The organism is Chromobacterium subtsugae, from assembly GCF_001676875.1.
GTDB lineage: Bacteria > Pseudomonadota > Gammaproteobacteria > Burkholderiales > Chromobacteriaceae > Chromobacterium > Chromobacterium subtsugae.
The window spans coordinates 222237-277406 of the sequence record NZ_JYKA01000006.1; the positions used below are offsets into that span (position 1 = coordinate 222237).

Sequence of the window (55170 nt, forward strand, 5' to 3'; positions counted from 1 at the left end):
GATGCCGGCCAGCGGCGCGTTGAAGGCGGCGGCCACCGCGGCGGCGGCGCCGGCCAGGATGAAGCTGCGCGCGGCGCCCTCGTGGCGCAGCGCGGCCTTGCGGTTCAGCGAGTACTTGATGGCGGCGCCGACCTGGACGATGGGGCCTTCGTAGCCGAAGGTGGCGCCGGAGCTGATGCCTATCAGCGTCAGCAGCACCTTGCCGAAGGCGGCGCGCAGCGTGAAACAGGTCTCGCGCAGCTTTTCCATGCCGGGCTCCAGCGCGGCGATGGATTGCGGGATGCCGCCGCCGGCCGAGCCGGGGAAGAAGCGGTGCATGATCCAGATCGCCAGCGCCAGGCCCGCCGGGGTGATCAAGAGGCTCCAGTATGGCGAATAGGAATAGGCCTGGTAGAACAGGTCGTGAGACAGATGGCTGCCCAGCGCGAACACGTAAGCCACCACGCCGATCAGGATGGCCGCGATCCATACCGGCAGTTGCCGCCGCCATTGGGCCGCGGACAGGTAGAGATAACGCAGCTGGCGGTTCATTTTCTGCCGGCTGTTGCGGCGGCTGAGGTAGTCCTGCATCGGGTCGGTGCTCCAGGGCCGGGGGCCGGGCGAGATAGAATTATCAGGCGCTAATGTACTACGAATGCCGATCCAATACGAGAACAGCCCGCGGGCGGGGCGCTGGCGGGCTGTGTCTGAAGCGGATTGAGAGGCTTAGCCGGCGCTGCGTTCCAGTACCGCGGCGAAGAAGCCGTCGGTGTTATGCAGATGGGGTTTCAGCTCCAGGTAATCGCCGCATTGCAGCGGGATTTTCTGCTCGGCCAGCACCTCGTCCATCTTCAGCAGGCGGAAGTCGGCGTGCTCGGCCAGGAAGGCCTCGACGATGGCCTGGTTTTCCTGCGGCAGCAGGCTGCAGGTGGCGTAGACCAGGCGGCCGCCGCTCTTCACCAGCCGCGAGGCGGAGGCGAGGATGGACGCCTGCTTGGCGTTCAGTTCGGCGACGCTGTCCGGGCTCTGGCGGAATTTCAGGTCCGGATTGCGGCGCAGGGTGCCCAGGCCGGAGCAGGGGGCGTCCACCAGCACGCGGTCGGCCTTGCCGGCCAGGCGTTTCACCTTGGCGTCGTTTTCGTGCGCCAGCAGTTGCGGGTGCACATTGGACAGGCCGGAGCGGGCTTGGCGCGGTTTGAAGTTGGCCAGGCGCTTTTCCGACACGTCGAACGCATACAGGCGGCCGCTGGATGACATCTGCGCGCCCAACAGCAGCGTTTTGCCGCCGGCGCCGGCGCAGAAGTCCACCACCATTTCGCCGCGGCGCGCGCCGGTGATCAGGCCCAAGAGCTGGCTGCCCTCGTCCTGCACCTCGAACGCGCCGGCCTTGAAGAGCTCGTGTTTGGACAGCGCCGGCTTGTCTTTCAGGCGGATGCCCAACGGCGAGTACGGCGTGGCTTCGCAATGGATGCCTTCGGCGTTCAGGCGGTCCAGCAGCTCTTCGCGCTTCATCTTCAGCGTGTTGACGCGCAGGTCCAGCGGCGCCATCGACATCAGGCCCTGGCCCAGCGCCTCCACCGCGGACGGCTCCTGCTCGCCCAGGCGCTCGATCACCCATTGCGGCAGCTCTGCGCGGATTTCCAGGCTGTCTTCCAGCGTCTTGCCTTTGACCGTGCCGAGCCACTCGCGCTCGCCGGCGCTGGTGGCTTCGGTCAATTCCTTGACGTTCAGCTTGTTGAATTTCATCAGCGCCACCAGCGCCAGGCGGCGCGGCGTGGCTTTCTCCGGCGCGATCAGCGCGCGCAGCTGGATCAGGCGGCGCAACGCGCCGAAGGCGGTTTCGGCGATCAGGTGGCGGTCGGCGCCGCCCAGCTTGTTGTGCTCGCGGAAATAGGCGGACAGCACGGCGTCGGCCGGGCGGTCGAAGCGGGTCATCTGTCCGATGACGGTTTCCAGGTGTTTCAGTTGGCTATGGCTAATGTGCATTCTTGTTCAGTCTCGTCGGTTGCGGCGGCAGTTCCCACTGCAGCGCGCCATTCACTTCTATGCGGACCGCGCGCAGCTCGATCCGCTTCTTGTCGTCGATGCGCGTGATGCGCACCGGCAGGTTGGCGAAATCCGTCGCCAGCCAGAATTCGGTGGTGTCGCCGCCTCCTTTGGCCTGGAACACCGCGACCCGCATCTTGCCGGCGTTGGTGTCGTAGTCGAAGGCTCCAGTCGGCGCCATCGGGTAATCGTAGACTTTCTTGGCGGTGGTGATCTGCAGCGCCTTGTCGCCCAGATGTCCGCCCTTCAGCCCCAGCTGGAAGGCCAGGCTGTAAATGTCTTGCGCGCCGGCGCGCAGCGCCACTTGCTGTCCGGCGCCCATGCCGTAGCGCAACTGGCCGGCGGCGTAGTCGAAGCGGGCCTCTTCCTTGGCCTTGTCGCCCTCGAACGACAGCATGCTGTCCGGGCGCAGCCCGCCGGCGTCTATGCCGCCTTCCACCCGGTAGCGATAGCCGCGGGTGAACATGCGGTAGGCGAACGCCGGCGTCGCCACGGTTTCCAGCAGGTAGCGGCCATGGCCTTGCTGCCAGTTTAGCTCACCGGTTCCGGCGTAGACGCCGTTCCAGTACAGCTGGTAGCTGAGCTTGGCCGCGGCCGGGAACTTGCGCAGCGGCTGCGGCGGGTGCAGGAAGCCGGCCGGGTCTTGCGGTTTGGCCGCGTCTTCGGACGCGGTCTGCGCCGCCGCATGCCGGGTTTCCGCGTGTGGCGCGCTGGCGGACGGCGCGGGGGCGGTCTCGGCGTGTGGCGCGCTGGCGGCGCGCTCGCCTTGGCCGGCGGCGGTTTCGGCCGCGGGCGCCGACGCCGCGGCTTTCGGTTCGTCCGCCGCTTGCGAGGCGGCCGCTTTGCGCTGCGGTTTCGGCTTTGGTTTGGGTTTCGGCGCGGGTTTGGCCGCGCCGCCGGCCGGGGCCAGGTTGACGCCGGCGCCAGCTGGCGGCGCCGGGCGCGCCGCTTCTTCCAGCCCCATCGCCTGCATCTTGATGTCTATCTTTTCCAGCTTGGTGTCTTCGGCCGGCGGCAGGCTGATGGCGGGCAGCATGCCGGAGCCCAGCAGCGCGAAGTGCAGGGCCAGCGACAGAAACAGCGCGATCAATAGCAGACGGCGGCGGGACATTTAAACCTTATAGGATGGCGGCGGGGACATCAGATCGCAGGCGGCGGCCGGACCGCTGGCCACCTTGCCGTTCACGATGGAGAGCTCGCCGGCGGCGAAGCGGCGCACCGCCTCCGGATACAGCTGGTGTTCCAGCTTCAGCACGCGCGCGGCCAGGCTGTCCGGCGTGTCGCCGTCCTGCACGCTCACCGCGCCCTGGGCGACGATGGGGCCGTGGTCCAGCTCGGCGGTGACGAAGTGTACCGTGCATCCGGCCAGTTTGCAGCCCATTTCCAGCGCGCGCTCGTGGGTGTGCAGGCCGGGGAAGGCCGGCAGCAGCGACGGATGGATGTTCAGCATCCGGCCTTCGTAGCGGCGGGTGAAGCCTGCGGTCAGGATGCGCATGAAGCCGGCCAGCACCACCAGATCGGGCGCGTGGGCGTCTATCGCCTCGGCCAGCGCGGCGTCGAAGGCTTCCCGACTGGGGTAGGCCTTGTGGTCCAGCGCCGCGGTGGCGATGCCGCGCTCGGCCGCCCAGGCGAGGCCGGCCGCGTCCGGGCGGTTGGCGATCACCGCGGCGACGCGGGCGCCGGCGATGCCGGCGTTGACGATGGCCTGCATATTGGAGCCGCGGCCGGAAATCAGGATGACGATGTTTTTCATGTGCCGTTGTCTATCAGTGTTCGGATTGGCGTCCGCCAAATGACAAGCGCCGCCGGCGGGGCCAGCGGCGCGCAAAAGGCTGCGTGTGCTAAGCCTTAAGCGATCTGCGTCTGGTGCTCGTCGCCCTGGCGCTCGCGGACGGTGCCGATGCGATAGACGGTTTCGCCGGCTTCGCGCAGCAGCGCCATCGCCTGCTCGGCGTGTTCGGCCGCCACCACCACCACCATGCCGATGCCGCAGTTGAAGGTGCGGTACATCTCCTGGGTGTCCACCTTGCCTTCGCGCTGCAGCCACTGGAACAGCTTGGGCAGTTCCCAGCTCTTGGCGTCGATCTGGGCGACGGCGTTGTCCGGCAGCACGCGCGGGGTGTTCTCGGTGATGCCGCCGCCGGTGATGTGGGCCATGCCCTTGACCGGCAGGGTTTCCATCAGCTTGAGCAGCGGCTTCACGTAGATGCGGGTCGGGGCGATCACCGCGTCGCGCAGCGTCTTGCCGCCGTCGAACGGCGCGTCCAGTTCCGGCTGCGCGCGGTCGATGATCTTGCGCACCAGGCTGTAGCCGTTGGAGTGCACGCCGTTGGAGGCCAGGCCCAGCACCACGTCGCCGGCGGCGATGTCGCGGCCGGAAATCACCTTGCTCTTTTCCACCACGCCGACGGCGAAGCCAGCCAGGTCGTATTCGCCGGGCACGTACATGCCAGGCATCTCGGCGGTTTCGCCGCCGGTCAGCGCGCAGCCGGCCATCTCGCAGCCGGCGGCGATGCCCTTGATCACCTCGGTGGCCTGCGCCACGTCCAGCTTGCCGCAGGCGAAGTAGTCGAGGAAGAACAGCGGCTCGGCGCCTTGCACCAGGATGTCGTTGACGCTCATCGCCACCAGGTCGATGCCGACGGTGTCGTGGCGGTTCCAGTCGAAGGCCAGTTTCAGCTTGGTGCCGACGCCGTCGGTGCCGGATACCAGCACCGGTTCCTTGTACTTCTTGGAAATCTCCACCAGTGCGCCGAAACCGCCGATGCCGCCGAGCACTTCCGGGCGCATGGTGCGCTTGGCAAAAGGCTTGATGTTTTCGACCAGCGCGTCGCCGGCGTCGATGTCTACGCCGGCATCACGGTAACTGAGGGACGTGGTATTCAAGATAAACTCGCTTTCTGCAAACTTGAAATATTTTTACATCAAGCTTTCGCCGGTGCGAAAGCACTGTATTTTAACTGAAAAATGGCAAACAGGCTGGCAAAAGCGGCGGGCGGTTTTTCGCGGGCGGCGGCATCGCCGCGTCCGTCGCCGCCGCCGCGGCAAAAGGCGGTTCCACCGAAGGGCCGTATCGGCGTAAAATCGAACAATTGATGTCAAAACACAGCGCAGCACAGTAACTTTGGACCAGCTCGTACTCGATCTCACGCCCACGCCGCTGCCGGCCTTCGACAATTTCCTGGCCGAGCGCAACCGCGAGGTGATCACGGCCCTGACCGCCACCGAAGGCGAACGCTTCATTTATCTATGGGGCGAGCCCGGTTGCGGCAAGACCCATCTGCTGCAGGCCTGGATCGCCCACGCCGAGCGGCTGGGGCGCGCCGCCATCTATCTGGACGGCAAGGGCGACCATCTGCCGGACTTCGCGCGCGAGGCCAGCTTCATCGCGGTGGACCACGTCGACGACCTGGCGCCGGACGACCAGATCACGCTGTTCTCCTTCTACAACTCGCTGAAGGAAAGCGGCGAATCGCGGCTGCTGATGGCCGGGCGCAACCCGCCGATGGCCTTGTCGGTGCGCGACGATCTGCGCACCCGGCTGGGCTGGGGACTGGTGCTGGAAGTGAAGGCGCTGTCCGACGACGACAAGCTGGCCGCCTTGCGCAGCCACGCCGCCACGCGCCAGCTGTCGATTCCGGACGATGTCTACCGCTACCTGCTCACCCACTGGCGGCGCGACCTGTCCAGCCTGATCGGCATGATAGACATGCTGGACCGCTACTCGCTGGCGATGAGGCGGCCGATCACCGTGCCGCTGGTGAAAAACGTTTTGCAAACCGCCACCCCGGAATCATGACGACAGCCACCCCCACCCAACGCAATCTCGCCCTGTTCGATCTCGACCACACGCTGCTGGCCGGCGATTCCGACTTCGAATGGCCGCGCTTCCTGATCAAGCGCGGCATCCTGGACGCCGCCCAGTACGACGAGCGCAACAGCTATTTCTACCGCCAGTACCAGAACGGCACGCTGGACATGCAGGAGTACCTGGCTTTCATCCTGGCGCCGCTGACCCGCTTCAGCCGCGCCCAGCTGGACGAATTGCACGCCGACTATCTGGAAAACCATATCAAGCCGCTGATCCCGAACAAGGCGCGGCAACGTCTGGCGGCGCACGCGGCTGAGGGCGACCAGATCGTCATCATCACCGCCACCAACCGCTTCATCACCGGCCCGATCGCCCGCGACCTGGGCGTCGAGCACCTGATCGCCATCGAGCTGGAAGAGGACGCCGACGGCAACTTCACCGGCCGCCCGACCGGCGTGTTGAGCTTCAAGGAAGGCAAGATCACCCGCATCGAGCAATGGCTGGCCGAGCGCGGCGAAAGCTGGGACAGCTACGGCACCAGCTTCTTCTACAGCGACTCGCACAACGACCTGCCGCTGATGAAGCTGGTGGACAAGCCGGTGGCGGTGGACCCGGACGACAAGCTGCGCGCCCATGCCGAAGCGCACGGCTGGCCGGTGATCTCGCTGCGCGATTGAATTCCGGGCGCGGCCCGCTTGCCCCGGGCGCCGGCTTTGCCGCCGGCGTTGCGTTTTGACAGCCTGCCGCTCGCGTCGCAGGCTGTTTTGTCATCCGCTGTGCAGAAAGGGAAACGATGGACGCCTTGCAGGATTTCCTGCGCCGCGCCGAAGCGGTGCTGACCCGGCTGGAACCGATGCTGCCGCCGCCGCGGCGCGAGCCGGACTGGAGCGCGCAAGCCTTCCGCTGGCACCGCCAGGGCCTGGCCGGCTGGCTGGAGGCGGTGTGCGATCCGCATACGGTGGAGCTGGCGCGGCTGACCCAGGTGGACAGCCAGCGCGAGCAGCTGCTGGCCAACACCCGCCAGTTCGTCGCCGGCCTGCCGGCCAACAACGCGCTGCTGACCGGCGCGCGCGGCACCGGCAAGTCGTCGCTGGTGAAGGCGCTGCTGCCCTTGTTCGGCGCCGATGGCCTGCGGCTGATCGAGATAGACCGCGAACACTTGGCCGACCTGCCGCAGCTGGTGGAGCTGGTGGCCGGCCGGCCGGAGCGCTTCATCCTGTATTGCGACGATCTGTCGTTCGAACACGGCGACGCCGGCTACAAGGCGCTGAAGAGCGCGCTGGATGGCGGCCTCTCGCGCCGCTGCGACAACCTGCTGGTGTACGCGACGTCAAACCGCCGCCACCTGCTGGCCGAGCAGATGGCCGACAACCGCGAGGGTTGGCTGAAGGACGGCGAGATCCACCCGGGCGAGGCGGTGGAGGAGAAGGTGTCGCTGTCCGACCGCTTCGGCCTGTGGCTGTCGTTCTACCCGTTCGACCAGGACGCCTATCTGGCGGCGGTGAAGGAGTGGCTGGGCCATTTCGGCCTGAAATACGGCGACAAGGCCGAGCGCGCGGCGCTGCAATGGAGCCTGACGCGCGGCAGCCGCTCCGGCCGGGTGGCCTGGCAGTTCGCCAGCCATTGGGCCGGCAGCCAGAGGCTGGCCAAGCAGGCCGGCAAGAAATGAATCCGGGCGGCACGCGCCCATAGTCGACAGATTGAAAAGATGACGAGCAACAAGATCATAGAGGTGGTGGCCGGCGCGCTGATGCGGCCGGATGGCGGTTTCATGCTGGGCAGCCGCCCGGAGGGCAAGCCCTACGCCGGTTACTGGGAGTTTCCCGGCGGCAAGGTGGAGCCGGGCGAGACGCCGCTGGAGGCGTTGAAGCGCGAGTTTCACGAGGAAATGGGCATCATCGTCACCGCCGCCACGCCGTGGCTGACCAAGATCCACCATTACGAGCACGCGTCGGTCCACCTGCGCTTTTTCCGCATCTGGGACTGGCAGGGCGAGCCGCAGCCGCGCGAGGCGCAGTCTTTCGCCTGGCAGCGGCCGGGCCGCTACACGGTGGCGCCGATGCTGCCGGCCAACGGACCGATACTGAAATCGCTGGAGCTGCCGGCCTGCTATGCGATCACCTGCGCCGCCGAGATCGGCGTCGAGGCGCAGCTGGCGCGGCTGGTCGAGCGCGACTGGGGCATGGTGCAGGTGCGCGAGCATGGGATGGGGCATGAGGAGCTGGCCGATTTCGTCGCCCGCGCCGCCGCCATCGTCCGTCCACGCGGCGGCAAGCTGGTGGTCAACGCCGATCCGGCCTGGCTGGAAGGCTGGCCGGTGGATGGCGTGCATCTGACAGGCGCGCGGCTGGCCGCGCTGACCGCGCGGCCTGCGTTCGACTGGGTGGGCGCGTCGATACACGGCGCGGACGAATTGGCGCGCGCCGGCGAGCTGGGGCTGGACTACGCGTTGTTGAGCCCGGTGGCGCCCACCGCCAGCCATCCCGACGCGGCGTTGTTGGGTTGGGACGGCTTTGCCGCCTGCCTGGCCGGCGGCGTGCCGGTGCCGGTGTACGCGCTGGGCGGACTGACTGCCGAAGATCTGCCGCCGGCGCGCGAGCATGGCGCGCACGGCGTGGCGCTGATGCGCGGGGCCTGGCGATGACGGCCAAGCAGCGCAAGCTGCTGTGGCTGGGCGTGGCGCTGATTGTTTTCGGCGCGCTGAAGGCGGGGCTGATCTACTGGTATCTGCACAACAAACCGGCGGCGGCCAAACCGCTGACGCTGTCCTGCGACATCGGCCGCGGCGGCTGCGCCTTGCCGGGCGGGGGGCGGCTGGCGTTCTCCGCGCCGCCCGAGCACGGCCGGCCGTTCGAGCTGCGGCTGAGCGGATTGGCGGGGGAGACGCCGCCGGCGGTGGACTTTTCGATGCCGGACATGGACATGGGTTTCAACCGCTACGTCTTCGTCCGCGACGGCGCCGGCTGGAAAGCGACGGTGACGCTGCCGATGTGCGTCAGCGGCAGCCGCAACTGGGTGGCGGAGCTGAAGGACGGCAAGGCCGCCTACCGGCTGCCGTTCACTGTGCGCTAGGTGGTGCGGCCATGAAAAAAGCTCCCTTGCGGGAGCTTTTTTTACGCCTGGCTTACTTGGTGGCGGAGGCTGCCTTGTGCTCAGCCTTTTTGTGCTTTTCATGCGCGGCGCCGGAGGCGTGTTTCTTGTGCGCTTTCTTGTGGTGCGACTTCTTGTGCTCGGCCTTGTGTTCCATCTTCTTTTCGGCGGCCGGGGCGGATGCGGCCGGGGCGGCGAAAGCGGAACCAGCGAAAGCAGCAGCGATCAGAGCGGTCAGCAGTTTTTTCATGATGTTCACCTTCCTGTGTGACTTATTGGTATCGGCGTGTATGCCCTGTGCCGGGACAGGACCCGGCCATGCTCAGATCGGCGGGGAGGCGGGGAAGTTCATGAAATCGGCGCCATTTAGATGTAATTTATTGTAAATGGCATATCGGCGCCGGCTTAGCGCAGCCAGTAGCTGAGCAGCAGGCCGGCGAAAATGGCGGCGCCGACGCGGTTGTTGTCGAGGAAGGCCTTGAAGCACAGCGCGCGGTCGCGGTGGCGGATGTCGCGGTATTGCAGCGCCATCAGCGCGGCGGCAAGCGCCAGTCCCAGATAGTAGGGCCACAGCAGGCCGAGGCGCAGCCCCACGCCGGCCATCACCGCCAGGAACAGCAGGTGGAAGGCCATCACCGCGGCGACGTCGTAGTCGCCGAGCGTGATGGCCGAGGTTTTGATGCCGATCTTCAGATCGTCCGGCTTGTCGGCGATGGCGTAGGCGGTATCGTAGGCCAACACCCAGAATACGTTAGCCAGCAGCAGGATCCAGGCCAATGCGGGCACCTGGTTGGTCTGGGCGGCGAAAGCCATCGGGATGCCGAAGGAAAAGGCGATGCCCAGGTAGGCTTGCGGCATCGGGAAAAAGCGCTTGGTGAACGGGTAGCTGGCGGCGATCAGCACCGCCGGCACGCTGAGCAGCCAGGTGAGATGGTTGAGCGGCAGCACCAGCAGGAAGGACAGCAGGGCGAGGAAGGCGGCCAGCAGCAGCGCCTCTTTCTTGCTGACCGCGCCGCGGGCGAATGGCCGCTGGCTGGTGCGCGCCACATGGGCGTCGAAATCGCGGTCGGCGTAGTCGTTGATCACGCAGCCGGCCGAGCGCATCAGGAAGGTGCCCAGGCAGAAGATGGCCGCGATCAGCGCGTCGGGTTTGCCGTCGGCGGCGATCCACAGGCCCCACAGCGTCGGCCATAGCAACAGCAGGGTGCCAATGGGCTTGTCCCAGCGCATCAGCTGCTTGTAGTTGTCGTAGCGGTCGCGGAGGGTGGCGGACGAGATCACAGTAAATCCTTCAGGGCGGGCAGGAACAGTTCGGTCAGCAGCAGCGGCGAGCCGTCCAGCAGGAAGCGGCAGCGCCGCGCCGGGTAGGTCTCGGCGGCTTCGGCGGCGGCGGCTTCTACCGCCAGCGGATGGCGGCTGTCCAGCAATTGGTAATGCAGCGGCTCGCGCCGCAGCGCGGGCAATTCGCCGAACAAGGTCAGGCCCAGCGAGCGGCTGCCGCGCATCAGCACCGGCATCCAGGCGGGGCAGTCGTGGCGGGTGGCGCTGCGGGCGTACACCACCGGCGTCTCGTCCAGCGTCAGCAGCACATGGCGCGCGTACAGCGGCGCGCCGGACGGCAGATCCAGCGCCTCGGCCTCGTCGGGCAGCGCGCGGCTGTCGCCCTGGTCCAGCACCCGCACGGCGAAACGGCGGCCGCCGGCCTGCAGGCGCAGGCTGAGCGAGGCGGGCTCGGTCAGACAATCCAGTAAGGGGGCGGGCAGGACGGGCGGCGCGCAGCGCCATTGGGCATCGTTAACCATGGCGCGCATTATGCCAAAAGCCGAGCGGGCTTGTCGCTACCCGGCGCGGCCGGCTTGCCGTTATCATGAAAGCCGCGTGAACCGAGGGAGGCGAGATGCTGGACCTGTTGCTGTGGCTGCTGGCGTATCAACTATTGGGAGAAGCGCTGGCGCGGCATTTCGGCTGGCCGCTGCCCGGCCCGGTGCTGGGCATGCTGCTGCTGTTCGCCACCCTGTGGCTGCGCCGGGCGGTGCCGGCCACGCTGCAGCGCGAGGCGCCGCGTTTTCTTGGCCACATGTCCTTGCTGTTCATCCCGGCGGGCGGCGCCTTGCTGGCCTACGCGCCCTTGCTGCGCAGCCATGGCTGGCAGCTGCTGCTGATTCTGCTGGCGTCCACGCTGCTCACCGCGCTGGTCAGCGCCGGCATGCTCAAGCTGTTGTTGCGGGGGAGGCGCAGATGATCCCGATTTTGCCCTCCGCCGTGCTGGATTCGCCGCTGACCGGCATTTTCGTCACCCTGCTGGCCTACCGGCTGGCGCTGGCCGCCAGCCGGCGCAGCCATGGCCACCCGCTGGCCAACCCGGTGCTGCTGGGCGTGTTGATGGTGCTGCTATGGCTGTGGCTGAGCGGCAGCAGTTATCAGCAGTACATGGGCGGCGCGCGCTTCATCCAGCTGTTGCTGGGGCCGGCCACCGTGGCGCTGGCGGTGCCGCTGTACGGCAATCTGCCGCGGCTCAAGCGCGCCGCCGTCCCCTTGCTGCTCAGCGTCTGCGTCGGCGGCCTGGCCGGCATGGCAAGCGCGGCCGGCCTGGGCTGGTGGCTGGGCCTGGACCACGCGGTGCTGGTGTCGCTGGCCACCCGGGCGGTGACCACGCCGATCGCGATGAGCCTGGCCGGCAAGCTGGGCGGCGCGCCGGAGCTGGCGGCAATGTTCGTGATCGTGTCCGGCATCGTCGGCGCGGTGCTGGCGCCGCCGCTGTGCCGGCTGCTGGGCTGGGACGACGACATGCTGATGGGCGTGGCCACCGGCGTCACCGCCCATGGTATCGGCACCGCCCGGGTATTCCATCTCTCCGAGGCCGCGGGCGCCTTCGCCGGGCTGGCGATGGGCCTGAACGGCGTGTTCACTGCGATGCTGTTGCCATGGCTGGTGCGCTGGCTGCAGGTCGGTTAGCATGCAGGGCGCGGTTGGCTTGGCGTGAAGACAAGCCGCCGGCGAGAAAAGGAGAACGATATGGATTTGATCTTGTGGCGCCATGCCGAAGCGGAAGAGGGCGCCGACGATCTGTCGCGCGCGCTGACCCGGCGCGGCCAGCAGCAGGCCAGCCAGATGGCGTCCTGGCTGCGCCAGCGCCTGCCCGACAATTACCTGCTGCTGGCTTCGGAAGCCAAGCGTTCGCAGCAGACCGCCAACTACCTGGCCAAGAGCTATACCGTGCTGCCGGAGCTGAATCCCGGTTCCGATGTGGACGAGGTGCTGGCGGCGGTGGGGTGGCCGGATGCGGAGCGCGCGGTGGTGCTGGTCGGCCATCAGCCGTATATCGGCTGGCTGGCGGCGCGCCTGCTGGCTGAACAGCAGCAGCTGTGGAGCGTGAAGAAGGGCTCGGTGTGGTGGCTGAACCGCCGCGAGCGCCACGGCATGGAACAGATCAGGCTGAAGTTGATGCTGACGCCGGGAATGCTGGAGCCGTGATGGACGAACAGCCCCCTCCCCCTACCAAGACGCCCCGGCTTGTCCGGGGCGTCTGCTTTTGCGCTGCTCAAACCGCTGGCGCGATCTCCTCCCGCAACTCCCGGCCGACCTGAACCATGGCGGCCAGCGCCGCCTCCACCTCCGGCCAGTCGCGGGTTTTCAGGCCGCAGTCCGGGTTCACCCATAGCTGCGCGGCGGGAATCACTTGCAAGGCTTTTTCCAGCAACTGGCGGATTTCCGCCGGCGCCGGCACGCGCGGGCTGTGGATGTCGTAGACGCCGGGGCCGATGGCGTTGGGGTAGCGGAAGCGGCCGAAGTCCGCCAGCAGCGCCATGTCCGAACGCGAGGTTTCGATGGTGATCACGTCGGCGTCCAGCGCGGCGATGGCCGGCAGGATGTCGCCGAATTCCGAATAGCACATATGGGTATGGATCTGGGTGGCGTCGTCGACGCCGTGGCAGGACAGGCGGAAGGCCTGGCCGGCCCAGGCCAGGTAGCCGTCGCGGTCGGCGCGCTTCAGCGGCAGGCCCTCGCGGATGGCCGGCTCGTCGATCTGGATCACGCGGATGCCGGCGGCCTCAAGACCCCGCACCTCGTCGTTCAGCGCCAGCGCGATCTGGCGGCAGACTTCGCTGCGCGGCAGGTCGTCGCGGACAAAGCTCCACTGCAGGATGGTGACCGGCCCGGTCAGCATGCCCTTCACCGGCTTGGCGGTCAGGCTTTGCGCGTAGCGCGCCCAGTCCACGGTCATCGCCGCGGGGCGGCTGACATCGCCGTAGAGAATGGGCGGCTTCACGCAGCGGCTGCCGTAGCTTTGCACCCAGCCGCCGGCGGTGAAGGCGAAGCCGGACAGCTGCTCGCCGAAATATTCCACCATGTCGTTGCGCTCGGCCTCGCCATGCACCAGCACATCCAGCCCCAGCGCTTCCTGGCGGCGGATCGCCAGCTCGATTTCGCCTTCCATCGCTTTTTGATAGTCGGCGGCGGCCAGTTCGCCGCGTTTGTAGGCGGCCCGGCTGGCGCGGATGGCCGCGGTCTGCGGGAAGGATCCTATGGTGGTGGTGGGCAGCGGCGGCAAGCGCAGCCAGGCCTGCTGCAGCGGGGCGCGGACCGGGTAGGGGCTGGCGCGGCGGTCGGCGCCGGTGGGCAGCGCGGCGATGCGCTGGCGCACCCCGGGAAGGTGGATCAGCGGGCTGTGCTGTTTTTGTTGTTGGGCGAAGTCGCTGCCGGCCAATTCGCCGGCGATGGCGTCGCGGCCCAGCCGCAAGCCGCGCTGCAGGGTTCTCAGTTCGTTCAGTTTCTGCACCGCGAAGGCCAGCCAGGCTTTGATATCGGGAGCCAGCGCGATTTCGGCGGCCAGGTCGAAGGGGCTGTGCAGCAGCGAGCAGCTGGGCGCGAGCCATAGCCGGTCGCCCAGCTGGGCGTGGGCGGCCTGCAACTGCCGCAGGATGGCGGACAGGTCGGCGCGCCAGACGTTGCGGCCATCGATGACGCCGGCCGACAGCACCTTGTCGGCCGGGAAGCCGGCCAAGAAGGCGGACAGCTGTTGCGGCGCGCGCGCCAGGTCCAGGTGCAGGCCGGCCACCGGCAGCGCCTTGAGCAGATCGGCATGCTCGGCCACGCCGCCGAAGTAGCTGGCCAGCAGGATGGCCGGCGCGTCGGCTTGCAGCTGCCGGTAGCTGGCCGGGAAGGCGTCCAGCCAGGCGGGCGGCAGGTCCAGCGCCAGAATGGGTTCGTCGATCTGCACCCATTCCACGCCGGCTTCGCGCAGCGCGGCCAGGATTTGCCGATAGGCGGCCAGCAGGCCGGGCAGCAATTGCAGCCGTTCGAACGTCCGGCCCTTGCACTTGCCCAGCCACAGCAGGCTGAGCGGGCCGAGCAGCACCGGCTTGGCGCGCACGCCCAGCGCCAGGGCTTCGCGGACCTGGCCGAGCAGCCGCTCCGGCTGGGCGCGGAACGCGGTGTCTGCCTGCCATTCCGGCACCAGGTAGTGATAATTGGTGTCGAACCACTTGGTCATTTCCAGCGCCGGCTGGCTGGCATTGCCGCGCGCCAGCTGGAAGTAGCGCTCAGTGTCGATGGCGTCGGCGGCGAAACCGAAGCGCGCCGGCGCGGCGCCCACCAGCAGCTGCGCGTCCAGCACATGGTCGTACAGCGAGAAATCGCCGACCGGCGGCAGATCGACGCCGGCGCCTTTTTGCAGCAGCCAGTGGCGTTGGCGCAGTTCGCGCGCGCCGGCGAGCAGCTCGGCTTCGCCGATGTCGCGCTTCCAGTAGCTTTCCAGCAGGATTTTCAGTTCGCGCTTGGCGCCGATGCGGGGGAAGCCCGGCAGGTGGGTGGTGGTCATCGCTTGCTCCTTGTGTCGTGATGGAACAAGCATCTGTCATTGTGATGTATGATTCAAACTCATTATTTTGTTGTTCAGCATGAATGGAATCGATGATGAGCGTGCTGGAGCTTAGGCATTTGAAAAGCCTGCTGGCGCTGGCGGAAAGCGGCAGCGTGTCGCAGGCCGCGCAACGGGTGTACCTGACCCAGTCGGCGCTGTCGCATCAGTTGAAACAGCTGGAGACGGCGTACGGCCTGGCCTTGTTCGAACGCAAGACCCAGCCCTTGCGCTTCACGCCGGCCGGCGAGCGGCTGCTGGGTTTGGCCCGCGATCTGCTGGCGCGGGTGGCGGCGGCCGAGCGCGACCTGGCGCGCATCCGCCAGGGCGAGGCCGGCGAAATCCGGGTGGCGGTGGAGTGCCACACTTGCTTCGACTGGCTGATGCCGGCGATGGACCAGTTCCGCCAGCACTGGCCGGCGGTGGAGCTGGACATCGTGTCGGGCTTCCACGCGGACCCGGTGGGCCTGCTGCTGAGCGGCCGCGCCGATCTCGCCATCGTGTCCGAGGCCGAGGCGCAGGCCGGCATCGTCCACCAACCGCTGTTTGCCTACGAAATGGTGGCGATCGCCGCGCGCGAACACCCGCTGGCCGGCAAGGCCTGCTGGCGGGCCGAGGATTTCGTCGGCGAAACGCTGATCCACTACCCGGTGCCGGACGATATGCTGGATCTGCTGCGCAAGGTGCTGCTGCCGGCCGGCGTCAACCCGGCGCGGCGCACCGCCGAGCTGACCATCGCCATCATCCAGCTGGTGGCCAGCCGGCGCGGGGTGGCGGTGCTGCCGTACTGGACGGTGCAGCCCTACCTGGAGCGCGGCTACGTGGTGGCGCGCCAGGTAGGGGAGGCGGGCCTGCAGAGCGAGCTGTACGCGGCGCTGCGCGGCGACGACGCCGGCCAGGCCTACATGCAGGACTTTCTGCAGACGGTGCGGGACTGCAGCTTCGCCAGCCTGCCGGGACTATCGCCTTTGCCGGCTTGAGTCCGGGCGGTTTATTCATTCAGAATGCCGGTGCGGGCCGCGGAAACGAAGGCGGGAATGGACGGGGGGGCGCTGGGCGGCATCGCCGCGCGCGTCGGCGGCAAGCGCCTGCCCGCATTTCAACCGCTGGCTGGCCTGCGCGCCGCCGCCCTTGCGCGGCCTGGGCCAGGCATATCTGAACAGCCGGCTGCGGCCGGCCGATCAGGGCTGGCCATTTCAATGGGCATCACAGGAATCGATATGGGCATCAAACGACTCAACCACGCCGTGCTTTACGTCAGCGACGTGGCCGGCAGCACCGCTTTCTACCGCGATGTGCTGGGCTTCCGCCCCAAGGGCGACGCCGGCTCCAGCCGCGCGGTGTTCACCCAGGCCGCGCATTCGGACAACGACCACGATCTGGCGCTGTTCAGCCGCAATCTGGGCCAGCAACGCTCCGGCCCGTTCAGCCCGCGCGGCGAGGCGCCGGACCCGCATCAGCCCAAGGCCGGCCTGTACCACCTGGCCTGGGAGGTGGACACCCTGGCGGAATTGAAGCGCATCCGCGACGAGCTGGCCGCGCTTGGCAAGCTGGGCATGGAGGAAGACCACGGCGTGCACAAAAGCGTCTACGGCCACGATCCGGACGGGCTGCTGTTCGAGGTGTGCTGGTTCGTGCCGCCGCAGTTGCTGGACGCGGCGCCGGCGCCGGCCGAGGACGGCAGGCTGGATTGGGCCCGCGAGCTGGCGCGCTACGGCTGAGTCAGCGCGCGGCGACGCTTTCCGGCAGATAGCGCGCGCGCAGGGCCGGCATTTGCCGCCACAGGCAGTCCACCTGCTGTGGATGCCGGCTGGCGTAGCCGCGGCTGAACACCCAGTAATAGGTCTTGCTTTGCAGCGGTGGCGACAGGCGGCGGATTTTCAGCTCCGGGTGGTGGCGCAGGTAGAGGTCGCCGGCCAGCTGATGCAATGCGTAGGCGTCGGTGCGGCCGGCCTGCAGCTTGGCGAAGTTGTCGGCGATGCCGTGGCTTTCCTCCACCGGGATGCCTTGCGACAGCAGGTCGCGGCCTATCGACCAGCCCTGGTTGATGCCGACCGCGCCGGCGAGGCCGACCAGCGCGCGCCCGTTCCAGCGCAGGCGGCTGTCGCTGCGGACATAGAACGCGTAGTGGAAGGTGGCCATCCGGCGTTCCGGGTCGGCCTGGCCGGCGCGCATCGGAAAGGCCATCTGGCCGGCGCGCTCGCTCTTGTAGGACAGCAGCAGCGCGCTGTCGATGCGGTTCAGCGCCAGATTCTGCACGATGCGCTCGCCGGGTTGGCGGTTGAAGCCGCCCTCCAGCCGGCAATGCTCCAGCGCGGCCTGGGCCAGCTCGATGGCGCGGCCGCGCGGCGGCGCGGCGGCGGACGGATCTTCGATCACGTACGGGCTGGTGAGCGCGTCGCTGATCGCGATCTGCAGCGGCGCGGCCGGCGCGGCCAGGGGCGTCAGGCAGGCCAGAGCGAGGACAAGGCGTGGCATCGGATGAATCGGGCAAGAGGGATTTGGCCCGATTCTATCAGTATTGCTTAAAGATGATGCCGGCTGCTTGGAATTGTATGATTAATAATTGTCAGCTCGGATCGCCATGGTCCAGGCCCAGCTCCTGGATTTTCCGCGTCAGCGTATTGCGGCCCCAGCCCAGCAGGTGAGCCGCCTCCACCCGCCGGCCGCCGGTGTGGGCGAGGCCGGCGCGGATGCAGCAGCTTTCGAAGCGGTGGGTGAGCTCGTCGACGATGCCGGTTTCGCCGGCTAGCAGGCGCTGGCGGATTTCCTCGGCCAATTGCTGATCCCAGCCGGATGCCGCCGCAGCGGCCGGCTGGCCCTGCGGGTCGCGCAATTCCGGCGGCAGGTCCGCCACCTCCACCGTCTGGCCCGGCGCCATCACGCAGATCCACTGGCACAGGTTTTCCAGTTCGCGCACATTGCCGCTGAAGGCGCTGCGCTGGATCAGCGCCATCGCCGCCTCGGACAGGCGCTTGGCCTCCACGCCCAGCTGGGACGCGCTCTTGGCCAGGAAGTGGCGGGTCAGGAGCGGGATGTCCTCGCGCCGCTCGCGCAGCGGCGGCAGCCGCAGCCGGATCACGTTGAGGCGGTGGTACAGGTCTTCGCGGAACTGGCCGTCGCGCACCCGCTGCTCCAGGTTCTGGTGGGTGGCGGCGATCACCCGCACATTGGCCTTGATCGGGGTGTGGCCGCCGACGCGGTAGAAATGGCCGTCGGACAACACGCGCAGCAGCCGCGTCTGCAGCTCGGTCGGCATGTCGCCGATTTCGTCGAGGAACAGCGTGCCGCCCTCTGCCTCCTCGAAACGGCCGCGGCGGGCGGCCAGCGCGCCGGTGAAGGCGCCTTTTTCGTGGCCGAACAGTTCCGACTCCAGCAGGTCCTTCGGGATCGCCGCGGTATTGAGCGCGATGAAGGGCTTGCCTGAGCGCACCGAATGGCGATGCAGCGCTTCCGCCACCCTTTCCTTGCCGGTGCCGGATTCGCCGGTGATCAGCACCGTGACGCTGGACTGGGCCAGCCGGCCGATGGCGCGGAACACGTCCTGCATCGCCGGCGCCTGGCCCAGCAGCACCGGCATCGCCTCCGGGCTGTCCGGGCCGGCGGCCTGCGCCTGGCTTTCCGCCAGCGCGCGCTCGATCAGCAGCACCGCCTGGTCGATGTCGAAGGGCTTGGGCAGATATTCGAAGGCGCCGCCCTGGAACGCCGATACCGCGGAGTCCAGGTCGGAGTGGGCGGTCATGATGATCACCGGCAGCTGCGGATGCTCGTTCTTCACCTTGGCCAGGAATTTCAGGCCGTCGGTGCCGGGCATGCGGATGTCGGAAATGATGGCCTGCGGGGTGGCGTCGTACAGCGCGTTCAGCGCGTCGTCGGCGCTGGAGAAACTGTCGAAGCCGATCTCGGCGCGGGTCAGCGCCTTTTCCAGCACCCAGCGTATCGCCTTGTCGTCGTCGATGATCCAGACCGGCTTGGTCATATTGCGTGTCTCCTGAGCGTTCTTTTAGGTGTCAGCTCGCCGCGTCGGCGGCGAAGGGCAGCAGCACGGTGAAGCAGGTCTGGCCTGGGCGCGATTCGAACTCTATGCTGCCGCCGTGCTGGTGGACGAAGGCCTGCGCCAGCGTCAGCCCCAGGCCGGTGCCTTCGGCGCGGCCGGTGACCAGCGGGTAGAAGATGTGGTCGCGGATGTCGTCGGGCACGCCGGGGCCGTTGTCCTCGATTTGCAATTTCAGTGCCAGCTGGTGGCGTTTGCGCGCCAGCGTGATCTGGCGGGCCACCCGGGTGCGCAGCACGATGCGGCCCTGGCCGCGCAGCGCCTGCACCGCGTTGTTGACGATGTTGAGCACCACCTGGATCAGCTGTTCCTTGTCGGCCGACAGCAGCGGCAGGCTGGTGTCGTAGTCGCGGATCACCGCCAGGCCTTGCGGATGCTGGGCCAGCGCGATGCTGCGCACCCGCTCCAGCACCTCGTGGATGTTGATCGGCGCGCGGCTGTGGCTGCGGTGCGGCGCCAGCAGCCGGTCCACCAGCGCCTGCAGGCGCAGCGCCTCTTCGGTGATGACCGCGGTGTATTCCTTCAGCTCGGGGCGGTCGGCCAGCTCGTGCTCCAACAGCTGGGCCGCGCCGCGGATGCCGCCCAGCGGGTTTTTGATTTCGTGCGCCAGGTTGCGGATCAGCTCGCGGTTGGCCTGGTGCTGCAGCAGAGAGCGCTCCTCATTGGCGATTTTCAGCTGCTGGTCCAGCGGCCGCAGTTCGATCAGCGCCAGGCTGCCGTCGGCGTCTACCGGGGTGATGGTCAGCGCCACGTGCAGCACGGCGTCGTTGTGCTGCGGCTTCAGTTCCAGGTCGTGCTCGATGTAGCTGGCGCCTTGCAGCAGCGCGGTGGTGAGCGCCTGGCGCAGCGCGGGGCAGGGCTGGAACAGCTCCAGCAGGCTGTGGCGCAGCATTTCGCGGCTGCCCAGCGCCAGCAGGTTTTCGCAGGCGGGGTTGACGAAGCGCAGCGAGGCTGCGGCGTCGCAGATGAGCACCGGGGTGTCTAGCAGTTCCAGTCCGGCAAAGCTGGGTAGGGGCATGGGGTTCCGGTTTCGGGTGGTGGGCGCGGCCGCGGCCATCTTGCCCAGCAATAAGCGGGCCAGCCCCGGAGCGGGACGGAATGGCGCGCGGACGCGGCGCGGCGGCTTAAGTTTGCACTAAACTGGTGCGTTAAGCCATCACATGCCCAGCTCGCGGCGCAGCGCCTCGACATTCTTCTGGCGGTCGGTGACCTCGTCCTGCAGTTTCTGCACCCGGTCCAGGTATTTCTGGTAGTTGCGCGCCTCGTCGCCCAGGCGGGTGGCCTTGCCGTCGGCCAGCGCCTTCTTGGCGGCATCCAGCGCCTTCGCCTCGTTGGCCAATTCCTGTTCCAGGATTTTCTTGCGGCCATTGTCGCGCTGCTTCTGGATATTGGCGTCCACGCTGGGGTAGCCGCCGGACGCGGCCGGCTTGCCGGCGGAGGCGCCGCCGCTCTTGCCGCCGGGGTAGGATGAAAGCGGATTCAGCTTGATCGGCTGCGCGCCGCGGATCGGCACATTGGTGTAGGTGACGTTGCCGTTGGCGTCCACGTACTTGTAGATGGTGGCCGCCTGGACGCCGCCGCAGGCCAGCAGCAGGAGAAGGGCTAATGTTTTCATCGTCGGAGGCTGGTTAGAGTGCGCTTCCATGATAAGCAAATCGGCGGTCTGCGTCATATATGCTTGAGGCCGGGGCGCAAAAAAACGGCAGCCGAGGCTGCCGTTTTTCCCGCATGGGCGCTTGGCGCTTACAGCGAGTAGTACATCGCGAATTCCACCGGGTGGGTGGTCATGCGGGTCAGGTTGACTTCCTGCATCTTCAGCTCGATGTAGGAGTCGATCCAATCGTTGGAGAACACGCCGCCGCGGGTCAGGAACTCGCGGTCCTTGTCCAGCGCCGCCAGGGCTTCGTCCAGGCTGGCGCATACGGTCGGGATCAGCTTGTCTTCTTCCGGCGGCAGGTCGTACAGGTTCTTGTCGGCCGCGTCGCCCGGGTGGATCTTGTTCTGGATGCCGTCGAGGCCGGCCATCAGCAGCGCGGAGAAGCACAGGTACGGGTTGGCCAGCGGATCCGGGAAGCGGGTTTCGATGCGGCGGCCTTTCGGGCTGGCCACGTGCGGGATGCGCACCGAGGCGGAGCGGTTCTTGGCCGAATAGGCCAGCTTCACCGGCGCTTCGTAGTGCGGCACCAGGCGTTTGTAGGAGTTGGTGCCCGGGTTGGTGATGGCGTTCAGCGCCTTGGCGTGCTTGATGATGCCGCCGATGTAGTACAGCGCGGTATCGGACAGGCCGGCGTAGCCGTCGCCGGCGAACAGGTTGACGCCGTCTTTCCAGATCGATTGGTGCACGTGCATGCCGGAGCCATTGTCGCCGACGATGGGCTTGGGCATGAAGGTGGCGGTCTTGCCGTAGCTGTGGGCGACGTTGTGCACCACGTATTTCAGGATCTGGGTCCAGTCGGCGCGCTGGGTCAGCGTGCTGAACTTGGTGCCGATTTCGTTCTGGCCAGCGGTGGCCACTTCGTGGTGGTGCACTTCCACCGGCACGCCCAGCTCTTCCAGCAGCAGCACCATCGCGGAGCGGATGTCTTGCGACGAATCCACCGGCGGCACCGGGAAGTAGCCGCCCTTGACGCCCGGACGGTGGCCCATGTTGCCGCCTTCGAATTCTTCAGCCGAGGCCCAGGCCGCTTCTTCGGCCTTGATCTTGACGAAGCAGCCGGACATGTCGGTGCCCCAGGTGATGCTGTCGAAGATGAAGAATTCCGGCTCCGGGCCGAAGTAGGCGGTGTCGCCGACGCCGGAGGCCTTCAGATAGGCTTCGGCGCGCTTGGCGATGGAGCGCGGGTCGCGGTCGTAGCCCTTGCCGTCGGCCGGGTCGATCACGTCGCAGGACATGAATACGGTCGGCTCGTCGAAGAACGGGTCGATGCGGGCGGTGGCCGGGTCGGCCATCAGCAGCATGTCGGATGCCTGGATGCCTTTCCAGCCGGCGATGGAGGAGCCGTCGAAGGCGTGGCCGCGTTCGAACCAGGCGTCGGCGTCTTCCAGCAGCACATGGGCCGGGATGGAGACGTGCTGCTCTTTGCCGCGGGTATCGGTAAAGCGCAGATCGACAAATTTGACGTCGTTTTCTTGGATCAGCTTGACTACGTCGGCTACTGCCATGGTTTATCTCCTGAAAGGCAACGTGCACCCAAGGGCAAGTGCGAAAAAATCGGTACGCCCGGCTTTAAGCAGGAAGCGTGCCAGCTCCAAAATCGCTGCTGTTGCATTGTGTCATAGGCGGATAGCCTTAGCCAGCCGGCTGGAATGCCGAATTGTGAACCATCCTGGTGCTGGCTGTTTTGCCATGCACTAACTTGGTGCGAATTGCCAGTCGCGGCGAGTGGGCAGATAATCGGCAACATACGCCATCCTTATTGCAGGAGGAAAACAGCATGAGCAAAGTGAAGCAGATTCTGCAAACCGCCCATCAGCGCGCCGAGCGCTCCGGTCTGCCCTACAGCGGCGCGCTGCTGCCGGATGAAGCCTATGAATTGCTGCAGTCCTTGCCCAAGACGGTGCTGCTGGACGTGCGCAGCCATGCCGAATGGCAGTTCGTCGGCACGGTGCCCGGCGCGGTGAACATCGAATGGAAAAGCTACCCGGGCATGGCGGCCAACCCCAATTTCCTGGCGCAGCTGACGCATCAGGTGGATCCGGAGGCGGTGCTGCTGGTGATGTGCCGCTCCGGCGCGCGCTCCGACCAAGTGGCGCGGCTGGCGGCGGCCAACGGCTACAGCGAGGTGTACAACGTGCTGGAAGGCTTCGAGGGCGATCTGGACGCCAGCGGCCATCGCAACTCTGTCGGCGGCTGGCGCCAGCGCGGCCTGCCCTGGATGCAGGGCTGACAGGATTGACGGCGGCGGTTGAAGTTTGCGGCGTAACGCGGCAAAGTGTGGCCTGAACCCGCCGCCGCGCGCGGCGCACATTTTGGAAAGCCGACCATGACCGACCGTTACGCCGTTATCGGCAACCCGATTTCGCACAGCCAGTCTCCGTTCATCCATCAGGAGTTCGCCCGGGCCTTGGGCCAGGACATCAGCTATGAAAAGCTGTTCGCCGAACTGGGCGCCTTCCGCCCGCAGGTGGAGGCCTTCGTCGCCGCGGGCGGCAAGGGTCTCAATATCACGCTGCCGTTCAAGGGCGACGCCTTCCGCTTCGCGCAGGAAGTGACCGAGCGCGCCCGCGCCGCCGAGGCGGTGAACACGCTGACCTTCCGCGATGGCAAGGTCTACGGCGACAACACCGACGGCGTCGGCCTGGTGCGCGACATCGTGGAAAACCTGGACTACCCGATCGCCGGCCAGCGCGTGCTGATCCTGGGCGCCGGCGGCGCGGTGCGCGGCGTGCTGGAGCCCATCCTGCAGCAAAAGCCGGCCAGCCTGACCATCGCCAACCGCACCGTGATCAAGGCCGAGGCGCTGGCGCACCATTTCGCCCGCTACGGCAAGGTGGAGGCGGTCGGCTACGACGCGCTGGCGGGCCGCAGCTTCGACATCATCATCAACGCCACCTCCACCAGCCTGAGCAACGAGATGCCGCCGCTGCCGCATGGCGTGTTCACCGCCCGCACCCTGGCATACGACATGGTGTACAGCAGCGGCCTGACGCCTTTTCTGCAGCGGGCACAGGGCGAAAACGCCGGCATGCTGGCCGACGGCCTGGGCATGCTGGTGGAGCAGGCGGCCGAGTCCTTCTCCATCTGGCGCGGGATCCAGCCCGACACCCGCAAGGTGACCAATATGCTGAGGGAAGTGTTAGCCTGAGCATGTCGCGCATCCTGTTGAAGATCCTGGCGGCCCTGGTGGCCGCTTTTGTGCTGTATAACCTGTGGGTGTTCGGCCATGTCGTCTATTGGCGCGACCACAATCCCAGCGCCAGCTCCTTCATGAACGAGCGGCTGGCCAAGATGCAGGCCGACGATCCGGACGCCGAATTGAGCCAGCGCTGGGTGCCGTACGCGAAAATCTCGCCGAATCTGAAGCGGGCGCTGATCGCGTCGGAGGACGCCAGGTTCGTCGACCACGAAGGCTTCGACTGGGACGGCATCGAGGCGGCGTTCGAGAAAAACCTGAAGAAGGGCAAGATCGTCGCCGGCGGCTCTACCATCAGCCAGCAACTGGCCAAGAACCTGTTCCTGTCCAGCGGCAAGACGCCGTGGCGCAAGCTGGAGGAGGCGCTGATCACCATGATGCTGGAAGCGGTGCTGGACAAGCGCCGCATCTATGAGATCTACCTCAACGTGATCGAGTGGGGCGACGGCGTGTTCGGCGCCGAGGCCGCCGCGCGCTACTACTACCATACCAGCGCGGCCAGGCTGTCCTCGTCCCAGGCCGCCAAGCTGGCGGCGATGGTGCCCAATCCGCGCTATTACGACGCCCACCGCAACGCGCCGGGCCTGGCGCGGAAGACCCGCATCATCCAGCGGCGCATGGCTTACGTCGAATTGCCCTGAGCCGCGCCGCGGCCGGCCCCGGCAGGGGCCGGCTGGAGCCGATTTTGACGATATGTTACAATCGCGACTTTCTTTCCGGTTGCCGCGCGCAAGCCGCGGTGAGCGCAATGGACTTACCCAGTTATCCCGTAATCCAATCCCGTTACACCCTTAGCGAATAAGCCCGCCTCACACCGTCTGCACCTTGTGCGCCCTGTGGGCGGAAGGAGACGTGCATGACGGTTGCCTACAAGCAACAATCCGCCGATCGTCTGCAAGAAAGCCTGGGCCTGGTGCAAAGCCTGATCGAGCGCCAACGCCAGCTGGAACATCTTGTATCGCGCCAGGACGCGGCCGAATCCGCGGCCGCCGACGGCCTGGCGCCGCAACATAATCTGACCGAATTGCGCCAGAAGCTGGCGCAGCTGCATCCGGCCGACATCGCCCACATCCTGGAGGCGCTGCCGCTGGAGGACCGCCTGCTGGCCTGGGACATGGCCGAGGCCGCCCGCGGCGGCGCCATCCTGCTGGAGGTGTCCGACGCGGTGCGCGAATCGCTGGTCGAAGTGATGGACCAGGAACGGCTGGTGGCGGCGGTGAGCGGCCTGGAGGCCGACGAGCTGGCCGAACTGGCGCCGGACCTGCCGCGCCAGGTGGTGTACGAGGTGATGGGACGGTTGGACGAGGAAGAGCGCGGCCAGTTGCAGGCGGTGCTGTCCTACGACGACGACCGCGTCGGCGCGCTGATGGATTTCGAGCTGGTGACCATCCGCGCCGATGTCAGCTGCGAAGTGGTGCTGCGCTACCTGCGGCGCTTCGACGAATTGCCGGGCCAGACCGACAAGATCTTCGTCACCGACGAAGCCGGCCGGCTGAAGGGCGTGCTGTCCATCCGCAAGCTGCTGGTGTCCGACCCCGACGCCGAAGTGGCGCAGGCAATGGCCACCGAGGTGGTGAGCTTCCACCCCGACGAGGCGGCGCTGGACGCCGCTCTGGCGTTCGAGCGCTACGACTTGGTGACCGCGCCGGTGGTGGACGAGCGCGGCGTGCTGCTGGGCCGGCTGACGGTGGACGCGATGGTGGACGTGATCCGCGAGGAGTCCGACAGCGAAGTGCGGAACCTGGCCGGCCTGAAGGAAGAGGAAGACCTGTTCGCGCCGGTGATGGATTCGGTGAAGAACCGCTGGTCGTGGCTGGCGATCAATCTTTGCACCGCCTTCTTCGCCTCGCGGGTGATAGGCGCGTTCGAGCACTCCATCGCGCAGTTGGTGGCGCTGGCGGCCTTGATGCCCATCGTCGCCGGCATCGGCGGCAACTCCGGCAACCAGACCATCACCATGATCGTGCGCGCGCTGGCGATGGGCCAGATGCGGATGGGCCAGACCGGCCGGCTGTGGCGCAAGGAGCTGGGCGTCAGCGTGATCAACGGCATGGTGTGGGGCAGCGTGATCGGCGCCATCGCCTGGCTGCTGTACGGCAGCGCCTCGCTGGGACTGGTGATGCTGGCGGCGATGACGTTGAACCTGATGTTGGCCGCCACCATGGGGGTGATGATTCCGACGCTGATGCAGAAGCTGGGCAAGGACCCGGCGCTGGGTTCCAGCGTGCTGATCACCGCCTGCACCGATTCCGGCGGCTTCCTGATTTTCCTCGGCCTCGCCACGCTATTCCTATTGTAGATACATGATGCTGACTATCGAACAGGCGCTGCGCCGCCACTCCCTGCCGCGGCTGGAAAGCCGCATGCTGCTGATGCGCGTCTGGCCCGGCCTGACGCATGCCGCCATCGTCGGCCACCCGGAACGCGAGCTGGCCGCCGATATCGCCGCGGCTTTCGACGCGCTGGCCGCGCGCCGGCTGGCCGGCGAGCCTATGGCCTATCTGATTGGCGCGCGCGAATTCTACGGCCGCGATTTCCAGGTGAGTCCGGCGGTGCTGATCCCGCGGCCGGAAACCGAACATTTGATCGAGCTGGCGCTGGCCCGCGTCGATCCAGCCGCTCCGGCGCGGGCGGTGGATCTGGGCACCGGCAGCGGCATCATCGCCGTCACGCTGGCGCTGGAAGCGCCGGGCTGGTCGGTGGGGGCGGTCGATGTCTCCGCCGACGCGCTGGCTGTCGCGCGCGGCAATGCCGATGCGCTGGCTGCCCGCGTCGATTTCCGGCTGGGCAGCTGGTTCGCCCCGCTGGACGCCGACGCTCGCTTCGATTTGATCGTGTCCAATCCGCCGTATATCGAGCGCGGCGACCATCATCTGGCCGAAGGCGACCTGCGCTTCGAACCGCGCGGCGCGCTGACCGACGAGGCCGACGGCCTGGCCTGCCTGCGCGAGATCGCCGCCGGCGCGCCGGCGCGGCTGGCCGACGGCGGCTGGCTGATGGTCGAGCACGGCTACGATCAGGGCGAGGCGGTGAGGGCGCTGTTTGCCGACTCTGGTTTGAGCCAGGTGGAAACCATCCGCGACCTGGCCGGCCAGGACCGCGTCACCATCGGGCGCAAAGCGGGCTGAGCGATGTCGCCGCGATGGAAATCCTGCTGGCCCGCGTGGCTGCTGACGCCGCCGATCGCCTGCCTCGCGCTGTGGCCGGAGGCCAACCGGCAATTGTTTCTGGCGCTCCATCCCTGGCTGCAGCAGCTGCCCGCGCCGTTTTGGCGTTTCGCCAGCGTGTTCGGCGATTGGCCGACGGTGCTGGCCTTGCTGCTCGCGCTGAGCTGGCGCGCGCCGCAACGGCTGCCGGCGCTGCTGGCGGGCAGCGTCGCCGCCATCGTGCTGGCGGTGGCGCTCAAGGCCGGCTTCGCGGTGCCCAGGCCGCCGCTGGTGCTGCCGCCGGGGGCGGTGGATTTGCTGGACCGTCTGCCGGGCAACGGCTCTTTCCCATCCGGCCACGCGATGGCGGCGGCGGCGCTGGCCACCTTCGCCCGGCATGGCGCGAGGTGGGGCTGGGCCGCGGCCTGGTGTCTATTGGCGGCGGCGGTGCTGCTGTCGCGCATCGCCATCGGCGTGCATTGGCCGCTGGACCTGTTGGCCGGCGCCTTGCTGGGCTGGGCGACGATGCGGCTGGCGCTGCGCCACGCTTGGCCCGGCGGCTGGGCGCGCGACATCACCCGGACCGCCTGGATGATCCTGCTGGTGCTGTTGGCCGGCTCGCTGGCCTGGCAATTGGGACATCACGGAGTGTTCGCCGAGTACTGGCTGCGGGTGGCGATCGGGGCCGCCGTGCTGCTGTGGGGATTTGTCAGGCTGGGCCGCTCGGGCCACTAGAAAAGACAAGGGCGGGCCTCCGGGCCCGCCCTGGGGCGGCTATGGCGTTTCATGCCGCCCGCGGCGCATCAATGATGATGGCCGTGTTCGCCGTGGGCGTGGCCATGGCTGATTTCTTCGGCGGAGGCGGCGCGGACTTCCACCACCTTGGCGGCGAAGCGGATGCTCTGGCCGGCCAGCGGGTGGTTGGCGTCGACGATGGCCTTGCCGTCGGCGATGTCGGTGACGCGGAACAGCAGCAGTTCGCCGGTTTCCGGATCGTCAGCTTCGAACACCATGCCGATTTCGACATCGGCCGGGAACACTTCCAGGTCTTCCACGCGGACCAGCTCTTCTTCCGGATCGCCGAAAGCGTCGTCGGCAGTCAGCTTCACGTCGACGGATTCGCCAACGTTCTTGCCTTCCAGCGCTTCTTCCACCAGCGGGAAGATGCCGTCGTAGCCGCCGTGCAGGTAGCTGATCGGCTCTTCGGTCTTGTCGAGGAGGTTGTTGTCGACATCGAACATCTCGTAGTGGAGGGTGACGATGGTGTTTTTGGCGATTTGCATGAGTTGGATATCCGTGAGGGATGGTGAAAAAAACTTGACAGGGACGGTCCCGAGGGTGTTCCTTCCACCGCAAGATAGCGCGCTCGCGCGCCTGGCCGTATTGTAAACCATAGACGGGCATCTTAGGTCCCGTGACACCGCAATGAACACGACAACTCTACTGGGCGGCATGTCGCCCGAACAATTCCTGGCCGAATACTGGCACAAGAAGCCGCTGCTGATCCGCGGCGCCTTGACCGATGTCGGCCCGCACGTCGATTTCTCCGTTTTGTCCGAGCTGGCGCAGCGCGACGACGCGGAGTCCAGGCTCATCGAATTCAAGCGGGGGCGCTGGCATCTGGAGCGGGGCCCGTTCCGCGCTTCCCGTTTCCGCCGGCTGGCGGAAACCGACTGGACCCTGTTGGTGCAGGGGGTGAACCACCATCTGCCGCATATCGACGAGATTCTGTGGCGCTTCAATTTCATCCCTTATGCCAGGCTGGACGATCTGATGATCAGCTATGCGCCGCCCGGCGGCACGGTGGGGCCGCACTTCGACGCCTATGACGTGTTCCTGCTGCAGGTGGGCGGGCGCAAGCGCTGGCAGATCTCGGCGCAGCACGACGACGATTTCATCGAGGATGCCCCCATCCGCGTATTGAAAGACTTCCGGGTGGAGGAGGAGTTCGTGCTGGAGCACGGCGACATGCTGTACCTGCCGCCGCACTATGCGCACCACGGCGTGGCGCTGGAGCCGGGCATGACCTATTCGATAGGTTTCCGCGCGCCGCCCGCGCAGGAGCTGGCGACCCAGTTCCTGGTCTATCTGCAGGACCGGATGTGCCTGGACGGCGTGTACGCCGACCCGAACCTGAAGCTGCAAGCCGATCCTGCGCGCATCAGCGCGGAAATGATTGAACAGGTGTCCGGCCTGCTGTCGCGCATCCGCTGGGACAAGGACACGGTATGCGACTTTCTCGGCCACTATCTGACCGAACCCAAGGCGCATGTGTTCTACGATGCGCCGGAGGAGGAACTGGACGAGGACGAGTTCGCCGAGGCGCTGGCGAGCCAGGGGCTGGCGCTGGATCGCAAGAGCCAGATCCTGTTCTGCGACGACTGCGTCTACTGCAACGGCGAGAAACTGGCGGCGGACGCCGGCGATTTCGCGCATTGGCGGCAATTCGCCAACCAGCGCAAGCTGGCGCCGGGGACATTCTCGGCCGATATGCTGGCTTCTTTGTACGATGGCTATCTGTCAGGTTATTGGCATTTGCTGACTGATGTAGCACAATAGCAACAGTTTTTGCGCTTGTATCGAATCGGCAACGCGATGGACGGCTGCATTTGGGGGGTAAACGCCCGTTTTTGTGTCCGCGCCATCCATTGCCCGGCTTAGATTGGCAATGTGGTTTTTTTAGATTTTTGCCCTCTATACAGCTATTTTTTTCGTGATACAATTTGCTCACTGATGGATTTTCAGTCGCCCGGCTTATTGTCGAGACCGTGCGATAACTGACGTCTTGTTCAACTTATCCTCAAAGGTAAAGAAAAAATGAAACAGTCGCTCCTCGTTGCTGCCCTGCTGGCCGTAGCCCTGTCCGCTTGCGGTAAGAAAGAAGCTCCGGCTGAAGCTTCCGCTCCCGCAGTTGAAGCTTCCGCTCCGGCCGCTTCCGCTCCGGCCGCTGAAGCTTCCGCTCCGGCTGCTTCCGCTCCGGCTGCTGACGCTTCCGCTCCGGCTGCTTCCGCTGCTAAGTAATTCGCGGCGAGCAACATCGAAAAAACCGGCTTCGGCCGGTTTTTTTGCGTCTGTCTTCCGGCGGCTTGTTAGCGATAGTTGTAAATTTGGTGGAAAAGCCACAGATATTGCCGCCGAATACAAAACGTTACATATTGCGGCCCGCATGGCGCGGAGTGGTTGTAATTAGGGCCTCAGCCCCATTCTGCCTGATAAACAGATGTGTCCAGCATAAAAAACAGCCCGCTATCGCGGGCTGTTGTTTTTTCGCCTGCCGGTTGTTGCGTTATTGCAGCTCGGTTTGCAGCTTGCCCAGCGCGGCTTTGACGAAGTCGTCGGACAGCGGCTTGCCCTGCTTGTCCTGAATTTGCAGCGTGGTGCTGCCGCCGGTCTGTTCCAGCAGCTTGATGCGGTATTCCTGCTCGGTCGGTTTCACCGCCTTGCCGTCGCCGCTCTTCCAGAAAGCCAGGCTGGACCAGAAGCCGCTGCCGGAGTCTTCCTTGCTGTCGGTCTCGCCCTTGGCCGGCTTCACGTAGTACAGGCCTTGCGAGCGGTCGCGGTCGGTGACGATCAGGCCGACGCGGTCCAGCGCCAGGCCTACGCGGCGCCAGGCGCGGTCGAAGCCGTCGGCCAGCTGCAGTTGGCCGTCTACGATAGGGTCTTGCGGCTTGGCCGGCTTGGCCAGCGTTTGCTGAACCTGCGCCTTGGCTTTCTCTTCGGTCATGCCCAGGCGGATCATGAAGCGGCCCAGCAGCTCGGCTTCCAGATTGGGGTCGGTCGGGCGAGCCTGCCAGATGGTGTTGGTCTTGCTGTTGTCGGCGTAGACCTCTTCCATGCCGCGGTGTGAGAAGTAAACCTCGGTGCCTTGCGGCGTGTTTTCCAGGCGGATGCGGAACTTGTCGCGTTCGCCGGTGGAGTAGACGCTGCCCAGGCCGACGGTTTCCAGCAGTTTGCGCAGGCCGTCGTTGGGCAGTTTGGCGCGGTTTTCCGCCCAGTCGGTTTCCATGATGCCGACGCTCGGGTCTTCGGTTTTGATGACGAAGCCGTTTTCTTGCCAGAAGGCCTTCAGCACCGGCCACAGTTCGGCGGCCTTTTTGTCGCCGACCAGCAGCCAGCGCTGGGTGCCGGCGCGCTCCATGCGCACCTTGTCCAGTTGATTGATGGCGATCGGGGACGTGGCGGCGGCGACGGCGGGATCGGCGCTGGCGGTCGTGACGCCGCCGGGCAGGTTGTACTTGTTCTGGATCTGCGGGGTGGTCAGATCCGGCGGCACCTCCAGGCTGTTAGCCGTGGCTTTCGGGGCGTCGGACTGATAATCCAGAGGCTTGCTAAGCGGTTGCGGGGTGCTGCAAGCGGCCATCATGCCAGTTGCCAACAGAATCGCGACGGACGCGCTGTGTTTCATGCGGACTCCCATCGTGCAGGGGATGATCAAAGGATTTCTGCTTGTTTCAGGGCCGCTTCGACGGCTGCCTCGGCAGCTTGGCTGAGCGGGGTGAGCGGCAGGCGGATGCCTTCGCGGATGTGTTGCATCCGGACGAGGGCCCACTTGGCCGGGATAGGGTTGGGTTCGATGAACAGCTGCTTGTGCAGGCCTTGCAGCTTGTCGTTGATCGCGCGGGCCTGGCGCGCGTCGCCGGAGGTGGCGGCCACGCACAGCGCGCTCATTTGCTTGGGCGCGATATTGGCGGTGACAGAGATCACGCCATGGCCGCCGCACAGCATGAACGCCATGCCGGTGGCGTCGTCGCCGGAGTACAGCGCGAAATCCTTCGGCGCGCGCAGCGCCAGGTCGCAGGCGCGGCCGATGTCGCCGGTGGCGTCCTTCAGGCCGACGATGTTCGGGTGCTCGGCCAGGCGCAGCGCGGTGTCGTTGCTCATGTCGGCGACGGTGCGGCCGGGGACATTATAAAGGATGACCGGCAGCGGGCTCGCGTCGGCGATGGCCTTGAAGTGCTGGTAGATGCCTTCCTGGGTGGGCTTGTTGTAGTAGGGCACCACCGACAGCACCATGTCGGCGCCGGCGTCGGCCGAGCGCTGTCCCAGTTCGATGGCTTCGGCGGTGGCGTTGCCGCCGGCTCCGGCGATGACCTTGACGCGTCCGGCGGCGTATTTGACTACGGCGGCGACCACTTCGATGTGTTCTTCCACAGACAACGTGGCCGATTCGCCGGTGGTGCCGACGGCGACGATGCCGGCAGTGCCGTTTTCGATGTGGAACTCAACCAATCGTTGCAACGCTGCGAAGTCCACCGCGCCATCCTGCGACATCGGTGTGACCAGAGCTACCAAGCTGCCGGTAAGCATAGTTCTGCCTATCTGGGATAAGGATTTACAAGGTTTACGATTGTAGCGGAATTCGTCTGGCTGGCAAAAGTTCGTGGCGAAGCGGCGGCGGGGGCTTCGGGAATGCCGGGCGATTGTGCTAGAATCCTACGTTTTTCCGATACTTACGGCGAGCTGGCTGAAGGATCCCACAGCGTGATTACCACAAGCAACATTACCATGCAGTTTGGCGTGAAACCCTTGTTCGAGAAGGTTTCCGTCAAATTCGGCGAAGGCAACCGTTACGGCCTGATCGGCGCCAACGGTTCCGGCAAATCCACTTTCATGAAGATTCTGGGCGGCGACCTGGAACAGACCGCCGGCGAAGTGGCCATCGAAAACGGCCTGCGCCTCGGCAAACTGCGCCAGGACCAGTTCGGCTACGAAGATCAGCGCGTGATCGACGTGGTGATGATGGGCCATACCGAGATGTGGGCGGCGATGAGCGAACGCGACGCCATCTACGCCAATCTGGAAGCCACCGAAGACGATTACATGCACGCGGCCGAACTGGAAGCCAAGTTCGCCGAGTACGACGGCTACACCGCCGAGGCGCGCGCCGGCGAGCTCCTGATGGGCGTCGGCATTCCGGTGGAGCAGCATTTCGGCCCGATGAGCGAAGTGGCCCCGGGCTGGAAGCTGCGGGTGCTGCTGGCGCAGGCGCTGTTCTCCAATCCGGACATCCTGTTGCTGGACGAACCGACCAACAACCTGGACATCAACACCATCCGCTGGCTGGAGCATGTGCTGAACGAGCGCAACTCCACCATGATCATCATTTCGCACGACCGCCACTTCCTGAACTCGGTGTGCACCCACATGGCGGACCTGGACTACAACACCATCCGCATCTACCCGGGCAACTACGACGACTACATGATCGCGTCGGCTCAGGCGCGCGAGCGCCAGCTGTCGTCCAACAGCAAGGCCAAGGAGCGGATCCAGGAGCTGCAGGAGTTTGTGGCCCGCTTCTCCGCCAACAAGTCCAAGGCCCGCCAGGCAACCAGCCGTCTGAAGCAGGTGGACAAGCTGAAGTCCGAGATGGTGGAAGTGAAGCCATCCAGCCGCCAGAACCCGTTCATCCGCTTCGAAATGGACGACAAGTTCAAGCTGCACCGTCAGGCGGTGGAGGTGGAGAGCCTGAACAAGGCTTATGAGAACAAGGTGCTCTTCAAGGATTTGAACCTGATTCTGGAAGCCGGCGCGCGCCTGGCCGTCATCGGGCCGAACGGCGCCGGCAAGACCTCGCTGGTCAAGCTGTTGGCCGGCGCCTTCGAAGCCAAGTTCGCCGAAGGCCTGAGCGCCGACTACGGCAGCATCAAGTGGGCGGAAAAGGCGCAGATCGGCTACTTCGCCCAGGACCATGAAGCCGATTTCGACTCCGACATGACGCTGACCGAGTGGATGCGCGAGTGGGGCCAGGAAGGCGACGACGAGCAGGTGATCCGCGGCACGCTGGGCCGGCTCTTGTTCGGCGGCGACGAAGTGGGCAAGGCGGTGCGCGTGCTGTCGGGCGGCGAGAAGGGCCGCATGCTGTACGGCAAGCTGATCCTGCAGAAGCCGAACGTGATGATCATGGACGAGCCGACCAACCACATGGACATGGAGTCGATCGAATCCCTGAACATGGCGCTGGAAAAGTACAAGGGCACGCTGATCTTCGTTTCGCACGACCGCCAGTTCGTCAGCAGCCTGGCCACCCATGTGCTGGAGCTGGACGGCAAGGGCGGCTACGACTACTACACCGGCAATTACGAAGATTACCTGGCCAGCAAGGGTCTGGAGTAAATTTGGATACGGTCTGTCACAGGCCGTAGCTTTACCGGCGGGAGGGCGTGCGCTATATTGCGGTGCACAAACTCCCGCTTTTTCATGGGCGCCGTCCCCGGCGCGACAACAATAATCAGGGACCCGGCCAGGAAGGCCGATGCTGGAGACATCACGTGCTCATCCGTCCTGGTGACCTGGTGAGATCTGCAAAGTGAAAGAAGGGAATACCATGCGTTTAAAAGGGAAAGTGTCCATCATCACCGGTTCGGCCAGCGGCATCGGCAAGGCCACCGCCGAGAAATTCGTCAAGGAAGGCGCCATCGTCGCGGTGTGCGACCTGAACCCGGACGCGGTCAAGACCGTCGTCGATGAACTGAAGGCGCTGGGCGGCGAGGCCTACGGCTATCGGGTGGATGTGACCGACAAGGCCCAGATCGCCGACATGGTGGCCGACTTGAAAACCCGCTGCGGCCGCATCGACGTATTGGTCAACAACGCCGGCATCGTCCAGGACGCGCAGTTGATCAAGATGAGCGAAGACCAGTTCGACAAGGTGATCGACATCAACCTGAAGGGCGTCTACAACTGTGCCCGCGCCGTGGTGGACACCATGGTGGAGCAGGGCGGCGGCGTGATTCTGAACGCCTCGTCGGTGGTGGGCGTCTACGGCAACTTCGGCCAAACCAACTACGCTGCGGCCAAGTTTGGCGTGATCGGCTTCGTCAAGACCTGGGCCAAGGAGCTGGGCAAGAAGGGCATCCGCGCCAATGCGGTGTGCCCGGGCTTCGTCGCCACCCCCATTCTGAAGGCGATGCCGGAGAAGGTGCTGCAGGCTATGGAAGACAAGGTGCCGATGCGCCGCATGGCCGATCCGGCGGAGATCGCCAACGTTTACGCCTTCCTGGCGTCGGACGAGGCCAGCTACATCAACGGCGCCGCGATCGAGGTGACAGGCGGCCTGACGCTGTAAGCGCCCGGTCCGTCCATGAAAAACGCCCCGGCTTGCCGGGGCGTTGTCGTTGGCGGCGCGGATGCGGCTAGTCGTCCAGCTCGCCCTCGTGGGCCAGCAGCGCGGAATCCACCTCGCGGCGGTGCAGGTGCGGCGCGAACAGCTCGACGAAAGTGTAGGCGAAACCGCGCAGATAGGCGTCCTTGCGGATGCCGATCTTGGTGGTCGACGGCTCGAACAGGTGGCCGGCGTCGATCGCCACCAGGTTCTGGTCGCGTTCCGGCTCGAAGGCCATACTGGCGATGATGCCGATGCCGAGGCCGAGCGAGACGTAGGTCTTGATCACGTCGGTGTCGATGGCGGTCAGCACCACATTGGGCGTCAGGCCCTGGTCGGCGAACGATTTGTTGATCTTGGAGCGGCCGGCGAAGGCGAAATCGTAGGTGACGATCGGGTAGTCGGCGATGTCGGCCAGCGTCATCTTGCGGTCCAGCTGGCTGAGCGGGTGGCCGCGCGGCACTACCACCGAGCGGTTCCACTCATAACAGGGCAGCATCGCCAGTTCCTTGTACAGCGAGATGCCCTCGGTGGCGATGGCGAGGTCGGCTTCGCCGGACACCACCATTTCGCAGATCTGCGTCGGGCTGCCCTGTTTCAGCGACAGCCGCACCTTGGGATAGCGGCGCACGAATTCGGCGATGGCCTGCGGCAGCGCGTAGCGCGCCTGGGTGTGGGTGGTGGCGATGGTCAGCGCGCCTTCCGACTCGCGGGAGAATTCGTCGCCGACCCGCTTGAGATTTTGCGCTTCGCGCAGGATGCGCTCGGAAATGCGCAGCACTTCCTTGCCCGGCTCGGACACCGACACCACCCGCTTGCCGTTGCGGATGAACACCTGGATGCCCAGCTCGTCCTCCAGCAGGCGGATCTGCTTGGATATGCCGGGCTGCGAGGTGTGCAGCTTCTCAGCGGCTTCGGAAACGTTCAGCCCCTGCTTGGCCACTTCCACCAGGTAGCGAAGTTGTTGTAGCTTCATTTTGTCGGCCTGCCCTCTATAAAACCTGTAGTAATTAAATACTAACACAATATTCTTTTAGGTTTATAAGCGCTTTGGTTAGGATACCCTCGAACCAACCCCGGAGCGCTCGATGAGCCTGGAGTCCAAACTCGCCGCCACCACGGCCCTGCTGAAAACCATAGCCCAAGCGCATCCCGACGCGGCGCTGGCCAACAGCTACGGCGCCGAAGACATGGTGCTGACCGACCTGATCGCCAGCCTGGGCCTGCCGCTGCAGAGCTTCAGCCTAGATACCGGCCGGCTGCCGGCGGAAACCTACGCGTTGATGCAGCAGGTGGCTGAACGCTACCCCGGGCACCCGGTCAGGGTCTATTTCCCCGACACCGCCGCCACCGAGCAATACGTCAACCTGCACGGCATCAATGGTTTCTACCAAAGCGTCGATCTGCGCAAGTCCTGTTGCCAGGTGCGCAAGATCGAGCCGCTCAGGCGCGCGCTGGCGGGCCGCTCGGCCTGGATCACCGGCCTGCGGCGCGAACAGTCCCCGACCCGGCAGGATCTGGCCAGCCAGGAATACGACGCCGACAACGGCTTGCAGAAGTTCAGCCCGCTGCTGGACTGGACCGAGGCCGAGGTATGGCAGTACCTGCGCGAACGCCAGGTGCCGTACAACGCGCTGCACGACCGCCATTACCCGTCGATAGGCTGCGCGCCCTGTACCCGCGCGATCAGCGTCGGCGAGGATATCCGCGCCGGCCGCTGGTGGTGGGAAAACCCGGAAACCAAGGAATGCGGGCTGCATGTGAAAGCCAGCCCGCTGCAACGCCCCGTCTGATCCTGCCGGCCCGCAGCCGTCGGCATTCCCGCTGGAATCCAAACATGTATCGATATGACGAAGTAGACCATCGCCTGGTGAAGGAACGCGTCGCCCAGTTCCGCGACCAGACCCGCCGTTTCCTGGCAGGCGAGCTGTCCGAAGACGAATTCCGGCCGCTGCGGCTGATGAATGGTCTCTATATCCAGCGCCACGCGCCGATGTTGCGGGTGGCCATTCCCTACGGCCATCTGCGCAGCGAGCAGCTGCGCAAGCTGGCCGACATCGCCCGCCGCTACGACAAGGGCTACGGCCACCTCACCACCCGGCAGAACATCCAGTTCAACTGGCCGGCGCTCTCCAGCGTGCCGGACATCCTGGAAGAACTGTCGACAGTGGAGATGCACGCGATCCAGACTTCCGGCAACTGCGTGCGCAACACCACCACCGACGCCTTCGCCGGCGTGGCGGCCGACCAGCTGTTCGACCCGCGCCCCTACTGCGAGATCATCCGCCAGTGGAGCACCATGCACCCGGAGTTCAGCTTCCTGCCGCGCAAGTTCAAGATCGCGGTATCGGGCAGCGAGGAAGACCGCGCCGCCACCATGGTCCACGACATCGGCCTGCATGTCAGCCGCAACGAAGCCGGCGAAGTGGGCTTCCGCGTGATGGTGGGCGGCGGCCTGGGCCGCACGCCCATGGTGGGCGAGGTGGTGCGCGAATTCCTGCCGCGCCAGCATCTCTTGACCTATCTGGACGCGGTGCTGCGGGTGTACAACCGCTTCGGCCGCCGCGACAACAAATACAAGGCGCGCATCAAGATCCTGGTCAAGGCGATGACGCGCGAAGGCTTCGCCGCCAAGGTCGAGGACGAATGGCTGCACCTGAAGGACGGCCCGTCCACCTTGCGCGATGAGGACGTCGCCCATTACGCCAGCTTCTTCGTCGATCCGGACTACCAGCCGCTGGCGGACATGCCGGAAGCGCTGCGATCGGCGCTGGCCGAAGACAAGGCTTTCGCCCGCTGGTATGAGCGCAATACCCGGCCCCACCGCCAGACGGGCTACCGCTCGGTGATCCTGTCGTTGAAGGAAACCGGCGCGCCGCCCGGAGACATCACCGACGCGCAGATGGACGCCGCCGCCGACTGGGCCGACCGCTTCGGCTTCGGCGAATTGCGGGTGGCGCACGAGCAGAACCTGGTGTTGCCGGACGTGGCGCAGAAGGATCTGCACGCCTTGTGGCTGGAGGCGCGCCAGGCGCGGATGGCCACGCCCAATATCGGCCTCTTGACCGACATCATCAGCTGCCCCGGCGGCGACTTCTGCTCGCTGGCCAATGCCCGTTCCATCCCGGTGGCCAACGCCATCCAGCAGACCTTCGACGACCTGGACTACCTGTACGACCTGGGCGACATCGCCTGCAACTTCTCCGGCTGCATGAATGCCTGCGGCCACCACCATATCGGCAATATCGGCATTCTCGGCGTCGACAAGAACGGCGAGGAGTGGTACCAGATCACGCTGGGCGGCAGCCAGGGGCGGGATACCACCATAGGCAAGGTGATCGGCCCCTCGTTCGCCCAGGCCGATGTGCCGCGCGCGTTCTCGAAAATCATGCAGGTCTACCTGGAGCGCCGCCAGGTGGGCGAGCCCTTTATCGATACGCTGCGCCGCGTCGGCGTGGAGCCTTTCAAGGAGAGGGTGTATGCCCCAGTACATTAAGGATGGACGCATCCGCGCGGACGGCTGGACGCGCTTGCTGCCGGACGAGCAGGGCGCCTTGCCGGCATCTCCCGCCGATAGCGACGTGATCGTCCCGCTGGTCGCTTGGCTGGCGGATGCCGGCAAATGGCAGGCGCGCGGCGGCCGGGTCGGGGTGTGCCTGGCGCCGGACGACGATCCGGCGCTGCTGGAGCCGTACCTGGCCGACCTTGTCCTGATTGCCATTGACTTTCCGGCATTCACCGACGGCCGTGGATACAGCCTCGCCAGGCTGCTGCGCGAACGCTATGATTATGCCGGCGAGCTGAGAGCGGTGGGCGATGTGTGGGCGGATTTGATCCGACCCTTGTGGCAGGTGGGGTTCGATGCTTTCCAGATCAAGGATGGCAAAGCGCTGGGGGATGGTGATTATTACAATACTTTCAGCGATAGCTATCAAGTAACATATCGACAGCCATTGCCACTGTTTCGCAGACGCGTCACATAACAGTAATGTGTCGCATAGGGGAGACAGGTTGCGCAAATCATTAGCGAAATGTGATGTATTTATGCAACGCTATAATGACTTTGCGCCGTGCCCCGTGTTGACATGGTGTTGCTGCATTCCTATAGTGCGGGTTAACTGCATTAACACAGCATGTAGCCATCTCTGATGTTTGCAGTCAACTTGTTCGCGTGGTCTTTGCGTCAGCCCGCATTGCTACCCATTTTATAGATTAAAGAGGGAATAACATGACTAAACAGCTGAAACTGAGCGCACTGGTTGCCGCCCTGTTGGTTTCTGCTAGCGCTTTTGCTGCTAAACCGGGTTACGCCGTAGACCAATCCACCGACGCAGTGACCCGCAACAGCTACGGCGAATGCTGGAAGACCACCTACTTCGACAAGGCCAAGGACGGCCTGGTTGAGTGCGGCGATCGCGAAGCGGCCAAGCCGGTAGTCGTAAAAGAAGCGCCGAAGCCGGTTATGGTTTCCGTGAAGGAAAAAGTTACCCTGTCCGCTAAGGTTCTGTTCGACTTCAACAAGAACACCCTGCGTCCGGACGCCAAGAACGAACTGGACCCGCTGGTCGCCAAGCTGAAGGCTCACGCCGGCCAAGGCCACCTGAACGGTGTTGAAATCGACGGTTACACCGACTTCATGGGTTCCGACAAGCTGAACAACGCTCTGTCCCAGAAGCGCGCTGACGCTGTCAAGGCTTACTTCGAGAACGCTGGCGTTCCGGCCGAGAAGATCACTGCCGTAGGCAAGGGCAAGGCTGAAGCCAAGATGACCGAAGAGTGCAAGGCCAAGTTCCCGCGCTACGTGAAGAACAAGAAGCAAAACGCCGAGATCAAGGCTTGCATCGAGTCTGATCGTCGCGTAGAAGTTGTGATCGACGCGGTTAAAGAATCCGTAGTCGAAAAGCCGGCTAACTAATCGTTCCGGTTTGAATCAAAAAAACCCCGTGCTTTGCGCGGGGTTTTTTGTTTTCTTGCGCAGCCGATAACGGCTGGACGCTATTGACCGCTGGCGGATACAATCGAAGGTTTCAGGATGTATGTAAAGACCGCCAATGCAGGTATTTCTGGGAGATCCGCGTCGCTTCGCCCTGCCGGGCTGCGCCTTGACCATCGGCAACTTCGATGGCGTGCACCAGGGGCACCGACGCATGCTGGAACGGTTGCGCCTTGAGGCGCGCGCGCGCGGCATGCCGACTGCCTTGCTGACTTTCGAGCCGCACCCGCGCGAGTTCTTCAGCCGCGGCAACCCGCCGGCGCGCCTGTCGACGCTGCGCGACAAGTTCGTGATGCTGGAGGAGTTGGGCCTGGTCGACTATGTGTTCGTCTACCGCTTCAACCACAGCTTCTCGAATATGCCGGCCGGCGAATTTGTCGACAAAGTGCTGGTTGAGGAGCTGAAAACCCGTTACCTGCTGATCGGCGATGATTTCCAGTTTGGCTTTGCCCGCAAGGGGAATTTCGACTTGCTGGCGTCCTGTCCGCATTTCGCCACCGAAGCGATGCCGTCGGTGCTGGTGCAGGGCGAGCGCGCTTCCAGCACCCTGGTGCGGGAGAGGCTGGCCGCCGGCGACCTGGATTCCGCGACTTCGCTGCTGGGCAGCTGCTACCGGATATCGGGCAAGGTGATGCATGGCAAGAAACTGGGGCGTACCATAGGCTTTCCGACCGCCAACATCCATCTGCCGCACCTGAAGCCGGCATTGCAGGGGGTGTTCGTGGTGGAGGCGGATACGCCGTTCGGCCGCCTGGGCGGCGTGGCCAGCCTGGGGCTGAACCCCACGGTCAGCGACACGCCTGACTACAAGCTGGAAGTGCACCTGTTCGATTTTGCCGGCGATCTCTACGGCAAGCGTCTGACCGTACGATTCCTGAAGAAGCTGCGCGATGAAGCGCGCTATGATGATTTGGCGACACTGGTGGCGCAGATAGAGCGCGACGCGGCCAGTGCCAAGACCTATTTGACAAGTTTGCAGCGAGAGCAGGCATGAGCATCGATTATCGTAAAACCGTAAACCTGCTGGATACACCCTTCGCCATGCGCGGGGATCTGGCCAAACGCGAACCGGCCTGGGTCAAGCGCTGGCAGGAAGAGAAGCGCTATGAAAAGCTGCGCAAGCTGTCCGCCGGCCGTCCCAAGTTCATCCTGCATGACGGCCCGCCGTACGCCAACAACGACATTCACCTGGGCCACGCGGTCAACAAGGTGCTGAAGGACATCATCGTCCGCTCCAAGACGCTGGCCGGTTTCGACGCGCCTTACGTGCCGGGCTGGGACTGCCACGGCCTGCCGATCGAGCTGATGGTGGAAAAGCTGCACGGCAAGGACATTCCAGCCGCCAAGTTCCGCGAGCTGTGCCGCGAATACGCCAAGGAGCAGGTGGCGCGCCAGAAGAAGGGCTTCATCCGCCTGGGCGTGCTGGGCGACTGGGACAATCCCTATCTGACCATGGACTTCAAGACCGAGGCCGACATCGTCCGCACCCTCGGCAAGATCCATGAAAACGGCTACCTGACCAAGGGCGAGAAGCCGGTGCACTGGTGCATCGAGTGCGGCTCGTCGCTGGCCGAAGCCGAAGTGGAATACGAAGACAAGGTGTCGCCGGCGATCGACGTCGGCTTCAAGGTAGTCGACGCCGACAAGGCCGGCGCCGCTTTCGGCGCCGACGCCAATGGCGCGATGGCGGTGATCTGGACCACCACGCCGTGGACGCTGCCGGCCAACCAGGCGGTCGCCGCCGGCGCCAATCTGGATTACCAGCTGGTGGACACGCCCAAGGGCAAGCTGATTCTGGGCAAGGATCTGGTCGAGTCGGCGATGAAGCGCTACGGCGTGGACGAGTACCGCGTGCTGGGCGAAGCCAAGGGCGAGGCGCTGGAGCTGATCCAGCTGCAGCACCCGTTCTATGCCCGCCAGGTGCCGGTGATCCTGGGCGATCACGTCACCACCGACGCCGGCACCGGCCTGGTGCACACCGCGCCGGCCCACGGCCTGGAAGACTTCCAGGCCGGTCTGCAGTACAAGCTGCCGATCGCCAATCCGGTGGCCGACGACGGCCGCTACAAGAGCACCACCGAAATCTTCGCCGGCATGCTGGTATGGGACGCCAATCCGCGCGTGATCGAAACGCTGGAATCGCACGGCGCGCTGGTGCACAAGGCCAAGCTGGAGCACAGCTACCCGCATTGCTGGCGCCACAAGACGCCTATCATCTTCCGCGCCACGCCGCAGTGGTTCATCAGCATGGACCGCCAGGCCAATGGCGGCGAGACGCTGCGCGAAGTCAGCCAGCGCGCGGTGGACGCCACCGAATTCTTCCCGTCCTGGGGTCGCGCCCGCCTGGACGCGATGATCAAGAACAGCCCCGACTGGTGCGTATCGCGCCAGCGCAACTGGGGCGTGCCGATGACCTTCTTCATCCACAAGGAATCGGGCGAGCTGCATCCGCGCTCCGCCCAGCTGCTGGAAGAAGTGGCGCTGCGCATCGAGCAGCAGGGCATCGAAGCCTGGTTCAGCCTGGACGCCAAGGAATTGCTGGGCGACGAGGCCGAGCAATACCGCAAGCTGACCGACACGCTGGACGTGTGGTTCGACTCCGGCGCTACCCACTTCGCGGTGCTGAAGCAGCGCCCGGAGCTGGCCTGGCCGGCCGACCTGTACCTGGAAGGCTCCGACCAGCACCGCGGCTGGTTCCAGTCGTCGCTGAAGACCGGCTGCGCCACCATCGGCCGCGCGCCGTACAAGCAGCTGTTGACCCACGGCTTCACTGTCGATGACAAGGGCTACAAGATGTCGAAGTCCAAGGGCAACGGCATCGCGCCCGAGGAAATATGCGGCACGCTGGGCGCGGACATCCTGCGCTTGTGGGTGGCCAGCGCCGACTACTCCGGCGACATGTCGCTGTCGCAGGAAATCCTGAAGCGCACCACCGAAAGCTACCGCCGCCTGCGCAACACCATCCGCTTCCTGCTGGCCAACCTGTCCGATTTCAGCCCGCTGGAGAACACGGTGCCGCTGGCGGACATGGTGGAACTCGACCAGTACGCGCTGCTGCGCGCCCGCGAGGTACAGGAAAAAGTGGTGGGCGAGCTGTACTCCCGCTACGCCTTCCACCACGTGGTGCAGGACGTGGTCGGCTACTGTTCGGAAGACCTGGGCGCATTCTACCTGGACGTGATCAAGGACCGCCTGTACACCACCCAGGCCGACAGCCACGCCCGCCGCAGCGCGCAGACCGCCTTGTACCACATCACCCGCAGCCTGTTGCTGATGGTGGCACCCATACTGTGCTTCACCGCCGACGAGGCGTGGAACGTGCTGGTGGACAGCGAGGAAGAATCGACGCTGTACCACATCTGGCATGAGTTCCCGAGCCAGGCGCCGGAGCGCGAACAGGCGCTGGCCGGCAAGTGGCAGGCCATCCGCGAGCTGCGCGCGCAGGTCAACAAGCAAATCGAAGAACTGCGCAGCGCCGACAAGCTGGGCTCCTCGCTGCAGGCCGAAATCGAGATCGACGCGCCGGTCGCGCTGGCGCAGCAGTTGCTGAGCCTGGGCGACGAGCTGAAGTTCGTGCTGATCGTCTCCAAGGCCAGCGTCAAGGAGGCGGCGGAAGTCGCGGTGCGAGTTCACGCCTCGACGCACGACAAGTGCGAGCGTTGCTGGCACTACCGCGCCGACGTGGGCCGCCAGGCTGGCCACGGCGCGGTCTGCGGCCGCTGCGTCGACAATCTGGACGGCCAGGGCGAGCATCGCCGCCACGCCTGACCGTCTGACGCGGGGCCGCCATGGCGGCCCCGCCAGCCCATGGAAACTGATTGATGGATTCTGCAATGACTATGCCTGGGGCCCGCCGCTGGTCCAAATGGTTCGTGCTGGCGGCGCTGGTCATCGTGCTCGACCAGTTCAGCAAGCTTTATTTCAACGGCCATTTCCAGTACGGCGAAGTCCGCTCGGTAGTGGAAGGCTTTTTCAGCTTCACGCTGGTTTACAATCCGGGCGCGGCCTTCAGCTTCCTGCACGATGCCGGCGGCTGGCAGAAGTATCTGTTCACCGTGCTCGCGTTCGCGGTGTCGGGCTGGCTGGGCTGGAATATCGTCAAGGGCCGCTTCTCCGGCCTGATGAACCTGGCCGCCGCCTTCATCATCGGCGGGGCGCTGGGCAATGTGATCGACCGTCTGGCCTATGGCCATGTGATCGATTTCATCATGGTCCACTACTACAACCAGTGGTACTACCCGGCGTTCAATCTGGCGGACTCCTTCATCTGCGTCGGCGCCGCCTTGATGGTGCTGGACAGCTTTAAAAAACCGTCGCGCTGAGCGCGATGGCGGGAAACATCGCGATGGCCCGCGGGCGGGCCATGCGCGGCTACGCCGGCAACGCTTTCGCGCGGCCGGATCGAGGAAATACGGATGACGAAGACCATCATGCTCGCCAATCCGCGCGGCTTCTGCGCTGGCGTTGACCGAGCCATCGCCATCGTCGAGCGCGCCATCGAGCTGTACGGCGCGCCCATCTACGTGCGCCACGAAGTGGTGCACAACCGTTTCGTGGTGGATGACCTGCGCGGCAAGGGCGCGGTGTTCATCGAGGAGTTGAAGGACGTGCCGGCAGGCAGCACCTTGATCTATTCCGCGCACGGCGTGCCGCTGTCGGTGCGCGCCGAGGCCGAGGCGCTGGGGCTGCAGGTGTTCGACGCCACCTGTCCGCTGGTGACCAAGGTGCACGTGGAAGTGAAGCGCATGCACAAGGCCGGCATGGAAATCATCATGATAGGCCACGCCGGCCATCCGGAGGTGGAGGGCACCATGGGCCAGGTGGATGGCGGCATGTACCTGGTGCAGACCGTCGCCGATGTCGCCACGCTCCAGGTGGCGCGGCCGGACGCGCTGTCCTATGTCAGCCAGACTACCTTGTCGGTGGATGAGACCCGCGACATCATCGAAGCGCTGAAAGCCCGCTTCCCGGCGATACACAGTCCGAAGAAGGACGATATCTGCTACGCCACGCAAAACCGCCAGGATGCGGTCAAGCAGCTGGCGGAGGACTGCGACATCGTGATCGTGGTGGGCTCGCCCAACAGCTCCAACTCCAACCGCTTGCGCGAAGTGGCGGCGTTGAAGGGCGTGGACGCCTATATGGTGGACAATGCCAGCCTGCTGGAGCCGCAATGGTTTGTCGGCAAGCAGCGGGTGGGCCTCACCGCCGGGGCCAGCGCGCCGGAAGTGCTGGTGCAGGCGGTGATAGACCGCATCAAGACTTTCGGCATCGGCCAGGTTGCCGAATTGCCCGGCGTGGAGGAGAGCACGGTGTTCGCTCTGCCGCCGGCGCTGCGGCAAGCTTGATGGCGCTTTGGCGCTGCCGACAAGAAAAAAGCCTGCGATGGTCGCAGGCTTTTTTTGTCGGGGATGGTGCTCGGCATTTACATCCGGCGCGGGCTTGAATAGCATGTTTGCATAAAACGTCAGCCTGCGGCCTGGCCACCGCGCCAGGGCAGGCTCCCGCCGATGACTCAACCATGGATAAAGCCGCGATGAACCTTGCCAAACTGATGCCCTTGCTATCCTGCGCCCTGTTGCTGGCCGCTTGCGCCACAACGCCCGGCGCCAGCGCCGTGGCAGGCGATGACTCCGGGCGCGAAGAGCCGAAGTATCTCACCGGCAGCAATATTCCGCACCGCGGCGGGAAGACCGAGGTGTTGACGGACCAGGCGATGCAGGACTTGGCCGACCAGATTCATCGCGGCAGCCCGGTTACCTCGTTCGGCAAGCCCTGAGGCTGGGAAGGACGCAAGCGCGTCCCGCTGCTGATTGCTGCGCTCAGAAAGGCAGTTCCGGCTGCGCCCCCTGCGGATGCTCGATGCGGGCCTCGGTGCTGCCCTCGGCCAGCCGCAATGTCACTTTCTCGTGGTTGAGCAGCTCGGACGGATGCTTCACCGCCTTGCCGTCGCGCTTTTGCACGATGGCGTAGCCGCGCGCCAGCACCGCGTCCGGGTTGAGGGCGGTCAGCGTGGCGGACAGCTGCGCCAGCTGCTGGCGGCGGTTGTCCAGCAGCCTGTCGCGCGCGCGCTGCAGCCGGTCTTGCCGTTGCCGCAGCGATTGCGACAGGGCGCCGAAATCGGGCTGATGGCGGGCCATGCGGCTGCCAGCCAGCTGCAGCCGCCAGCGGCCTTGTTCGAAGGCGGCGTCGACGCGCCGGCGCAGCCCTTGCGACAGCGCAGCCAGCCGTTCGCGCCGCGCCTGCAGCTTGGCGCCCGGATGCAGCAGGCGGCGGCCCAGGAAGTCCAGTTGCTGGGTCTTGTCCATCAGCAGCCGGCTCAGCGCGCGCTCCAGTCCGCGGCGGGTCTGTTCCAGCTGCATGGCGAGGTGCTCGCGGTTGGGCGACACTAGTTCCGCGGCGGCGGTGGGGGTCGGCGCGCGGCGGTCGGCGACGAAGTCGCAGATGGTGAAATCGGTTTCATGGCCGACGCCGCTGACGGTGGGAATCGGGCAAGCGGCCACGGCGCGGGCGACGACTTCCTCGTTGAACGACCACAAGTCCTCTATGCTGCCGCCGCCGCGGCAGACGATCAGCACCTCCACCTCGCGCCGTTCTCCCGCGGTCTGGATGGCCTTGGCGATTTGCTGCGCCGATCCTTCGCCCTGCACCTGGGCCGGGTAGAGGATCAGCGGAATGCCGGGCATGCGGCGGCGCAGCGTGCTGACCACGTCGCGCAGCGCGGCGGCTGCCGGCGAAGTGACGATGCCGATGGCGGCGGGGTGGGCGGGCAGCTCGCGCTTGCGGCCGTTATCGAACAGCCCTTCCGCTTGCAGTTTGGCCTTCAGCCGCTCGAAGGCTTCGAATAGCCGCCCCAGGCCAGCCGAGCGCATCTCGCCGACATTGATCTGAAAATCGCCGCGCGCCTCGTACAGCGTCACCTGGCCGCGCAGCTCCACCTGCATGCCTTCGCGGGGACGGAAAGGCAGCGCCGACACCTTGTGGCGGAACATCACGCAACGCACCTGCGCGCCGCCGTCCTTCAGCGAGAAGTAGGCGTGGCCGGAAGCGGCCAGCGTCAGATTGGAGATTTCTCCGCCTATCCATACCGGCGGAATGCCGGCTTCCAGCAAGTCGCGCGCCATGCGGTTGAGAGAGGAGACGCTGATCACATCCTGGCTGCGATCAAAAAAATTCTGTCTTGTCAAGTGATCCACAATGGCTCGCTGGAGTAATTATTCAATGTCCACCTCGGGGGCAACGCTTGCGTAGTGTTTGATATCGGAGTTAAAACATAATCGAATCAATGGCTTGCAAAAATCAATCCCCGAGTGAAAAATCGCCGCAAGCCTGTGCCGACGGGCATCCGCGCCAGCTATGCACCGGCTTATCAACAAAGTTATCCACAGCTCGGGGCGGAAACGAGGGGCGTTGCCCGAGGGGCCTGCATCCGCTTGGCGCGGCGGCGCGGTATTGCCAATGGCATGATGTTTTTCCGCCGCAGGCTCGAGTAAACGCTTGCTATTTGCGCAGCAGCAAACCGGCTTTCGGGCGCTGACTGGTATGCAACAGGTTGTCGCGCGGCGGCGGCGGGCCAGTGCGACATGATACCAAGAGCCAGGGCGCTTGGCAGCGCATCATCCCGTTCATGGGTGAGGGAGGACGGATTCATGCAAAGCGACTGGTTGCAGTGCTGTCAGGGCGATATCACCGCGCAGCAGGTGGACGCCATCGTCAATGCTGCCAACAGCAGCCTGCTGGGCGGCGGCGGCGTGGACGGCGCCATCCATCGCGCCGCCGGACCAGGCTTGCTGGCCGAGTGCCGCGGCTTGGGCGGTTGTCCGACCGGCGAGGCGCGCTTGACCCAAGGCTATCTGCTGCCGGCGCGTTATGTGATCCATACCGTCGGTCCGGTTTGGCGGGGAGGCGCTTGCGGCGAGGCGGCCCTGCTGGCCGCCTGCTACCGCAGCTGCCTGGCGTTGGCGGAGCAGCAGGGCATAGCCAGCATCGCGTTTCCAGCTATCAGCTGCGGCGCTTACGGCTATCCGCTCGACCATGCCTGCAGGGTGGCGGCTGCGGCGCTGCGCGACTGGCTGCGGCGCGGGCCGCATAGCCTGCGCCTGGTGCGGCTGGTGGCGTTCGACGCGCGGGCGCTGGCCGCCTATCGGCGGGCGCTCAGCTGACCTGGTCGCGGGCGGGGCGCGGCAGCTGGCCGCCGCAGTGCTTGCAGAAGCGGGCGTCCCAGTCATGGCCCTCGCTGAAGCAATGCGGGCACAGCCGGGTGGCCGATTGGTTGTCGGCGTTGGCGGCGGGCTTGCTGCGGGCGATTTCGGCGGTGACGATGCCGGTGGGCACCGCGATGATGCCGTAGCCGGTGATCATCACCAGGCTGGCCAGCGCCTGGCCCAGCGGCGTTTTGGGCGTGATGTCGCCGAAGCCCACCGTGGTCAGGGTGACGATGGCCCAGTAGATGCTGATCGGGATGCTGGTGAAGCCGTGCTCCGGCCCCTCGATCACGTACATCAGCGTGCCCAGGATGATCACCAGCAAGATGACGGTGGCGAGGAACACCGTGATCTTGCGCCGGCTGGCGGCCAGTGCGCGCCGCAGCTCCAGCGCCTCGCTCAGGTGGCGGCTGAGTTTGAGTATGCGGAACATCCTGAGCAGGCGCAGGATGCGCACGTCGGCCAGGAAGCGGCTTTCCGGGATGAACAGGCCCAGGTACAGCGGCAGGATGGACAAGAGGTCGATCACGCCGAAAAAGCTTTTCACGTAGCGCAGCGGCTTGTGCACGCAGATCAGCCGCAACGCGTACTCGACGGTGAACAGTATCGTGAAAGCCCAGTCCAATACGCTCAGCAGCGTGCCGTAGCGCTGCCGCACGCCGGCCACGCTTTCCAGCATCACGCAGGCGACGGAAATCAGGATGGCCAGCGTCAGCGTCAGGTCGAACAGGCGGCCGGCGCGGGTATCGGCCTCGTAGATGACGATGTAAAGCTTGCGGCGCCAGCCGGCTAGCGGAATCAGGGTTTCCTGGGTGGGCATGGGTGTCTGGCCTGTGTTTCCATTGACTATAACAAAGCCGCGCGGCGCGGCCATGCGGGATGTGTTTTGTTGGTTTGCTGGATATAAGCAAACAATATTAGGTGGGATTCTAGCGATTGATTATGATGCTGGGGAATATCATTGCAGATATTGTCGGCAAATGAGGAATAAGACTATGCGCATCGCCCATACCATTACCGACCTGATCGGCAACACGCCGCTGGTCAGGCTCAACCGCGTCACCGACGGCGTCGGCGCCACCGTGGTGGCCAAGCTGGAGTTCTTCAACCCGGCGCACAGCGTCAAGGACCGCATCGCGGTGGCGATGCTGGACGCGGCGGAGAAGGCCGGCAAGATCGGCCCGAACACCGTCATCGTCGAGCCCACCTCCGGCAATACCGGCATCGGCCTGGCGATGGTGTGCGCGGCGCGCGGCTACAAGCTGGCGATCACCATGCCGGAAACCATGAGCAAGGAACGCCGGCAACTGCTGAAGGCCTACGGCGCCGAGCTGATCCTGACCCCGGGGCCGGACGGCATGGGCGGCGCCATCGCCAAGGCCAAGGCGCTGGTCGACGAGTTTCCCGACACCTATTTCATGCCACAGCAGTTCGAGAACCCGGCCAATCCGGAAATCCACCGCCATACCACCGCCGAAGAAGTGTGGAACGACACCGACGGCCAGGTCGACATTTTCGTGGCCGGCGTGGGCACCGGCGGCACCATCACCGGCGTCGGCGAGGTGTTGAAGGCGAGGAAGCCCGGCGTGCAGATCGTCGCGGTGGAGCCGGACGCCTCGCCGGTGCTGTCCGGCGGCGCCAAGGGGCCGCACCCGATCCAGGGCATAGGCGCGGGCTTCGTGCCGGCCATCCTGAATACCGGCATTTACGACGAGATCATCCGCGTCAAGAACGACGACGCGATGCAGACCGCGCGCGAAGTGGCCACCAAGGAAGGCATCCTGGTCGGCATCTCGTCCGGCGCGGCGGTGTGGTCGGCGCTGCAACTGGCCAAACGGCCGGAAAACGCCGGCAAGCTGATCGTGGTGGTGATTCCGTCGTTCGGCGAGCGCTATCTGTCCACGGCGCTGTTCGAACATCTGGCCTGAGCCATCCGCCGCCATCCAGCCCGGCCCGCGCCGGGCTTTTTCATGTCCGCGCCATCCATCGCCATGTCTTTGCCGTTGACGGCGCGCGGGCAGGGCGGGCTACAATGGCCGGCATGAAAAGACAGCTTATCGCTTTCTCCCTGCTCGGTTCGCTGACCGCGTGCAGCGCGCTGCAGCAACTGGGGGCGCCGGTCCATTCCGGCACGGGGGCTTCGTCCCGGCCGGCGCCGTCGCGCGCCGCCGACAAGGTCGATCAATTGCTGGCCGAGGCCAACCGCCTGGCCGACCAGGTGAAGAGCGGCGCGCTCACCCGCACCGCCGCCGCCGACCAGCTGGGCGCCGCCCGGCTGCGGATAGCCGGCGCCAACCCGGTCGACAACGACAACTTCGCGGTCTACCGCCAGTTGACGGTAGACCGCGAGGCAGGCCGCATCGATTCCGACGCCTTCCGCTCCCGGCTCGAGCAGCACCTGCGCGAGTGGATGCGGCGCTGGCCGAAGTATTCGTCCAAGCCTGCCGATCCGGCTTTCACCAATTTTCTGCTGAAACTGTACGGTTTGCCGCCGCTGGGTTACTGATGAAGTCGAAGAAACAAGCCAAGGCCGCCTGTCCCTGCGGCGGCGGCGAGCTGTCCGCCTGCTGCGGCCGGTATCTGGCGGCCGACGCGCCGCCGGCGCCCAGCGCCCAGGCCTTGATGCGTTCGCGCTTCAGCGCCTACGCGCTGGGCCGGGAAGATTACCTGCTGGCGACCTGGCACGCGTCGACGCGGCCGGCCGCGCTGGATCTGGCCGAGGACGCCGGGGTGGTCAAGTGGATCGCGCTGGAGGTGTTGCGCTGCGAGGCGGGACTGGCCGGCGACGCCGCCGGCATCGTCGAATTCGTCGCCCGCTACAAGGTGGGCGGCAAGGCGGAAAAACTGCGCGAGGTCAGCCGCTTCGTCTGCGAGGACGGCCGCTGGTATTACGTGGCGGGCGAGGTGTCCTGAACGGCGCTTGCGCTGGCGCAAGTTTGACGGCATCAGCGATTGACCGCGGCGCGGCCGCGGCGGGAGCATGAAGTTTTCCAAGCCTGGAAAAATCATGCTCACCATCTATTCCGAATCCCATCGCCTGCAGCACGGCCGCGCCGAGCTGATCGATGGCACCCTCAAGCCCTGCTTTGAAACCCCATCCCGCGCCGACATGGTGCTGGCCGCCGTGCGCGAGCGCGAGCTGGGCGACGTGATCCACCCGCGCCGCCATGGCCTGGCGCCGATCCTCGCCGTGCATGACGACGGCTATGTCCGCTTCCTGGAAAGCGCCTGGCAGCGCTGGAGCGCGCTGGGACGCTACCACGACGCGCTGCCCAAGATGTGGCAGATCCGCCGGCTGCGCGAAAGGGTGCCGGAGCAGGTGGAAGGCCAGCTCTGCTATTACTCGATGGATTGCGGCACGCCGCTCACCGCCGGCACCTGGCCGGCCATCACTGCCGCCGCCGATTGCGCGCTCACCGGGGTGGAGCGGCTGATCGGCGGCGAGCGGGCGGCGTTCGCGCTGACCCGGCCGCCCGGCCATCATGCCGCGCGCGACTATTGCGGCGGCTATTGTTTCTTCAACAACGCCGCCATCGCCGCGCAGGCGCTGCGCGAGCACGGCCTGCGCAAGGTGGCGGTGCTGGATGTCGACTATCACCACGGCAACGGCACCCAGGACATCTTTTATGCGCGTTCCGATGTGCTGTTTCTGTCGATACACGGCGACCCGGCCACCGAGTACCCGTTTTTTCTCGGTTTCGCCGACGAAAAGGGCGCGGGCGAGGGGCTGGGCTACAACTTCAACTTTCCGCTGCCGGCCGGCGCCTGCGTCAGCACCTGGTTTGTCGCGCTGGACTGCGCGCTGGAGCAGATCGCCCGCTTCGGCGCCGAGGCGCTGGTGGTGTCGCTGGGCGTCGACACCTATCAGGGCGATCCGATCTCGCGTTTCCGGCTGGATTCGCCCGACTTCGTCACTCTGGGCGCCAGGCTGGCCGGTCTGAAGCTGCCGACCTTGTTCTGCCTGGAAGGCGGCTACGCGGTGGAGCCGATAGGCACCAATGTGGTCAATGTTCTGGCCGGCTTCGAGGCCCGCTGCTAGGCGCTGCTTTTCTCGCCGGCTTGGCCTATGTTCAAAGAGTCCGCGTTTGCCGGCCGGCGCGGGCGCATGGGCGGGTGCGGTTGACCGTGGGGCCGGGCGGGTGCCCGGCGGAATGGCGAACTGACAGGGAGGGCGGAATGGGATTGGCCTTGAAGACCTTGCTGGCGGAGTTGGAAACTCAGCGCGCCGGGGATCCTGACGCGATGGCCGAGTTGGAGCTGGTGGCGGTGCGCACCTTGGAAGTGCCGCTGGACATCACCGCTTGCCGCGAGCTGAGAGTCCTGGCGCATGTGTTCAACGGCGATCAGGCGGAACTGGCCGCTGCGGTGCTGCGCGCGGCGCTGGCGGACATCCAGGAGCATCTGGATGACGATCTCGACCTGCTGGCGGCGCACGCCAGGCGTTGCATAGATTCTTGAACGGGGCGGCGCCGCCCCATCCCCGCCGTCGCGGCGGGATAGCGAAACCAGGCCGGCGCGAGCCGCCTGGTTTCCGTCATTTCAGCAGCGCCTCTATGTTGGCGGCCAGCTTGTCCGGGCGGGTGAACGGCGCGAAGCGCGCCACCACCCGGCCCTGGCGGTCCACCAGGAATTTGCTGAAGTTCCAGCGCACCGGCCGGCCCAGCAGGCCGCGCTTCTGCTGTTTCAGATAGGCCCACAGCGGGTGGGCGCCGTCGCCGTTGACCTCCACCTTGTCCGCCATCGTGAAATCCACGCCGTAGTTCTTCTGGCAGAACGCGCCGATTTGGGCGGCGTCGCCCGGCTCCTGGCGGCCGAACTGGTTGCAGGGAAAGCCGATCACCACCAGCCCCTGGTCCGCGAAGCGCTGGTGCAGTTGTTCCAGCCCGGCGTACTGCGGCGTGAAGCCGCATTGGCTGGCGGTGTTGACCAGCAGCATGACCTTGCCGCGATAGCCGGCCAGAGGCTGTTCGACGCCGTCCAGGCGGCGGAAGGAGAAGTCGTATAGGTTCATGGCCGGATTGTGCCGCGAAATCGGCGGCTCTGGCGAGAGAAGACGGGGGCGCGAGGCATAAAAAGGGGGCGCAGCGGCAAGGGGGAACCGCGACGCCCCAAGAAGAAACAGCTTGCTGTGCAAAGGGTTGGCACAACCGGGATGTCGGCTAACCCTTTGTTTAGCCTAGAACAGATGCCGGAAAATGCGAGCGGCTTTTGCATGCGGCGCAAACAAAAAAGGATGGCCGAGGCCATCCTTTTCCCGTGCGACGAGTCGCGTTCAGGGGCGGGGCAGGGTGACGCCCACCTGGCCCTGGTATTTGCCGGCGCGGTCCTTGTACGACACGTCGCAGACTTCGTCCGATTCGAAGAACAGCACTTGCGCCACGCCCTCGTTGGCGTAGATCTTGGCCGGCAGCGGCGTGGTGTTGGAAAACTCCAGCGTCACATAGCCTTCCCATTCCGGTTCGAACGGGGTGACATTGACGATGATGCCGCAGCGCGCGTAGGTGGACTTGCCGAGGCAAACGGTCAGCACGCTGCGCGGAATGCGGAAGTATTCCACCGTGCGCGCCAGCGCGAAGCTGTTGGGCGGGATGATGCAATAGCCTTTGCCCGACACTTCGACGAAGGAGTTCGGGTCGAAGCTCTTCGGATCGACGATGGTGCTGTTGATATTGGTGAACACCTTGAATTCGTCGGCGCAGCGGATATCGTAGCCGTAGCTGGAGGTGCCGTAGGAGATCAGCTTCTGGCCGTCGGCGGCCATTTTCACCTGGTTGGCTTCGAACGGCTCTATCATGCCGTGCTCGTCCGCCATGCGGCGGATCCACTTGTCCGATTTGATGCTCATGGTTTTGGGCCTGTGTGTCGATTTCGCAATGGCTGCGATTTTAACCGCTTAGCGCATCGCCAGGCTATGGAAATGGCAAGGCATTGCCTTTGGCGCGGCGGCGAGGCGGGCTTGACCAGGGTCAAGCGCGGCGCGGATTGCGACGATTTGCCGCAGGGCGGGCGCGGCGAGGCGGATATACTAATGCAAATTATTCGCGTTATTGTCAGGATTCTCAACCCATGCCTTCTCTGGATGTTTTTCCCGCCGGCCAAGCCGGCGTGGTGGCCAGCCTGGATCTGGCCGACGAGGTGTTCCGCCGCGTGGCGGCCTTCGGCCTGGTGCCGGGCGGCCGCTTCCATCTGCTCAAGGCCGCGCCCTGGGGCGGCCCGCTATTGCTGGAGGTGGGGGCCACCCGCTTCCTGTTGCGCCGCAGCCTGGCGCGCCGCATCCAGGTGAGGGCCGCGGCATGAAGCGCTTCGCCCTGATAGGCCTGCCCAATACCGGCAAGTCCACCCTGTTCAACCGTCTGACTGGCATGTCGCAGCGGGTGGGCAACTGGCCCGGCCTCACCGTGGACCTGATCAGCGCCCGCTTGCTGCTTGGCGGCAAGATGGTGGAGCTGGTCGACCTGCCCGGCATCAACGACCTGACCGGCTATTCCGACGACGAGGCGGTGGTGCGCGACGTGCTGCTGGCCGCGCCATTCGACGGCGCGGTGCTGGTGCTCAACGCCAGCCAGCTGGATCGCCAGTTGCCGCTGGCCTTGCAAATGATAGCCAGCGGCCTGCCTTGCCTGCTGGCGTTGAACATGGCCGACGAGGCCAGGCTGCTGGGGGTGTCCATCGACGCGGACGCGCTGTCCGAGCGGCTGCGGACGCCGGTTGTCCTGATCTCGGCCAAGCGGATGGAAGGCTGGCCCAGGCTGATGGAGGGGCTGAACCGGCTGGCCTCCCGCGCTGAGCCGGCTGTTCACGCGCAACTGGAGAGCGTGCCGGAATCGCAGCAGGCGATAGACCTGGCCCGCCGCCAGCTGGACGGCTGCTGGCGGCTGCCGCCGGTGCTGCCGACGCTGCTGACGGAAAAGGTCGACCGCTGGCTGCTGCACCCGTGGCTGGGCCTGCCCTTGTTTTTCGCCTTCATGGCGCTGCTGTTCAATCTCACTTACCAGATCGGCACGCCGCTGCAGGACGCGGTCGGCGGCGGCCT

At 65.6% G+C, this 55170-nt stretch carries 59 protein-coding genes (2 of these 59 running past the window's edge); 36 read left to right on the plus strand and 23 right to left on the minus strand.

Features of this window, described 5'->3' with window-relative positions; translation table 11 throughout:
- The 6 genes from MY55_RS10520 to MY55_RS23425 all read right to left on the minus strand — a co-directional run.
- Positions 1-570 carry the 5' end (the start) of a chloride channel protein gene (locus MY55_RS10520; RefSeq protein WP_047238071.1) on the minus strand. Its footprint begins 798 nt before the window's first position, so only the first 570 of its 1368 coding nucleotides appear in the window; the start codon lies at positions 568-570; its stop codon lies beyond the left edge, outside the window.
- A 135-nt stretch (positions 571-705) separates the two neighbouring features.
- Complete coding sequence (locus tag MY55_RS10525) at positions 706-1959, minus strand: RsmB/NOP family class I SAM-dependent RNA methyltransferase (RefSeq protein WP_197465963.1); 1254 nt, start codon at positions 1957-1959, stop codon at positions 706-708.
- On the minus strand, positions 1955-3136 hold the full coding sequence (locus tag MY55_RS10530; protein WP_065202342.1) for a DUF3108 domain-containing protein: 1182 nt from the start codon (positions 3134-3136) through the stop codon (positions 1955-1957). Before MY55_RS10530 ends, MY55_RS10525 begins: the two co-directional genes overlap by 5 nt.
- Positions 3137-3778 carry a phosphoribosylglycinamide formyltransferase gene (gene purN, locus MY55_RS10535; protein WP_047238580.1) on the minus strand — a complete coding sequence of 214 codons (642 nt, stop codon included), beginning with the start codon at positions 3776-3778 and terminating at the stop codon, positions 3137-3139.
- A gap of 95 nt (positions 3779-3873) precedes the next feature.
- Positions 3874-4911 carry a phosphoribosylformylglycinamidine cyclo-ligase gene (gene purM / locus MY55_RS10540; RefSeq protein WP_065202343.1) on the minus strand — a complete coding sequence of 346 codons (1038 nt, stop codon included), beginning with the start codon at positions 4909-4911 and terminating at the stop codon, positions 3874-3876.
- A 38-nt stretch (positions 4912-4949) separates the two neighbouring features.
- On the minus strand, positions 4950-5117 hold the full coding sequence (locus MY55_RS23425; protein WP_155419454.1) for a hypothetical protein: 168 nt from the start codon (positions 5115-5117) through the stop codon (positions 4950-4952).
- 32 nt (positions 5118-5149) lie between these two features.
- On the opposite strand from MY55_RS23425, the gene hda reads away from it, so the two are divergent.
- From hda to MY55_RS10565, 5 genes are all read left to right on the plus strand, one after another.
- Positions 5150-5824, plus strand: a complete 675-nt coding sequence (gene hda / locus MY55_RS10545; RefSeq protein ID WP_043576426.1) for a DnaA regulatory inactivator Hda — start codon at positions 5150-5152, stop codon at positions 5822-5824.
- Positions 5821-6513, plus strand: coding sequence for a histidinol-phosphatase (locus MY55_RS10550; protein WP_043576424.1), 693 nt, complete (start codon positions 5821-5823; stop codon positions 6511-6513). The genes hda and MY55_RS10550 overlap by 4 nt, the downstream gene beginning before the upstream one ends.
- Positions 6514-6629: 116 nt before the next feature.
- Positions 6630-7505, plus strand: coding sequence for an ATP-binding protein (locus MY55_RS10555; protein WP_047238579.1), 876 nt, complete (start codon positions 6630-6632; stop codon positions 7503-7505).
- Between the two features lie 39 nt (positions 7506-7544).
- Complete coding sequence (locus tag MY55_RS10560) at positions 7545-8480, plus strand: Nudix family hydrolase (RefSeq protein ID WP_043576420.1); 936 nt, start codon at positions 7545-7547, stop codon at positions 8478-8480.
- A complete protein-coding gene (locus tag MY55_RS10565; RefSeq protein ID WP_043576418.1) occupies positions 8477-8908 on the plus strand; it encodes a hypothetical protein in 432 nt (143 codons plus the stop codon). Before MY55_RS10560 ends, MY55_RS10565 begins: the two co-directional genes overlap by 4 nt.
- Positions 8909-8960: 52 nt before the next feature.
- On the opposite strand, the gene MY55_RS10570 is transcribed toward MY55_RS10565, so the two are convergent.
- From MY55_RS10570 to MY55_RS24065, 3 genes are all read right to left on the minus strand, one after another.
- Entirely contained in the window at positions 8961-9176 is a 216-nt protein-coding gene (locus MY55_RS10570; protein ID WP_047238905.1) for a hypothetical protein, read from the minus strand.
- 155 nt (positions 9177-9331) lie between these two features.
- Positions 9332-10204 (minus strand): 4-hydroxybenzoate octaprenyltransferase, encoded by an 873-nt coding sequence (ubiA, locus tag MY55_RS24060; RefSeq protein WP_043576721.1) that lies wholly within the window; start codon positions 10202-10204, stop codon positions 9332-9334.
- Positions 10204-10728, minus strand: a complete 525-nt coding sequence (locus MY55_RS24065) for a chorismate--pyruvate lyase family protein (protein WP_244270676.1) — start codon at positions 10726-10728, stop codon at positions 10204-10206. The genes ubiA and MY55_RS24065 overlap by 1 nt, the downstream gene beginning before the upstream one ends.
- Before the next feature lie 95 nt (positions 10729-10823).
- Between MY55_RS24065 and MY55_RS10585 the strand changes: the two genes are divergently transcribed.
- Genes MY55_RS10585 through MY55_RS10595 form a run of 3 tightly spaced genes read left to right on the plus strand, consistent with a single transcriptional unit; the run spans position 10824 to position 12400 of the window.
- Positions 10824-11168: a CidA/LrgA family protein gene (locus MY55_RS10585; protein ID WP_043576409.1), complete on the plus strand. Its 345-nt coding sequence runs from the start codon at positions 10824-10826 to the stop codon at positions 11166-11168.
- Positions 11165-11881, plus strand: coding sequence for an LrgB family protein (locus tag MY55_RS10590; protein ID WP_065202344.1), 717 nt, complete (start codon positions 11165-11167; stop codon positions 11879-11881). The genes MY55_RS10585 and MY55_RS10590 overlap by 4 nt, the downstream gene beginning before the upstream one ends.
- Before the next feature lie 60 nt (positions 11882-11941).
- The gene (locus MY55_RS10595) at positions 11942-12400 is read left to right on the plus strand and encodes a SixA phosphatase family protein (RefSeq protein ID WP_043576405.1); all 459 of its coding nucleotides are present in this window, start codon (positions 11942-11944) and stop codon (positions 12398-12400) included.
- Between the two features lie 67 nt (positions 12401-12467).
- Here the strand turns inward: MY55_RS10595 and metE are convergent, their stop codons facing one another.
- The gene (metE, locus tag MY55_RS10600; protein ID WP_065202345.1) at positions 12468-14747 is read right to left on the minus strand and encodes a 5-methyltetrahydropteroyltriglutamate--homocysteine S-methyltransferase; all 2280 of its coding nucleotides are present in this window, start codon (positions 14745-14747) and stop codon (positions 12468-12470) included.
- A gap of 92 nt (positions 14748-14839) precedes the next feature.
- Between metE and MY55_RS10605 the strand changes: the two genes are divergently transcribed.
- Together MY55_RS10605 and MY55_RS10610 are read left to right on the plus strand one after the other, a co-directional pair.
- Positions 14840-15766 (plus strand): LysR family transcriptional regulator, encoded by a 927-nt coding sequence (locus tag MY55_RS10605; RefSeq protein WP_047238425.1) that lies wholly within the window; start codon positions 14840-14842, stop codon positions 15764-15766.
- Positions 15767-16006: 240 nt separating this feature from the next.
- Complete coding sequence (locus MY55_RS10610) at positions 16007-16507, plus strand: VOC family protein (protein ID WP_047238422.1); 501 nt, start codon at positions 16007-16009, stop codon at positions 16505-16507.
- Position 16508: 1 nt separating this feature from the next.
- Here the strand turns inward: MY55_RS10610 and MY55_RS10615 are convergent, their stop codons facing one another.
- The 5 genes from MY55_RS10615 to glnA all read right to left on the minus strand — a co-directional run bounded on the left by MY55_RS10615 (position 16509) and on the right by glnA (position 22002).
- Complete coding sequence (locus MY55_RS10615; RefSeq protein WP_047238421.1) at positions 16509-17264, minus strand: substrate-binding periplasmic protein; 756 nt, start codon at positions 17262-17264, stop codon at positions 16509-16511.
- A gap of 91 nt (positions 17265-17355) precedes the next feature.
- Positions 17356-18765, minus strand: a complete 1410-nt coding sequence (ntrC, locus tag MY55_RS10620) for a nitrogen regulation protein NR(I) (RefSeq protein WP_043576398.1) — start codon at positions 18763-18765, stop codon at positions 17356-17358.
- Positions 18766-18796: 31 nt separating this feature from the next.
- Complete coding sequence (gene glnL / locus MY55_RS10625) at positions 18797-19858, minus strand: nitrogen regulation protein NR(II) (RefSeq protein WP_043576396.1); 1062 nt, start codon at positions 19856-19858, stop codon at positions 18797-18799.
- A 138-nt stretch (positions 19859-19996) separates the two neighbouring features.
- Positions 19997-20455: a DUF4124 domain-containing protein gene (locus MY55_RS10630; protein ID WP_043576395.1), complete on the minus strand. Its 459-nt coding sequence runs from the start codon at positions 20453-20455 to the stop codon at positions 19997-19999.
- 128 nt (positions 20456-20583) lie between these two features.
- A complete protein-coding gene (gene glnA, locus MY55_RS10635; RefSeq protein WP_043576394.1) occupies positions 20584-22002 on the minus strand; it encodes a glutamate--ammonia ligase in 1419 nt (472 codons plus the stop codon).
- Positions 22003-22274: 272 nt separating this feature from the next.
- On the opposite strand from glnA, the gene MY55_RS10640 reads away from it, so the two are divergent.
- The 6 genes from MY55_RS10640 to MY55_RS10665 all read left to right on the plus strand — a co-directional run bounded on the left by MY55_RS10640 (position 22275) and on the right by MY55_RS10665 (position 27574).
- Entirely contained in the window at positions 22275-22727 is a 453-nt protein-coding gene (locus tag MY55_RS10640) for a rhodanese-like domain-containing protein (RefSeq protein ID WP_043576392.1), read from the plus strand.
- A 96-nt stretch (positions 22728-22823) separates the two neighbouring features.
- Complete coding sequence (gene aroE / locus MY55_RS10645) at positions 22824-23645, plus strand: shikimate dehydrogenase (RefSeq protein WP_043576391.1); 822 nt, start codon at positions 22824-22826, stop codon at positions 23643-23645.
- Positions 23646-23647: 2 nt separating this feature from the next.
- On the plus strand, positions 23648-24334 hold the full coding sequence (mtgA, locus tag MY55_RS10650; protein ID WP_043576386.1) for a monofunctional biosynthetic peptidoglycan transglycosylase: 687 nt from the start codon (positions 23648-23650) through the stop codon (positions 24332-24334).
- Between the two features lie 215 nt (positions 24335-24549).
- Complete coding sequence (mgtE, locus tag MY55_RS10655; protein ID WP_047238546.1) at positions 24550-25992, plus strand: magnesium transporter; 1443 nt, start codon at positions 24550-24552, stop codon at positions 25990-25992.
- Positions 25993-26002: 10 nt separating this feature from the next.
- On the plus strand, positions 26003-26821 hold the full coding sequence (gene prmC, locus MY55_RS10660; protein ID WP_047244407.1) for a peptide chain release factor N(5)-glutamine methyltransferase: 819 nt from the start codon (positions 26003-26005) through the stop codon (positions 26819-26821).
- A 3-nt stretch (positions 26822-26824) separates the two neighbouring features.
- Positions 26825-27574, plus strand: coding sequence for a phosphatase PAP2 family protein (locus MY55_RS10665; protein WP_047238547.1), 750 nt, complete (start codon positions 26825-26827; stop codon positions 27572-27574).
- Positions 27575-27642: 68 nt separating this feature from the next.
- On the opposite strand, the gene MY55_RS10670 is transcribed toward MY55_RS10665, so the two are convergent.
- On the minus strand, positions 27643-28122 hold the full coding sequence (locus tag MY55_RS10670) for an FKBP-type peptidyl-prolyl cis-trans isomerase (RefSeq protein ID WP_043576379.1): 480 nt from the start codon (positions 28120-28122) through the stop codon (positions 27643-27645).
- A gap of 142 nt (positions 28123-28264) precedes the next feature.
- Here MY55_RS10670 and MY55_RS10675 point away from each other — a divergent pair, with 142 nt between their 5' ends.
- Positions 28265-29398: a ribosomal protein uL16 3-hydroxylase gene (locus MY55_RS10675; protein ID WP_043576376.1), complete on the plus strand. Its 1134-nt coding sequence runs from the start codon at positions 28265-28267 to the stop codon at positions 29396-29398.
- 727 nt (positions 29399-30125) lie between these two features.
- Here the strand turns inward: MY55_RS10675 and bamC are convergent.
- Both bamC and dapA read right to left on the minus strand, forming a co-directional pair.
- Positions 30126-31244, minus strand: coding sequence for an outer membrane protein assembly factor BamC (gene bamC, locus MY55_RS10680; protein ID WP_043576373.1), 1119 nt, complete (start codon positions 31242-31244; stop codon positions 30126-30128).
- 26 nt (positions 31245-31270) lie between these two features.
- Positions 31271-32146 (minus strand): 4-hydroxy-tetrahydrodipicolinate synthase, encoded by an 876-nt coding sequence (dapA, locus tag MY55_RS10685; protein WP_043576369.1) that lies wholly within the window; start codon positions 32144-32146, stop codon positions 31271-31273.
- Positions 32147-32320: 174 nt separating this feature from the next.
- Between dapA and MY55_RS10690 the strand changes: the two genes are divergently transcribed.
- The gene (locus tag MY55_RS10690) at positions 32321-33952 is read left to right on the plus strand and encodes an ABC-F family ATPase (RefSeq protein WP_043576366.1); all 1632 of its coding nucleotides are present in this window, start codon (positions 32321-32323) and stop codon (positions 33950-33952) included.
- 211 nt (positions 33953-34163) lie between these two features.
- Positions 34164-34904 (plus strand): 3-oxoacyl-ACP reductase FabG, encoded by a 741-nt coding sequence (gene fabG / locus MY55_RS10695; RefSeq protein ID WP_043576363.1) that lies wholly within the window; start codon positions 34164-34166, stop codon positions 34902-34904.
- 67 nt (positions 34905-34971) lie between these two features.
- On the opposite strand, the gene cysB is transcribed toward fabG, so the two are convergent.
- A complete protein-coding gene (cysB, locus tag MY55_RS10700; protein ID WP_043576361.1) occupies positions 34972-35916 on the minus strand; it encodes an HTH-type transcriptional regulator CysB in 945 nt (314 codons plus the stop codon).
- A 112-nt stretch (positions 35917-36028) separates the two neighbouring features.
- Between cysB and MY55_RS10705 the strand changes: the two genes are divergently transcribed.
- The 9 genes from MY55_RS10705 (at position 36029) to MY55_RS10745 (ending at position 45712) form a co-directional block, all read left to right on the plus strand.
- A complete protein-coding gene (locus MY55_RS10705) occupies positions 36029-36733 on the plus strand; it encodes a phosphoadenylyl-sulfate reductase (protein WP_043576359.1) in 705 nt (234 codons plus the stop codon).
- A 44-nt stretch (positions 36734-36777) separates the two neighbouring features.
- On the plus strand, positions 36778-38436 hold the full coding sequence (locus tag MY55_RS10710; RefSeq protein ID WP_047236355.1) for a nitrite/sulfite reductase: 1659 nt from the start codon (positions 36778-36780) through the stop codon (positions 38434-38436).
- Entirely contained in the window at positions 38420-38923 is a 504-nt protein-coding gene (locus tag MY55_RS10715) for a DUF934 domain-containing protein (RefSeq protein WP_047236356.1), read from the plus strand. The genes MY55_RS10710 and MY55_RS10715 overlap by 17 nt, the downstream gene beginning before the upstream one ends.
- A 245-nt stretch (positions 38924-39168) precedes the next feature.
- Entirely contained in the window at positions 39169-39855 is a 687-nt protein-coding gene (locus tag MY55_RS10720; protein WP_043576350.1) for an OmpA family protein, read from the plus strand.
- A 136-nt stretch (positions 39856-39991) separates the two neighbouring features.
- Positions 39992-40927, plus strand: a complete 936-nt coding sequence (locus tag MY55_RS10725; protein ID WP_043576348.1) for a bifunctional riboflavin kinase/FAD synthetase — start codon at positions 39992-39994, stop codon at positions 40925-40927.
- A complete protein-coding gene (gene ileS, locus MY55_RS10730) occupies positions 40924-43701 on the plus strand; it encodes an isoleucine--tRNA ligase (protein WP_047236357.1) in 2778 nt (925 codons plus the stop codon). The genes MY55_RS10725 and ileS overlap by 4 nt, the downstream gene beginning before the upstream one ends.
- A gap of 71 nt (positions 43702-43772) precedes the next feature.
- Positions 43773-44255, plus strand: coding sequence for a signal peptidase II (lspA, locus tag MY55_RS10735; RefSeq protein WP_230623389.1), 483 nt, complete (start codon positions 43773-43775; stop codon positions 44253-44255).
- A 93-nt stretch (positions 44256-44348) separates the two neighbouring features.
- The gene (gene ispH / locus MY55_RS10740) at positions 44349-45281 is read left to right on the plus strand and encodes a 4-hydroxy-3-methylbut-2-enyl diphosphate reductase (RefSeq protein ID WP_043576340.1); all 933 of its coding nucleotides are present in this window, start codon (positions 44349-44351) and stop codon (positions 45279-45281) included.
- Positions 45282-45454: 173 nt separating this feature from the next.
- Positions 45455-45712, plus strand: a complete 258-nt coding sequence (locus MY55_RS10745) for a hypothetical protein (protein WP_157889286.1) — start codon at positions 45455-45457, stop codon at positions 45710-45712.
- A 43-nt stretch (positions 45713-45755) separates the two neighbouring features.
- Here MY55_RS10745 and xseA read toward each other — a convergent pair whose 3' ends face one another.
- The gene (xseA, locus tag MY55_RS10750) at positions 45756-47120 is read right to left on the minus strand and encodes an exodeoxyribonuclease VII large subunit (RefSeq protein ID WP_076098111.1); all 1365 of its coding nucleotides are present in this window, start codon (positions 47118-47120) and stop codon (positions 45756-45758) included.
- Between the two features lie 462 nt (positions 47121-47582).
- Here xseA and MY55_RS10755 point away from each other — a divergent pair, with 462 nt between their 5' ends.
- Positions 47583-48095 (plus strand): O-acetyl-ADP-ribose deacetylase, encoded by a 513-nt coding sequence (locus MY55_RS10755; RefSeq protein ID WP_043576334.1) that lies wholly within the window; start codon positions 47583-47585, stop codon positions 48093-48095.
- On the opposite strand, the gene MY55_RS10760 is transcribed toward MY55_RS10755, so the two are convergent.
- A complete protein-coding gene (locus tag MY55_RS10760; protein WP_047236359.1) occupies positions 48088-48957 on the minus strand; it encodes an ion transporter in 870 nt (289 codons plus the stop codon). The genes MY55_RS10755 and MY55_RS10760 overlap by 8 nt on opposite strands.
- 175 nt (positions 48958-49132) lie before the next feature.
- Here MY55_RS10760 and cysK point away from each other — a divergent pair, with 175 nt between their 5' ends.
- The 5 genes from cysK (at position 49133) to MY55_RS10785 (ending at position 52595) form a co-directional block, all read left to right on the plus strand.
- Positions 49133-50065 (plus strand): cysteine synthase A, encoded by a 933-nt coding sequence (cysK, locus tag MY55_RS10765; protein WP_043576331.1) that lies wholly within the window; start codon positions 49133-49135, stop codon positions 50063-50065.
- A gap of 113 nt (positions 50066-50178) precedes the next feature.
- Positions 50179-50643 carry a hypothetical protein gene (locus MY55_RS10770; RefSeq protein ID WP_065202361.1) on the plus strand — a complete coding sequence of 155 codons (465 nt, stop codon included), beginning with the start codon at positions 50179-50181 and terminating at the stop codon, positions 50641-50643.
- Entirely contained in the window at positions 50643-51050 is a 408-nt protein-coding gene (locus tag MY55_RS10775) for a YchJ family protein (RefSeq protein WP_043576329.1), read from the plus strand. The genes MY55_RS10770 and MY55_RS10775 overlap by 1 nt, the downstream gene beginning before the upstream one ends.
- Positions 51051-51144: 94 nt before the next feature.
- The gene (locus MY55_RS10780) at positions 51145-52176 is read left to right on the plus strand and encodes a histone deacetylase family protein (RefSeq protein ID WP_047236360.1); all 1032 of its coding nucleotides are present in this window, start codon (positions 51145-51147) and stop codon (positions 52174-52176) included.
- A 137-nt stretch (positions 52177-52313) separates the two neighbouring features.
- Positions 52314-52595, plus strand: coding sequence for a hypothetical protein (locus tag MY55_RS10785; RefSeq protein WP_043576326.1), 282 nt, complete (start codon positions 52314-52316; stop codon positions 52593-52595).
- A 76-nt stretch (positions 52596-52671) separates the two neighbouring features.
- Here MY55_RS10785 and MY55_RS10790 read toward each other — a convergent pair whose 3' ends face one another.
- Positions 52672-53148 (minus strand): glutathione peroxidase, encoded by a 477-nt coding sequence (locus MY55_RS10790; protein WP_047236361.1) that lies wholly within the window; start codon positions 53146-53148, stop codon positions 52672-52674.
- 261 nt (positions 53149-53409) lie between these two features.
- Positions 53410-53982 carry a dCTP deaminase gene (gene dcd, locus MY55_RS10795; protein WP_043576322.1) on the minus strand — a complete coding sequence of 191 codons (573 nt, stop codon included), beginning with the start codon at positions 53980-53982 and terminating at the stop codon, positions 53410-53412.
- A 221-nt stretch (positions 53983-54203) separates the two neighbouring features.
- On the opposite strand from dcd, the gene MY55_RS10800 reads away from it, so the two are divergent.
- Positions 54204-54434 (plus strand): FeoA family protein, encoded by a 231-nt coding sequence (locus MY55_RS10800; RefSeq protein WP_047236362.1) that lies wholly within the window; start codon positions 54204-54206, stop codon positions 54432-54434.
- On the plus strand, positions 54431-55170 hold the beginning of the coding sequence (gene feoB / locus MY55_RS10805; RefSeq protein ID WP_043576319.1) for a ferrous iron transport protein B. The gene runs 1030 nt beyond the window's last position; the window shows 740 of its 1770 coding nt (coding positions 1-740); its start codon is at positions 54431-54433; its stop codon lies beyond the right edge, outside the window. Before MY55_RS10800 ends, feoB begins: the two co-directional genes overlap by 4 nt.

Coding starts and splice junctions, on each gene's coding strand:
- MY55_RS10550 (WP_043576424.1), top strand. CDS start 5,821: ATGACGACAGCCACCCCCACCCAACGCAATCTCGCCCTGTTCGATCTC.
- MY55_RS10615 (WP_047238421.1), bottom strand. CDS start 17,264: ATGCCACGCCTTGTCCTCGCTCTGGCCTGCCTGACGCCCCTGGCCGCG.
- MY55_RS10720 (WP_043576350.1), top strand. CDS start 39,169: ATGACTAAACAGCTGAAACTGAGCGCACTGGTTGCCGCCCTGTTGGTT.
- MY55_RS10640 (WP_043576392.1), top strand. CDS start 22,275: ATGAGCAAAGTGAAGCAGATTCTGCAAACCGCCCATCAGCGCGCCGAG.
- MY55_RS10780 (WP_047236360.1), top strand. CDS start 51,145: ATGCTCACCATCTATTCCGAATCCCATCGCCTGCAGCACGGCCGCGCC.
- MY55_RS10760 (WP_047236359.1), bottom strand. CDS start 48,957: ATGCCCACCCAGGAAACCCTGATTCCGCTAGCCGGCTGGCGCCGCAAG.
- MY55_RS10665 (WP_047238547.1), top strand. CDS start 26,825: ATGTCGCCGCGATGGAAATCCTGCTGGCCCGCGTGGCTGCTGACGCCG.
- MY55_RS10590 (WP_065202344.1), top strand. CDS start 11,165: ATGATCCCGATTTTGCCCTCCGCCGTGCTGGATTCGCCGCTGACCGGC.
- ispH (WP_043576340.1), top strand. CDS start 44,349: ATGACGAAGACCATCATGCTCGCCAATCCGCGCGGCTTCTGCGCTGGC.
- MY55_RS10630 (WP_043576395.1), bottom strand. CDS start 20,455: ATGAAAACATTAGCCCTTCTCCTGCTGCTGGCCTGCGGCGGCGTCCAG.
- MY55_RS10785 (WP_043576326.1), top strand. CDS start 52,314: ATGGGATTGGCCTTGAAGACCTTGCTGGCGGAGTTGGAAACTCAGCGC.
- MY55_RS10755 (WP_043576334.1), top strand. CDS start 47,583: ATGCAAAGCGACTGGTTGCAGTGCTGTCAGGGCGATATCACCGCGCAG.
- MY55_RS10725 (WP_043576348.1), top strand. CDS start 39,992: ATGCAGGTATTTCTGGGAGATCCGCGTCGCTTCGCCCTGCCGGGCTGC.
- purN (WP_047238580.1), bottom strand. CDS start 3,778: ATGAAAAACATCGTCATCCTGATTTCCGGCCGCGGCTCCAATATGCAG.
- MY55_RS10595 (WP_043576405.1), top strand. CDS start 11,942: ATGGATTTGATCTTGTGGCGCCATGCCGAAGCGGAAGAGGGCGCCGAC.
- ntrC (WP_043576398.1), bottom strand. CDS start 18,765: ATGACCAAGCCGGTCTGGATCATCGACGACGACAAGGCGATACGCTGG.
- dapA (WP_043576369.1), bottom strand. CDS start 32,146: ATGCTTACCGGCAGCTTGGTAGCTCTGGTCACACCGATGTCGCAGGAT.
- cysB (WP_043576361.1), bottom strand. CDS start 35,916: ATGAAGCTACAACAACTTCGCTACCTGGTGGAAGTGGCCAAGCAGGGG.
- MY55_RS10670 (WP_043576379.1), bottom strand. CDS start 28,122: ATGCAAATCGCCAAAAACACCATCGTCACCCTCCACTACGAGATGTTC.
- glnL (WP_043576396.1), bottom strand. CDS start 19,858: ATGCCCCTACCCAGCTTTGCCGGACTGGAACTGCTAGACACCCCGGTG.
- mgtE (WP_047238546.1), top strand. CDS start 24,550: ATGACGGTTGCCTACAAGCAACAATCCGCCGATCGTCTGCAAGAAAGC.
- MY55_RS24065 (WP_244270676.1), bottom strand. CDS start 10,728: ATGGTTAACGATGCCCAATGGCGCTGCGCGCCGCCCGTCCTGCCCGCC.
- MY55_RS10705 (WP_043576359.1), top strand. CDS start 36,029: ATGAGCCTGGAGTCCAAACTCGCCGCCACCACGGCCCTGCTGAAAACC.
- mtgA (WP_043576386.1), top strand. CDS start 23,648: ATGTCGCGCATCCTGTTGAAGATCCTGGCGGCCCTGGTGGCCGCTTTT.
- MY55_RS10610 (WP_047238422.1), top strand. CDS start 16,007: ATGGGCATCAAACGACTCAACCACGCCGTGCTTTACGTCAGCGACGTG.
- cysK (WP_043576331.1), top strand. CDS start 49,133: ATGCGCATCGCCCATACCATTACCGACCTGATCGGCAACACGCCGCTG.
- fabG (WP_043576363.1), top strand. CDS start 34,164: ATGCGTTTAAAAGGGAAAGTGTCCATCATCACCGGTTCGGCCAGCGGC.
- MY55_RS10570 (WP_047238905.1), bottom strand. CDS start 9,176: ATGAAAAAACTGCTGACCGCTCTGATCGCTGCTGCTTTCGCTGGTTCC.
- aroE (WP_043576391.1), top strand. CDS start 22,824: ATGACCGACCGTTACGCCGTTATCGGCAACCCGATTTCGCACAGCCAG.
- MY55_RS10800 (WP_047236362.1), top strand. CDS start 54,204: ATGCCTTCTCTGGATGTTTTTCCCGCCGGCCAAGCCGGCGTGGTGGCC.
- dcd (WP_043576322.1), bottom strand. CDS start 53,982: ATGAGCATCAAATCGGACAAGTGGATCCGCCGCATGGCGGACGAGCAC.
- MY55_RS10560 (WP_043576420.1), top strand. CDS start 7,545: ATGACGAGCAACAAGATCATAGAGGTGGTGGCCGGCGCGCTGATGCGG.
- MY55_RS10770 (WP_065202361.1), top strand. CDS start 50,179: ATGAAAAGACAGCTTATCGCTTTCTCCCTGCTCGGTTCGCTGACCGCG.
- metE (WP_065202345.1), bottom strand. CDS start 14,747: ATGACCACCACCCACCTGCCGGGCTTCCCCCGCATCGGCGCCAAGCGC.
- glnA (WP_043576394.1), bottom strand. CDS start 22,002: ATGGCAGTAGCCGACGTAGTCAAGCTGATCCAAGAAAACGACGTCAAA.
- MY55_RS10790 (WP_047236361.1), bottom strand. CDS start 53,148: ATGAACCTATACGACTTCTCCTTCCGCCGCCTGGACGGCGTCGAACAG.
- MY55_RS10675 (WP_043576376.1), top strand. CDS start 28,265: ATGAACACGACAACTCTACTGGGCGGCATGTCGCCCGAACAATTCCTG.
- lspA (WP_230623389.1), top strand. CDS start 43,773: ATGCCTGGGGCCCGCCGCTGGTCCAAATGGTTCGTGCTGGCGGCGCTG.
- MY55_RS10565 (WP_043576418.1), top strand. CDS start 8,477: ATGACGGCCAAGCAGCGCAAGCTGCTGTGGCTGGGCGTGGCGCTGATT.
- MY55_RS10745 (WP_157889286.1), top strand. CDS start 45,455: ATGGATAAAGCCGCGATGAACCTTGCCAAACTGATGCCCTTGCTATCC.
- MY55_RS10605 (WP_047238425.1), top strand. CDS start 14,840: ATGATGAGCGTGCTGGAGCTTAGGCATTTGAAAAGCCTGCTGGCGCTG.
- MY55_RS10555 (WP_047238579.1), top strand. CDS start 6,630: ATGGACGCCTTGCAGGATTTCCTGCGCCGCGCCGAAGCGGTGCTGACC.
- MY55_RS10775 (WP_043576329.1), top strand. CDS start 50,643: ATGAAGTCGAAGAAACAAGCCAAGGCCGCCTGTCCCTGCGGCGGCGGC.
- bamC (WP_043576373.1), bottom strand. CDS start 31,244: ATGAAACACAGCGCGTCCGTCGCGATTCTGTTGGCAACTGGCATGATG.
- MY55_RS10530 (WP_065202342.1), bottom strand. CDS start 3,136: ATGTCCCGCCGCCGTCTGCTATTGATCGCGCTGTTTCTGTCGCTGGCC.
- MY55_RS10710 (WP_047236355.1), top strand. CDS start 36,778: ATGTATCGATATGACGAAGTAGACCATCGCCTGGTGAAGGAACGCGTC.
- MY55_RS10585 (WP_043576409.1), top strand. CDS start 10,824: ATGCTGGACCTGTTGCTGTGGCTGCTGGCGTATCAACTATTGGGAGAA.
- MY55_RS10715 (WP_047236356.1), top strand. CDS start 38,420: ATGCCCCAGTACATTAAGGATGGACGCATCCGCGCGGACGGCTGGACG.
- ileS (WP_047236357.1), top strand. CDS start 40,924: ATGAGCATCGATTATCGTAAAACCGTAAACCTGCTGGATACACCCTTC.